This window comes from Pseudomonas sp. B16120 (assembly GCF_044218845.1).
GTDB classification, from domain to species: domain Bacteria; phylum Pseudomonadota; class Gammaproteobacteria; order Pseudomonadales; family Pseudomonadaceae; genus Aquipseudomonas; species Aquipseudomonas paracarnis.
The window spans coordinates 2,908,614-2,966,284 of sequence record NZ_CP162588.1; the positions used below are offsets into that span (position 1 = coordinate 2,908,614).

A 57,671-nucleotide genomic window follows, 5' to 3' on the forward strand; every position below is an offset into this window, starting at 1 on the left:
TAAAAAGAACTCGTTGTCTTAGAAAAATTGAGCTTTTGTACTCTTTTCTGATGTAGCAATTAAAATTCGCACCCCTTATACTGCGCCGCCCGAGTGCGCATCCCCGGGTCATCCGGGGCGTAGAAAATCGCCAATGAAAATTTTCGAAACCCTCTGACTAGGCTCGACAAGCGCCGATATCCGGGAGTGGCTGGGCGCGGCATGTTTCGTTTTTACAGTAACTTTTGCAGCAATTAGTTTATATCTAGGATTTATCTTTCCCGAAAGGCAGTGCCTGCGGGGAAGATGTGCGTTGTGTGCATCAATGTCACCCATCTAGTGCTAATGCATGTGCTGGCGCAAGGAAGCGTTAAGGGAGAGTCAGCGGCTCAACGGCAGGCTGTTTCTCTCTGGTAAATGTTCGGTTTACAGGGAGTTCGGTCATGGAAGTGAAGTGTGCATACAGCGTAGTCAGTCGCGGAACCGAGCGACGCCGTACGCGCCTGCACGGTGGTTTCGACGGACGCTTCGGTTACATCAACATCGCTCATTCTGCCGATCAATATTGGATACGCCCCCTGGCTCATGGGGTAGCCGGCTCCATTGACGGCGCGTTGTGTTGCACGTCTTCGGCGCTGGCAACAGTAGCCATCGCTCGCATTCAACTGGTGGCTGCCTCCGCTCTCCATTCCAGCCTGAGCGTCCTTTGCCGGCACGAGCCAGCTCTTGTAATAGGGACAGGTGCGATAGCGTTAGGCGCGGTACTTGAACTCAAGCGGCTTGGCTGCCCCAATGTTGTTATCCATGCTCCTCTATTAAAGGCTGAAATGCCGACGTTGGGCATTGAAGGTGTATCGGTCATTCAAAGTCTTGCGCAAGATTTGAAGTTTGGCTTGGTCATCGATGCCGTATCCACCTCCGAAAGCATTGCGCTTGCGCTGGCCCACAGCAAAACAAAAGGAGTCATCGGTCTTTTAGGCAGCCCGGACGGTTTTGCCTCTATAGACCTCTATAAAGTACATCGCAACAACCTGAACTTGATTGGCCTTCATGAACTCAATGAAAGTGACGAACAACGGCAGGTGCTACTTGAAGAAGTGCATCGTTGGCTTGAGAGCAAATATGCGTCTTTCGCCGAGTCGGTTTGCCGGATACACCCGGCGAAAGACTTCAGTTCAATATACCCAGCTCTATTGGCGCAGACACAACCCTTCTTGATTCACTGCTTTGACTGGAGCGAAGCATAATGATCGGCAGGGACGCCGGAATTAGACAAAACCTGACGCTTTTGATTCGCGACGATGATATCTGTCACGCCACTCCCATCTGGGCGATGGCGTTTCTCCGCGAGCAGGTCTGGGGGGCACGCCCAATCAACTTTTCAGTGATTCCCTATACTCGACCTGACTACTTTCTGAAATCAGCGTCAGCGTTCTGTACAGATGAAGCTGACTTTGTTTGGAATAATCAACCGCTCAGCGCCTATCTCGAAAGCGTGCATCGTGATGGTCTGCTTGGACTGGCCATGCATGGCTGGACGCATCAGTCTCAAGTCGGAAGGCTCGATACCCGAGAGTTCAGCACGCTGAATGTGCCGTTGCTGGAAACCGTGGTGTCCGGTTTTGACTGGTTCGACTCTGTAGTTGGTTACAGAATGTTCGTGCCTCCGCACAATGACATTCATTGCGCTGCGGAGGCGTACCTGCACGCACACAATATCAGTATTTGCAGGTCCATTCGCGATGACGAGGTAACGCGTCTTGCTGATAAAAGAGGTGCAACCGTAAATCGCTCCGAGGCAAAACGTATATTGGGTATCCAGCCGCGCGGCTGGCCATTCACGCTGTTTCAGTCGTTGATTTTCAACAAGCAAAAACTTCGCTCGGACCAAGCCGACCCCGTTGAGCTCAGCCGGCGCGTGCTGGCAGCTTCCGGGCTGCACGGGCTGGGTGTACTGACGTTTCATTGGTGGGATTTTTTCTTCGCCGATGGAAAGCCGGACGTCGAGTTCATTCAATTTGTACAGCGTTTTTTCTGCGCTATCGAAGATTGCGTAGCGGTTACCTATGCCCATTATGGCGATCTTATTAATCAACTCCCCGCGCATCCGTCCACGGAATAGCCTATGAATCTGGATCAGATCCCATTTAACTTTTCGCTCATTGCAGACGAGTTTTCGCCAAGCATTGAGGGGCAGGTCGCAGCCGCGAAACGCATTGGGGCGCGGGCTATTGATTTGAGAAGTATCGGTGTAAGGAATGTAGCAGAGCTATCCGTTCAGGAACTGGATGATGCGGTAAGCCAGATTCATGATGCCGGTCTGGTGGTTGCCGGTCTGGCAAGTTCGCTCGGAAAACACTTGGGCGAATCACAAGCGATGGCCAGCGACCTTTTGCGTCTGCATGAAGTCGCTGAGCGTCATCGTATTCCAACCATACGGATATTTGGGCGGCTTTGCGCGCCGTCCGGTTCGTCGGGAAATCGGCAGGCCCTGGATTGGCTTGAGCCCCTTCGCACAACCATTGCTCATTCGTCCGTGGACCTGGTGCTCGAGCCGGAAATCGGCACTGGAACTCCTTATGCTATGGAGGGGCTGGCGCGGGTGCGGGAGTTTGAAAGCGAGCATTTAAAGTTGGTATGGGATTCGGGGAACTTCGTAAAGCAAGGCTGTTACGCGCCGGTATCGGAGCTCTATGACGCACTCAAAGTTGCCATTGGGCATGTTCACATTAAAGACTTCGACACCGAACGGCAGTGTCCTTGTCCGCCGGGAGAGGGGGCGGGGCAGATTGCGCAACTTCTGCATCGACTGTGGGTGGATCGCTATAGCGGGTGGGTTGCACTTGAACCGCAGCTGGTTCGAGATACTCGTCGTTTCTCGAGCAGCGATTGCGCGCTTGAGGCTGCAGCAATGGGTGTTGTGCATTGCTGGACGACAGCACAGATGTTACAGGAGGCCTCATGATTCGCCTTGAATCCTGTGATCGTTCCTTGTACCTCATTTCCGAACTGCCCACGCTATTCGATATGCTCAAGCGAATCCTCAGTCCTGGTATCGCAGTAACCCTGTGCAATCAGCATCCAATGGACGCCCGGACAATCACAGTTGGCAGCGACCCACAATTGAAGGGTTGGACTGCATGCGGCGATATGCCGGCTTATGTGATCGATAAGGGCAAGATCGAGTTTTCGCTGGAAGACATACAGCAGAACAGTGCGGTGTTTATCAAGCACGCCGACGAAGGTGCAGATCCAGTCAGGTTAAGCGCTTCAGACGACAAACACTGGCGGGTCGATATTGCCAGTGCCGAGATCGGGAATCTCAGGGGGGTCACCCGACTTGTTCGTTATGTTTTCGGCTGCTTCCTTTTCCGTAGTGGCGTTCGTTTTCTTCATGCGGCTTCCGTAGCGGTTGACGGGCGCGCGTACGTTTTTGCCGGTGATTCTGGAAGTGGTAAGTCATCCCTTATGTTCAAGTGTTGCGCCGAGCTGGGTGGCGAATTCATCTCTGATGACCTCATTGGTCTATGGGGGAGTCCAGACGGCAAGGTAATGGTTTCCGGTTGGCCCAAACGCGTCGCCGTTGGTACCAATCTGATTGAACCGGGATCGCTACTTGAAAGACGCATGATTCAAAGTCGTGCAGTTGAATCGCGTCACTATCAGGACGACGCTCCTACATCGTCTTGGTCGGCGTCCGGACGTAGTCGACTTCGGTTCGATTCGGCTCAGTTCCTGAACGCTTTCGGGTTCTGTGGTGTTCGTTCCGCGCCACTTGGGGCGGTTTTACTGCCGCATGCAGACTCGTCGATGTTGGGGTGGCATGCCCGCAGGTTGCCAGCCTTTGCTTCACGGCAATCCTTGAGAAATAGCGATAGTGCACAAATACGCTATGTCACTGATGCGCTAGGGCTGTTCAAGGGAGCCAAGCTTGAGTTGATGAACCTTCCAGATGGGATCGACGTGCCCGCTGTTGAAGCCCATTACGGGCCACAAATCAACAGTCGGTTCATTGAGTTTTGGAACGACGTGAACACCCGGATAGCCAGCACCTGACCGACTTGCGAGTAATGAAACATGTGGAACGTCATTTCCAATTATCCGCATCACCGAAGCCCATATTTTTCGGCGCTGGATCGTGCGTTTGCAGTTGAAAACATCGAGAGCCGGCATTTCCCTGAACTGAAGTCGGCACTGAACTCAAATGGCGTTATTAGTTTGCATCGGCTGCAGCGTCTCTACCGTGATGAGAATGGTCCCAATCCCGCGCTGCTGAATAACAGCCTGCAGTTGCTGTCCCTTGCCCGGCAGCGGGGACTCAAACTTGCCTGGACTGTCCATAATCTTCTGCCTATTTATGGCGAAGAACCGACGAGTCTGGATCGTCAATGCATGCAACATGTCCTTGATCTGTCCGACATGGTGATCTGTCATACGCACGCCGACGCTGGCAGCATCCGGCAACTTGCACCGCGGGCCAACGTGTCAGTAAGCGGCTCTGCTGGCCTCTGGATGGAAGAAACCGAGCACGATACCAGTCTGGAACCGTTGCTTTGTGCCATGGACGATTGCGAGCAGGCGTTTCTCGCGTTCGGACACATCACTGCCTATAAAGACCTCCTGCGGGTAGGGCGAACCTTTTTGCAATGTACTAATAACGCGACTCTTTTTATCGTAGGAGAAGCTCGCGACAGCAGTCTTTTGGGTAGCCTGCGAGACCTCCAGGCCGCGAGCGGTGGAAGACTCATGCTATGGCCATTGCGCGTCGATCCTTCAGAGGCCCATCGGCTATATCGACGTGCAGCTGTTGCAGTTTGCAGTTACCTGACCACGGGTCGCTATGCCTATTTTCGTGATGTTCTTCATCCCTCATCGATTTCGACGGCGAGGGGCTTCAATGTCCCGGTAATAACACCAGATCTTCCGGCCACTCGAGAGTTGGCTGTCGGCGTCGCAGCCGTTTTCTATGCAAGTGATGTTGAGAGTTCTGCCGATCTCGGCGCTGCCCTTCGTCTAGCGGAAACACGCTTCAGAGAACCATCTTATTCATCCGGGACGGCACGCGATGAATGGATTCAAATCGCACGGTTTTATAAAGAAATTGAGCCACTATTATGACAAGTGACAAGACAGCAGATGTTCAAGATTCGAACCCGGAACTGATCAAAGAAGGCCAGCGGGTCCTTGGCCTGATTCGTCAGCACTATGCTATTGAAGCGCTGGGTATCAAGCGGATTTATGCCGGTCTTGGATCAAGAAATTGGGCGATTGAAACGGCTGGTGAATCTTTTTTTGTAAAGGAATTCTTGTCTGTCGAAGACACCGAACGAGGAAAAATTTCAATCGAAGTGACGACTCATTGCATCGAAAATGGGATTATTTCACCCGCGATTAAAACCAATATTGACGACGAGAAAGTGACGGAGCTGGAAGAGGGCGGGCTCGCTGTCTTTAGCTTCATTCGCGCAAATGAACAAGTCGACAAGTTCTCTGAAGACCTTATGGGCGCGGAGGGCCTCAATCTCGCCGACACACATTTGGCTTTATCGAGCTTTCCGCGCCCCGGCGAAGATGAAACCGGCGAGTGGCTCGAGACAAGCGTCGCTGAAATTATAGAGACCGTTGACGACCTCCTGGGTGAAATTCGCCAGCTCGAGAAAAGATCCGAGTTTGATGACATCAGTTACGACCTGCTCGAGGATCGCAAAGCCCAACTGCAACAGTATTCGGTTCTGATTGAGCCAATCAAAAGCCTCTCGAAAGGTGTTATTCACGGGGATTACGGGCAAAAGAACATCATTGTCGACGAGGCGGGTCAATTGTGGGTCATCGACTTTGGCGATGCCGGCGTATTTTTCCCCTCTTACGAATTGGGACGTGCCGCTTTTCCACCCGAAAACTTTGATCATGACGACTGGCTGGCGCGCGGCCTGGCAATGATTAAAAGCTACGCTTCCCGTGGTTTTCTGCAGCGTAACGATTTGATTTTCTGTGCGAGAGCGTGGTTGGTTCAACTTCTGCAAAGTGTATATGGCGTCAAGCAACACTATCTAAAGCCACATGAGCTGCAGCACGACCTTGACCTGTTCTGGTTAAGGAGAGGGAAAGCAACTGCGGCGTTATTCAAATCGCTTGAAGAAGTCGAAGCGTCCATTGCGCGAATCGTATGATTTTGAGTTTCTCCGGCGGCCGCATCGAAATTACGGGCATTAGATCAGCCGCAGAACAGCGTCATGCGTTGGCGGCAGCCGAGCGCGTATTGCCATTTCAACAAAAAGAATCAGGCAGTCATGCCATTTGGCGAATTGAGTTATGCGTCAGCAACCGTTCGCACATTGAGGATTTTCCAGGTCAGCGCAGGACTGTAATCCAAAGCTGTTTTGAACTGACCGAGCATGAGTGGCGACGCTTGTTGCGAGCTACCTGTCAACGAGTCCTGATCGTGTGCGGTTTGTTTGGTTTACACGCAGTAGTCGCCAGTCTCGACGACAAGCTGGTTGCCATCACTGGAACATACGGTACGGGAAAAACGTCGGTTGGCGAGGTGCTTTTTGCTCAAGGTGCGAAACTTCTGTCCAGTGATTACACGGTGATCGGATGGCAAGGAGCAGAAGCGAAGGCGATGGTTATAGGGGGCACACGCCCAACGTTATCGAGAGCTCAGGCTGAGGGAGTTGATACCAGCGCTTCAGGTCGCTACCTGACTGGCATGACTTCATTGATCGATACTTCTGAAGTGCTGACGGCGATTGTCTATCTGGAATCCAATCAGCGAGGCAAGCACTTTGCGCACGAGGAGCATCCAGAGGTCAGCCGACGAACCCTCACCGATCTGTATTTGAACGCGTCGACCGGCTTTGACCAAGTGTTGGAAAGATTTCATTTTCCTCTTTCCATTCTGAATTCGTCGGCGGACCAAATGGTCAGGTTCACATTGGTTGAGAGGCTGGTCGCTCAAGTGCAAGTAACGAGAGCGCGCGGTAACAGTCAATTTTTAGCAGATCTGATATCAGGAGTCGCAAATGCTTCCAAGCTCTGTCCGCAAGCGTGATATCGAGACCATCGAGCACACTGTAAAAGATGCCCTCACTTTAGTCCCGGCCGACCACAGCCTTTGTGTGCTGCTCATTGGTTCTTGGAGTCAGGGGCTTGGCACGCCGACATCCGACATCGATCTGGTGGTGATATCCGAGGTGCGTCTGTCTGGCGATTGGTGGCAGAATTTTCAACGCCAAATCGCGCTATCCCTCGGCTGGACGCAAGTCGAAAACATTACACGTGATGAGTTCAAGCGCCTCATTGGGAAAACGCAGATTCCTGTCTACAGTCCGCTATCATCACGCACCCTCGAACTGGCTTTCAAATATGCAAATTGCCTTGTCTTGCATGGGCATGAAGACTTCGTCGAACTCAAGTCAGATTTCTCGCTAAGCGAATTCTCTGTGAAAATGGCGGACTACTACATTTCCAAATCCATGAATATCTACCAGGACATTCTTGGTGCGCGCTTGACGGAAGACTACCGGAGCGCGGTGATTGCTGTTCGCGAGTTAGTCGGGTTAGGTGTCGATGCTGTTTTAGCTCTTGAAGGGGATGCCTATCCGAAAGCGAAATGGCGTGTGAAAAGAGCCAGACGCCTGCCACTGGAGCAAGCATTACTTGATGCAATCGACCGTTTCTTGATTGGCGGCCCGTCGGGCGATTACTTGGCGCAATGGCAGTGGGTAGAGGCTGCTCTGATGTTTTTCCGCCAACTGCACTTTTATGCAGCTTTCCCCGGCGCGGCCAAGGCTATTGCATTTCCGACGTTGAGCGCGCCCTGCCCGGGAAATCCATGGGCATTTGCGTTGAGGGCGAATGAGAAGTGGCGGATAACTCGCGATGACCGAATTTATGAGGCGTCGCAGCAAAGTGTGCTCGTGTGGTTTGTGCTGGCGATGGGCGTGTCCTGCGAACAGTTGGGCCTCATGTTTGAGGTCGGAAGTGGACCCTTCAGCGAAGAGTGCGGTTCGACGCTGGAACAACATCAGCAATTTCTCAAGGCGCTGGGCGCACTATAAAAGCTAAAAATAAGGAGCTGAATATGGAAGGACGCGGACTCAATTTCGCCTTGGTCGGCTGTGGACGGATATCTAGAAAATATGCGGAGGCATTCACTTCCAATAAACTGCCTGGAAGCCGATTGATTGCGGTATGTGACGTTAAGTACGAGCGAGCGAAAGCGCTGGGTTCGCGCCTGGAGATTCCCTACTATCGCTGCCAGCACGAAATGATGCAGTCGCATCCCGAAATCGATGTAGTTAACATCCTTTCAGAAAGTGGGCTGCATGCCGAGCACTGTCTGGACTTGGTCAAGTATAAGAAGCACATGGTGGTAGAAAAGCCCATGGCGCTGACCATGCAGGATGCCGATGCCATGATTCAAGCCTGCGCGAACGCGAACATCAGACTCTTTGTTGTCAAGCAAAACCGATATAACAGGCCGGTAAAATTGCTGATGCGCGCTCTGAAAGAGGGACGATTCGGCCGGGTTTTCATGGTCACTGCTCGCGTAAGGTGGGCACGGCATAATGAATATTACGAACAGGATCAATGGCGTGGCACCTACAAATACGATGGTGGTGTATTCGCTAACCAGGCATGCCATTACATCGACCTGATCCAATCGATCATGGGCGTTCCCGATCATGTCTTTGCCAGAGGTACTCGAGTAGGCGCGCCGATCGAAGCAGAAGACCTTGGTGTGGCCGTATTTACGAACGGACCTGTGATTGGAGTGCTGGAAGCTACAACCGCTACAAGGCCAGGCGACCTTGAAGGTTCGCTTTCCGTGCTGGGAGAATTTGGCTCTGTGGAACTGTCCGGTGTCGCACTTAACGAAGTGAGGACCTGGAAGTTTCAATCAGCGACTCCCTACGATGAACAGGTTCTGACAAGTTCCTGTGAACTCACTGACTCGGTATACGGTTTTGGTCACACGGCTTATTTGGCCGATGTGGTGCGTGCTCTTAGAGCCGGTGAGAAGGGGGCTGTTGACGGCGTGGAAGGACGCAAGACGGTAGACATTCTTTCTGCTATCTATGAATCCATGGCCACCGGGAAAGAGGTTTCCGTAGATGGAAATTACAAAAATAGCCTGCTTGGCCGCGAATCGGACTTCGGCGTGCCGCGTTTTTCTCCGGGCGGCGGGGAGTTGCAGGAGTCCCTTTTCGTTACACCGCACTCCTTGGTGGGCTAAAACAACAAAATATTGAATAGATGTACACTATATGTGTAATGCACTGTTGCAGTTACAGCGAAAATTCAATAGCATTCCACGTGGCGGTAAAACAATAAATCTGACAACCATTTCGACAGCGCGGCGCGGGCTACAGCGGTCTCTCTGTCGTAAAAAAGTGCCCGTCGCACTAGCGAAAAGGATGGCTAGGTTTCCGCTGGTAAAACTATAAGATATCGAGTTTTACCTATCGAAAATAAAGGAAAGGAGAACCTGTTTATGTCTAACACCCAACACCTGGCCTCTAAGCTCATGATCGAGCCCGCCGGCAACCAACTCAATCTAGAACGTCTGAACAGCAACCATGCTACCTATGGTGATGTTGTTGACGCTTTTGCGCGAGAACTGACTTCGGAGGAGATCCTGCTTATTTCGGGGGCCGCCAAAGCCGGTGGTTCCTACTGCGGCACTGCTTATAGCTGACGGTTAGTTTAAGGCTGGCTGCCAGTAATTCTGGCAGTCGGTTTTTAGTCGGGATACCCTAAAAGCGATGTTCGCAGTGTTTTTCATGCGACCTGTTTTTGCTTGGGCTGAGTTTGTAATAAAACTATCATTGACTCGCCGACACCAGGGGGTTGGGGAAGACTAATTTCGGATTCGCCGAAATAGAAATAGGCTTCTTGCGGCTCAATAAAATTAGAAAAATACTCAGTTAGCCGTGAAAAATGACAATCGATTTCAAGATTAGCGCTGAAAGCTTCAAGAAAGAATATCAGGAGCGTTTGCCACTTGTTATAAAGAAAGCGGTAGATACCTACAATGTGCAGTGGTCTGACATCAATGACATCATTTCCAGGTGTGATCCACAGTCGGAAAATTTTCGTGTTTCTTTCCCTCATGGAAATATGGCGAAGGATAAGTATGTCCACACCTATTTTCATGTCGGTGATGTACGAAGAAAGCTGAACAAGCCTGCGCTCTATGATTTTCTTCGTCAAGGCGGCACGGTTGTAGCTAATAATATCTACGATGAGCCGGCTTTTAACGATTACGCCAAAGACATTGCTCAATTTACGGGTAGACAGACAGTCACCTCTGCTTACATCGCGTTTGGTGAAACTGACGCCTACCGCGAGCACTGGGACTCACGAGATGTTTTTGCGGTACAGTTGAAGGGGCGAAAGCGCTGGGTTATTTACGAGCCCACGTTTGACGCGCCACTCTATATGCATCAGAGCAAATATCTGGAGCATAAGCACCCGTGCCCAGAAAAGCCTTATCTTGATTTCATTCTTGAAGAGGGCGATATTCTTTATATCCCTCGTGGCTGGTGGCATAACGTCACCCCCTTGGGCGAGCCAACGGTTCACCTGGCGATAGGTACCTTTCCTGCCTTCGGTGTCGATTATGTGCGATGGATATTTCGTCAACTCCCAGATTGCGTTCATGCTCGAATCGCCTTGGAAAATCATGAGCAGGATCATCAAGCGATCCGTGCATTGAGCGAACACATCGGGCAACTCATGAACGATCCGGCTTGCTACCAGCGGTTCATGGAAGAACATGTCGGCGAACAGGTTCTCGAAACACGTTTAAGTCTGGAGACGCTGGGCGATTTGAGTATCAAGACCCTTGCTGGCCATACAGGCATCCGCTTTAACATATTGCGCTCTGATCTTGCCCAGGACTATGTCATCAATCACAATGGAAAATTTTCTTTCAAAGATGAGCTCCAGAGCTTAAAGATCTTTCTCACTAAGCATCCGACGACAACCGTTGCTGAAATTGAAATGAGCTTTCCAGATTTTCCGAAAGCACAACTTTCAGAATTGCTTTACCTCTTGGCAACGCATGGCGTCATAGAGCTTCTTTAATACGTCCGATTTATTTCCGGACGGGTGCTTTACCCGTCCTTTCCTGCCATGCGTCCAAGGTTTTGCGGATTCCACGAATGACTTTTTCATTGCCGTACCCTTTTGACGTCGATTACATGAGGCGTAATAAGGTATTTCTGCTTTTCTGCCCCACTGACAGGTTGGATGATGAACAGCGTCCTGTTCTTGAGGGCCGATCTTTGTTGTACAAACTTGATAGTACCGCGTATCAAGTGTGTCCTTACTCAGATTCGCGGGGCAAGGTAGACAAGCCCATCAATGTGGAGTCGTTAAAGTCGCTTTCGCGTCATCAAGATACCGTGACGGATTTGATAAGGGGGATGGGGAAGTACCTGGTTGATCAGCATGACGATGGAGGATCTGGGCCAGATATGGCACAGTTGTACGCACTTTCCTACATGGGTTACAAATCTCCCAGTTTGTTTTTCTGCAGAATGCTGCTCAATGAGAGTGCGTCCATTCCGGCGGTATGCTCGGTTGCCTCACGATTCTTTCATGGTTTGATGAATCTGTTGTCATTGGTAGCCCTGGAATACAATGGCGCGTTGGCGGGAGTGAGAATCACGCCTGCAGAACTCTACGATTACGCGGATACTCGCGGACATCTAGTGGGTGCAAAGGAGTCTTGTGCAGCGTCGAAGACAACGATAATCAAGTATCTTTCATTAATTACTGAGTCGTGTGACGGGGCTGCGCAGGCTGATGAGCACTTGATGAGTTCGGTAGACGAGCTTGAAATCATATGTGACTTGGCACAAGTGATCGAAGAGCTTGAACTCGCCTGTCTGATATACGAAACCATGCGCTGCTGGCTCTGGCGTCAAACACCCGGGTATGAAGCAAGAGCGGATAGACAAAAATTCGCAACACCGCATTGCCTGATGGCAAAAAAAATTTCTCGTATGAAGGACCCATTTGAGCACCTATTATTTAAGCGTGCCAGAAACCTGTCACGCACTTTGGGCGGTGAGAGTGCAGCCACTACCCGCTTCATAGAATTAGCGAGTTGGTCCGTTACTGCGGCTCAGGAAAACAGCGTGAGTTTCGTGGAAATCCATCAAGGGTTGAAGTCCGAACTGCTCTGCTTCATTTATCAATATGCTGAATTTATAGAACAACATGTGGTCGGAGGCGAGTTTCTCTCTGCCGACCTGGATGTCTTCTTCGGCACGTGGCCAGATCAAAGGCCTGAGTAGCCAATATGGAAAAGAAAGAACTATTCAGACAGAAAGCTTTGGACGCGAGGAAGGACTCGAAAACGCTCTATGGCGAAGTATTGCTGTTTTTACCCGACTCTTATCGTGCCATTCTGATTATTGTCACTTTGACGCTGGCGTTATTGATTGCTTTCTTCGTTTTTGGGTCATATACAAAAAGGGTTAATGTCAAGGGTGAGTTGTTCTCTACTCAGGGCGCTTTTCCTGTATATCTGCCTAAATCAGGTGTTATAAAACAATACTATGTGTCCGAAGACCAAGTCGTCAAACAGGACGACCCTCTGTTCGTAGTCTCCACTGAGGTGTTTGGCGCGGAGAGCCGTGGTACATCGACTGAAACCATTGGCCTGCTGATCGAACGCAAGGAGCTGTTGCAGCGTCAGTTGGAAAGTGAAGAAATAGCCAATGCCGAGTATCTACGTAGCCTGACAAGTCAGATCGAGTCGAAACAAAGTGAGAAGTTGCTGATTGCTGCACAGCTCAACGACGTTAAAAAGAAGAATCTGCTTTTATCCACCAGTCTTAAAAAGTACGAAGAAGCGCGCCTGCAGGAGGCGATTTCCGATGACTCAATGACTGAGAAGACTATTACTGCCTTGAACAGTCAAATCGATTATCGCGAGCGGCAAAGGCAACTTGAAGCCGTAGTTCGAGATATCGCGAGTTTCTCGTTCGATAGAAAAAAAGCCACTTCTGAGTTTGGTAATCGACAGTTGCAGATCAAAGGTGACCTGTTGGCACTCGAGGAGCAGATCCTCGCTGCGGAGTATCAAAAAGGTATCGTCGTGAAGTCCCCCGTCGCTGGTGTAGTTACCGCCATTCAGGGATCAAATGGCTCCTACTATGAAAACACCAAGCCCGTGTCGTTCATTTTACCTTCTGGGTCTGAACTGGAGGCTCGTCTCCTTGTGCCGGCGGCTGCCATTGGATTTATCAAGAAAGGAGATGCGGTCTATCTCCGCTATTCGGCTTATCCCTACCAACAATTTGGCCAAGGTAAGGGCATTGTCTATTCGATCTCTGGTACTTCATTGCTACCGGACGAAATAGCCTTGGGCTCAAAGCTTTCCATTACCGAGCCCATGTATCTGGTCAAGGCAAGAATCGAGTCACAGACCATCAACGGGAGTGGATCGACGTATAACCTCAAACCAGGGCTTATCATTGACGCAGACATCATGTTGGAGCAGCACAAAATCTACCAATGGCTCCTTCGTCCTTTTTTTTCACTCTCTGAAAAACTTAAATAGTCACCACTATGAAAAACAGGTCGTACTTTTCTCGGCTGTTTGAGTCGCGATTTCAAACTGTCTTGCAAACCGAATCTACTGAATGCGGTCTGGCGTGCGTAGCGATGCTGGCTAACTATTACGGCCACCATGTAACCTTGCGCGATTTGCGACTCAGATTTGCGGTTTCGCTGAAAGGAATTTCTCTTGGTTCGCTGTTAAGGGTGTGCAAACACAACGGCCTTTCCAGTCGCCCCATTCGTACCGGCCTTACTGGGCTGCGGCAAATGAAACTGCCATGCATTCTGCATTGGAATTTCAATCATTTCGTGGTGCTAAAAAGTATCGGCACAGACCACGCCATTATTGTTGATCCGGCGCATGGTGAACGGCGGCTTCCGCTTGAGCAACTATCCCAATCATTCACGGGTGTGGCCATTGAAATCTGGCCAAACCCGGACTTCGTGCCTGAGAAGCCTAAAAGGAATGTTCCGCTTGCACAATTGATGGGCAAGCTACGCAGACGAAAACGGGCGATTGCGTCTGTACTTTTACTCGCATTTGCCTTGGAGTTTTTTACTGCTCTTGCGCCGTTTTACATCCAGATGGTAGTTGATAACGCGATCGGTGCAAACGATCGGTATATTTTTGCAGTGTTAGCTGCTGGCTTTGCCGTAGTTTATTTGCTTAGGAATCTCATTGGTTCGGTCCGAAGTTGGTTTCTTATGTATTTGGGTACCAGCCTTAATGTGCAATGGAAAGATAATATCCTTGAACACATGTTGTCGTTGCCGCTTGAGTATTTTGAGAAAAGACACGTGGGAGACGTAACGTCGAGATTCGGCGGTATAGATGCTATTCAACGGATGCTGACAACCTCTTTTATCGAATCCGTTCTGGACGGGATTTTTTCAGTGGTTGTCATTGTGATCATGTTGTTCTACCAGCCATTGTTGGGAGGGATCGTCCTGCTGAGTACACTGCTTTATTTTATGGTCCGTTGGTTAATGAACGCTGCGCTGCTGGACTCATCCAGAAATGAAATCATTCACAGTGCCAAACAGAATTCGTATTTGCTCGAAACCATTCGCGGTATCCGTCAGATTAAACTCTACGGTCAGCAGCGTGATCGTAGACTCGCCTGGATGTCCCTATTCGTCAAACAAACCAACGCCAAACTCAATACTCAAAAAATGGAGATCTGGTTTAAGTTTGCCCGCGCGTTGATCTTTGATGTTCAGAATATTGTAGTGATCTGGTGTGGTGCGCTGTTGGTGATTGACAAAGAGTATACGGTTGGTGCGCTGATCGCGTTTCTGGGATATAAAATGCTATTTGAAACCAGAGTGGCGGCGTTGATCGATAATTTGTTTATAATTCAGAATATTCAACTGCAGGCAGATCGTTTGAGTGACATCGTATTGTCAACACCTGAAAGTGTGGGCGATACGGTTGACGTTGAACCGAATCGGTTACCTGCGACGTTGGAATGCCGGAATGTTTTCTTTCAATACTCGCTCTTCGAGAAGAACGTAATTGATGACCTGGATTTCAAAGTAGAAGCCGGGGAGTCGGTTGCCATTATCGGTCCGTCGGGTTGTGGTAAATCGACAATATTCAATGTCATTCTGGGTATTTATCAGGGCGCAAAGGGACGAATTCTCATCGGTGGGGAAGATATCACCAGCATGGGTGTCGAGAACGTCAGAAAGATGCTGGGTACCGTTTTGCAAGATGACATGCTCTTCGGCGGTTCAATTGTCGAAAATATCGCTGGTTTTGATAGCGAAATCGACTTCGAATGGGTTACGAAGTGCGCGGAACTGGCGAACATTTCCGCAGAGATCGAAGCGATGCCCATGCAGTACTACACATTGGTAGGGGACATGGGGGCGGTACTCTCTGGCGGTCAAAAGCAACGAATCCTTCTGGCGAGGGCGCTATATAAACGCCCTCGCATTTTGCTGCTTGATGAGGCCACGAGTCACCTTGATGTCGCCAATGAAAGAGCGGTCAGTCGGGCGATCAAATCACTGAAGATCACCCGCATCATTATCGCGCATCGACCAGAAACCGTACTGTCGGTCGATCGAATCCTATTGATGAGCGAAGGACGCATCGCGTCAGTCCTTTCGCCTGCGGAAGCCGCAGCGCTTCTGAAAGCGATGAATAATTAATAAGTCTGTCGCAGGTCAAAGGGAATTATGGAAAGTATCGTTCGGTTGGACCAACACATCGCTTCGGATATTGAACGCGGGACCTTTGAGGCCTTTCAGTGTCAGGGTGAGCCCGAGCAATTGATTGAAGCAATCGTTCAAACCCTGGATATATTTTTTACGGCGTCCGACTGGGAGGTCAGTCGAGGTCTGTCGCATGTCGTTTTTTCACATAAATCCTGTGAGATAACAATTGCAGCCAAGTCTGCCGATGCGAAAAGGACGGCAGTGTCATCGCCCTTTGCAGCCCGTCATCAGATGACGGATATCATGATTATTTCTCGGAATTCGGATGCGATATCGAATCAAGCCTATCTGCTTGCCGTTGATTTTTTGCGGGTTTACTGTTCATCGTACTCCAGTGACGAAGTGGATCTTATCCGCGGTGGGTTTCCACTTTTAGCGAGCGTGAGTGCGCAGCATAATTTTGAGAACGATAACGTTGCGCTGATATTCCGCGACCATTTTCTGGAAGATAACCTGGGATTTCTTCTGTCATGCAAAGACTCCGGTATCAATCCTCGCTGGATATTTGCCTTGTCCAAGGGGGACCGTACGCTGAAGCGCGACAGGATTGCGTCGTACCTCAAGAGCCTGCATTTCAATGTTGGCTTGTTTGACAACGCCGCGTTTGACTCAAAAGCCTTCGATGAAAACACTTCATCGGTTTATGGGTTGATCGAGCAGTTTGTGCTCCAGGCCAAGGCTGCGGGACGCCGAGTTATTCTGATCGACGACGGCGCGTTGATGCCAATGGTGTTCGGGCAGCGACAGCATCTGATCGATTTCACGATCGAACTGACAATCATCGGTATCAAGCGCTTGAGCAAGCTGGCTTCGCTCTCCATGCCGATATTGGACCTGGCGCGGTCGAAACTCAAAACAGCGTTGGTTTATCCCGAAATATCCGATGCCTGTTTCAGAAGAGTCAGGCACATGCTAAGTGACGAAAAGTTTTCCGGTAGAACGGTGATTATTGCCGGTTACGGGAATGCCGGACGGCCATTGGCTCAGAAGTTTCGATCTATTGGCTGTCAGGTTGTAGTCGTCGATGTACACAAAATTCCACTTATCTGTGCAGCTGAAGAAGGTTTCCGTACATTCTCCTCGTTGAGAGCCGCTCTTGAACAGCATAAGCCAATGTTGGTGGTAGGTTGTTCCGGCGAAGTCTCTATTGGAGCAGAGGATCTAGACCTAATTCCAAACGGCTGCTATTTGACCGGTATTGCGACTCGGGATCTGTCCGAAATAAATAAGAATCTTGGTAAACAGCAGATTGTCAATATTCCCGGATTCGGTAACGAATATCGATTGGCCGATGGACGAGTATTTTATCAATTGGGGGATGGTCGATCGGTCAACTTGTTTGAGTCTGATTCGATTCCCAATAAAGCCGGTGATATTTTCCGCTCCGCAGTGCTGATTCTGTTGGCGAGTGGTATTAGAACGCCGGAGAAGTTCTGCGCCGGTATTAACTTGAATCAAGTGGATGACGTGCTGCTGGAGTCGGGCATTTATGACGCTTATTACGAAACCTATCTTGAACAGGCTGGAAGTCCAAAATGAGCATCGAAGAAAAATGGGTGATATTTGATTACGGCGGAACGCTCGCTTTACCCAGTCCACGGGTAACCTGCAACAACCTGGGTGCGTATTTTTCACGTGTGCTGCCCCCACAACAGCGCGAGCAATTTCTTCACATATTGCAGCGAAGTTGGGAAGGGGCCGATGAGCGTGGTAGAGCGTTGGGGCTGGACGTCAGTCTGTGCACGATCCTTCACGATGTGTTACGTGAACTCAATATCCCGTTTGTGGGTACACAGCATGTTGTTGACTCTTTTCTCCGACAGCTCGGCGACGGTGAAGTCACTCCCGCTGCAGCGGCGGCAGTGCGTGAAATCAAGAGCCAAGGTTACAAGATCGGCCTGGCTTCCAATACTTTACGTTCCTCTAAAGTCAGAATCGAGTCTCTCCAACGAGCAGCCATTGCCGATGAGTTCTCTGCCGTTATCATCTCCAGCGAGATTGGTTTCAGGAAGCCTCACCCTGTATTTTTCGAAATACTGCTCAGGCGCATAGGCGCGATCCCGGAGCAGGTCGTGTTTGTCGGCGACACGTGGCATAAAGACGTGTTGGCGCCTATCGAGTCAGGTATGCGTGCAGTTTGGATAGCGGAAGGAAACAAGGCTGATCCTGTTTCTGTTCGACACTCGGTGCCGCTTATCAGCGATATATCGCAATTGCCGTCGCTGCTTGCGCAAATGTCGATGGCAGTTTCTGCCTCCAGAGACGTTCAATACTGATCATGCATATTTTGGCGAAATGCATCAGTGCGGACGTGTCTTTCCGACAGCATACGGAGGCTGGAGTGGCTGCTGTCGGCGTGCATGGCGTGAGGTTGTGCCTGATAACTGGCGCAACGCTCATGTTGATCGCGTGCTCGGGTGGACCTTCCGAGAAGACGACACCGGGAGTGCCCGACCAGTGGGCTTATGCCGGCGGGAAACAAGCAGGAGCACTTTGGGGCGCGAGTGGCTCGCCCTGGTGGCAACGTTTTTATGACCCGAAGCTCAATCGGCTTATTGACTCGGCTTTGGCACGCAATAACGATTTGGCCAAAGCCGCGTTAAATGTGCGAGAGGCTCAATTAGTGGCCGCGCTGGCCGGTGATCCACTGCACTTTGGTCCTCAAGGAAACGTAAATGCCGCAAATGGGCGTCGACTCGACGGAGACCGGTATCCAAATACCCGCTCCAGCTCGATGAGAGTTGGGGTGAGTTACACGGTCGACCTCTGGGGGCGCCTCTCTCGCGAGCGAGATATCGCTCGTTGGGCATTGGAAGCATCCCAGTCGGACCGCGAAACTGTACGCCTCAACGTCGTGGGTACGACGGCCGATCTCTATTGGAGACTGGCGTATTTCAACCAGCGCGTCGCCTCGGCCGAAAAAAGTTTATCGACCGCACAGCGGACGCAACAACTCGTACAGGCTCAATCAGTTGCGGGCGCAGTTTCGGCGCTGGAAAGACGTGAGGCGGAGCAAACGGTGCTGACCCAGCGAAGCAGCCTTTCTCAACTGCGACAAGCGCAAGTCGAGACGCGCAACGCGCTGGCGATACTGTTCAACACGGCACCTGCGACCAATATTCTGGAGGAGGTGCTGGGCCAGGAGCCTCAGGCGTTACCCATGGGGGCACTACCTGCCGTAGAGGAGGGATTGCCTGCGGCGCTCTTGAGCCGTCGCCCGGACCTGCGCTCAGCAGAGCTCAATTTGCGGCAGAGTCTGGCAAACGTAGATGTTGTGCGCACCAGTTATTATCCGACTTTGACGCTGACAGGTGCCATGGGCTCCACCAGTGACACGCTGAGTAGCGTGTTGGCCAATCCAGTGGCTACGCTGGGCGCGGGTCTGGCGCTACCATTTCTCGACCTCAAGGCCTTGCGTTTCAATACTGAAATTGCGCAGGTCCAATATGAAAGTGCGGTCATAGAGTTTCGCCAGACGCTTTATCAGGCCTTTGCAGATGTCGAGAATTCGTTGTCTGCACGCAGCCATCTGGCTGAGCAGGCTGAGCTTCAGGCGCTGAACGTAGTCGCTGCGGGTGAGGCGGAACGCTTGTATGAGATCCGCTATCGCGCCGGCGCAGTTGCTTTGCGATTTTGGCTTGATGCTCAGGAGTCGCACCGAAATGCCGAGCTGCAACTTGCGCAAGCGAGGTTGAGCCAGTTGCAGAATCTGAACACCTTGTATCAGTCACTGGGCGGGGATGCGTCTTTGCCCTAAAAGCCCGGCTACGGCAGAAGAGACGAGCGATTTCCTCCTCTGTACTCAGCCAGGCAACCAGTCGAAGATGATCAGGAGGATCTTGCGGCTATCGAAGCCGGGCTGAAGGCAGCCAACGGTCGAACTCGCTTCAGTTGCTGGACGAACTGTTTTCAATATCCGCGCCGGGATCATTACTGACTAACCAGTATTGAGGACGCCCGCTCGCCGAACACAAAATGTGGGGGGGGGGGTTGGAGTTTGACGCGCATTGTCGCATATGTCAGGCGACAGTTGTATGGCGAGCGAAGGATGGTTTTGCCAAGGTCTCCGGCATCGCCAGCCACAACAGCATCAAGGCAGCGGCTGCAACTGCCGCCAACGTCAGGAACGCCGCGTTGTAGCCAGCCTGCTGCACCACGAAACCGGCCAGGCTGCTACTGAGCGCCGCGCCGAGGCCAAATACGGTGGAGAGGGCGCCCAGGCTGACGTTGAAGCGCCCGGTGCCTTGGGTCAGGTCTTTGACGATCACCGGGAACAGGGCGCCGAAAATGCCGGCACCGATACCGTCGAGCATCTGCACGGCTACCAACCAATATGGGTCGCTGGATAGGGTATAGAGCACGCCACGCAACGGCAGTATCAGGAAACCGGCAAGCAGCAGTGGCTTGCGCCCCCAGATATCGGCCTTGAGCCCGACCAGCCAGGCCATCGGCACCATCACCAACTGTGCGGCGACAATGCAGGCTGAAGTCAGCGGGGTAGCCATCTGCAGATTGATCTGCGCCAGTTTCTGACTGACCAACGGCAGCATCGCGGCGTTGGCCAGGTGAAACAGTGCGCAGCAGATGGCGAACAGTAGCAGCGGTTGGTTGGTGAGCAGCGCGTTAAGCCCCGAGGGCTGTTCGTGGTCGGTGTGATGGGCCGGATCAAAACCACGGGCGACCTCATGGTCAATCGCCTTGGCCGGCACGCAACTGACCGCAATGACACTGGCGACGGCCATGAACGCCATCAGGTAGAACACCACCACCGGCCCGAACAGGTAGGCCAGCCCGCCGGCCAGCAATGCGGCCACGGCATTGCCGGCATGGTTGAAAGTCTCGTTGCGCCCGGTACGCCGGGTGAAGGCACGCGACCCGGTGATTCCCAGCGAAATGGCGGAAATTGCCGGGGCAAAGACAGAGGCAGCTACGGCGCTGGCAGCTTGGGTCAGCGCCACCCAGCCAAATGAACTGACGAAGGGCAGCATCAGGCAACTGCCCGTCACCAACAGCGCGGCCAGGGCGACCACCGCACGTTTGCTGCGAGTGCGGTCGATCAACGCACCCGCGGGGCCTTGGGTCAGCAAGGCAGCGATGCCTGCGAGGGTCATGACCACGCCAATACTGGCCGGCTCCCATTGATGCACGGCCAGCAGGTAGATCGCCAGGTACGGTCCGAGACCGTCGCGTACATCGGCGAGAAAGAAGTTCAGGCTGTCCAGGGATAAAGCGATACGCAGGTTTGAATGACGGGCCACGATGCGACCTTCAAGAGCGGCGTTCAGGGGCTGAACACGCGTTGGGTTAATGACCTGTGGGCTGGGCGATAAGTTTCGCGGTGAACGAGGGTTTCAGCACGCAAAAAAAAGCCCGCGAGGAGAGGGCGGGCCAAGGGATTCACTGGAGTAGGTAGGCTTCACCCTATAGGTGGAAAAGTGAAGGCCTTGTGAAAATGCCGTGATCAAATCGGATGGTCACGTCACCGCCTATCTCCCTGAAGCCCCGCGTTCCAACATGTGGGAGCAGGCAAGCCAGCTCCCACATTTGATCAAGACCGCCGCACAAAGGTGCGCATGGTTTGCCCAGGGCCGGTGCTGAACACGGTGGGCCTGGGCATGCCTTCATCCGCTGCGATAAATACGAAATCATCGCCGTCGAGCCGGTAACTGGCGGGGAGTTGCTTGCCTGCATCATCGCCCATGTCGTCCGTCCAGGTAATGCTTTTGGGCGTGGTACTGGCGTCCAGTACGAAGCGTCCTGCCAATAATACTTCGCCACTGACCGTGGTCACTTCGAAGCGATCCCCCGCAATTGTCGTCGTTGCTCCCGGCGCGCTGTGGGCATCCACGGGGTTAAGCACGCCACTGTCTTCAAGGGCTGTTTGTTCCCAAGTGCCTTGCAGTGCGCGAAAGTCCGAAGCGGAAAGGGGTGACATGCAAACTCCTTATTGCTGTTCAAAAAAATGTTCAATTCTATTGAGGCTGACACTGTTCCGCCTGTAGGCGAAATTTTTTTCTTTATAAGACAGCTATTTGACAGCTTTTTCATGTTGTATTGACTACGCTTGCAACCAGATCAGTCTGACATGGCTGTGTCATTTGGCTTACTCACCGAAATGAAACCGAAATAATCCCTAAGTTTGTGGGATATTTCAGGGGACTGAGTGGTCACATCGCCATTGGTCTGCCGTATCCAGGGCGTTGTCCCTGATTTTTGAAGTCTTTTAGACTTCTGAGAATGATGGCCTTTTAGTATTATTTTAAGGTGTTCTTATTTTGAATCGTACTTCCCCGCTTCCGCCTTCCGCAGCGTCTGATGAAATTGATTTATTTGAATTGTTTCACGCCATCTGGCGACAAAAAAAGCTGGTGATCGGGTGTACGCTTCTGGCCGGGGTATTAGGCGCAGGTTATGCCTTCCTGGCACCCAAGACCTATGAAGTCAGCAGTGTGTTGCGGCCTGCTGCAATCAACGAGCTAGACGCCTTGAACCGTTCGGAAGTGTATAAGTTGCCGCCTGCCGATGCGCTGCTCAAAGTGGGCGCGCAGTTGGACTCTTATGATGCACGCCTGGGGTTCTTCAAGGATCATGAGGAGTTGTTCAAGGCGTTCAAGAAACCGGGGCAAACCCTTGAGCAGAGCTTTGAGGCGTTCAACCGCAATTCGGTCAATCTGATTTTGCCTGACCCCAAGAAATCCGATTCGTTGAGCAGCTATATCCGTCTGGAACTGCAATACCCGACCGACGTCGATGGTGTTGCGATCCTCAACGGTTTTGTGGACTACGCCATTGCCGCCGAGCGCCAGCAAGTGGGGGCCGACCTCAAGGTGATCGTCAATAACCGCTTGAGCGAGCTCAAGGGCAAGATCGACGCCGCCCGCGCCAACTACGATACCGATAAAGAATCGAAAATCGCCAAGCTGCTGGAAGCGGACCGGCTCAAGCGTGCCCAACTGCAGGATGAACTCAGCGCCCTGCGCCTGCAGATGAAGATGGAACGCACCAACCGCCTCGCCGAATTGGCCGAAGCCATCAGCATTGCCAAGTCCATGGGCATTCGTACACCGACAACGCCGTCCTCAATGGCCGACTCCACCCGCACGGGTTCGAGCCAGGTCATGCGGACCGAGGTGAACAACCAGAAGATCCCGCTGTATTTCATGGGGACCGAGGCGTTGGAAGCCGAACGCGCTGCATTGCAGCAGCGTACCAGCGACGATTTCACCAACCCGCGCATTGCCGAGATCGGCAAAGAGCTGCAACTGCTGGAAAGCAACCGCGAGGTTGAGGTGCTGCGCAAGCGTGGCAATGAAGACATCTTCTTGCAGGACGTCGAGCCGCTTCGCGCTGAAGTCGCCAGGTTGCGTGGTTTGAATATCGATATGAGCAACCTCAAGCTGGTGACGATTGACCGTCGAGCCCAGGAGCCTCTGTCGCCGATCAAGCCGAAAAAGCCGCTGGTTATCGCGTTGAGCCTTGTTGGCGGACTGTTGCTGGGCCTGATGATTGCGCTGATCCGCTACTTCGTTCGCAGCCGCACTCAGGCCGTGCCCTATACGGCATTAGGGGATCGCCGCGAGGGTAACGACTCGCCGCTGTAACCCTTCCAGCGCCCTCAAACAGGCAAGCTCAAGGGCCTGCCTGCTCTTACCCCCAGCACACTCAGTAGACAGCTTTTCACAATTCTTAGTTAACCTTTGGTTACAAAGTGTGGCTAAATAACTGCCAATGGTCGCACGCAGGCGGTTATCCGCCGGCCGTGTCGCCTATATGTGAATTGTGATTTCAGGTGCTGCTTATCCATCCTCGGCCGTTGTGGGCCCGCAGGAGCAGCCTGTTCTCTCCCTGACGTGTGACGAATCCCTTGAAACTCATCATTGTTGCTCTCTACGTTGCTTCCATTGCGTATGTACACCTGCGCGGTCGGGTGCGACACAAGCTGGGTCGCCAGCTTAGCGATCACTCGACGTTCCTGGCGCCGATCAACTGTTTCCTGTACCTGTTCTCCAAGCAGCCCAGCCGTCCCTACCTCTCGCCCAGCGACTTTCCAGACCTGAGCCCATTGCAGGAGCACTGGGAAGAGATCCGCGAAGAAGGCCAGAATCTGATGCGGGCGGGTGAGATCAAACGCTCGGAGCAATACAACGACGTAGGGTTCAACTCGTTTTTCAAGACCGGCTGGAAGCGGTTCTACCTCAAGTGGTACGGCGACAGTCACCCCTCGGCGATGAAGCTGTGCCCACGCACCACCGAGCTGGTGCAAAGCATCGGCTCGATCAAGGCGGCCATGTTCGCCGAGCTGCCACCGGGCTCCAAGCTGGTACGTCACCGTGACCCGTATGCGGGCTCGTACCGCTATCACCTGGGGCTGGATACCCCTAACGATCCAGGTTGCTACATCAATGTGGATGGCGAAAGCTATTACTGGCGCGATGGCGAGCCGGTGATGTTCGACGAGACCTACATTCACTACGCGGAAAACACCACCCAACAGAACCGCATCATTCTGTTCTGTGATATCGAACGGCCGATGAAGTACCGCTGGGCAGCTGCGTTCAACCGCTGGTTCAGCCGCAATGTGATGGCGGCCGCAGGTTCGCCCAACGATGAGGGTGACAAGACCGGCGGCCTCAACCGTGCCTTTACCCGTCTGTACAAGATTCGCCTGCGTGGCAAAGAGCTCAAGAAGCGCAATCGCACGCGCTACTACCTGGAAAAGTGGGCGATCTTTGCCGGTCTGGCGCTGATCTTCATTCTTATCTGACCTGGCTCAAGGCGCGGATCACCCAGGGGGGTGCGCGCCCAGCTTGTCCCACATCTTTTTGCTGATCTTCTGTCGATTGGCATACCCCGCCCAGGGGTCATCCTTCAACGTTTGCAGCCGCTGATGCAGGTTCGCCACTGTCCACTGCTGGGCGCCACGCAATCCTTTCAACTCCTCTCGACCCACCGGCACCGACACTGGCAGGCCTGGGCGGGCCCGCACGGAATACGCCGCTACGGTACTGGCGCCACGGGCGTTGCGCAGGTAATCGATAAAGATCTTGCCCACGCGGTTCTTGGGGCCACTGGTGGCGGTAAAGCGTTCGGGCAGTTGCCGGGTCATGAATTGGGCAATAGCTTTGGCGAACGCCTTCACGGTGTCCCAGCCGTCGCGCCGGGCCAACGGCACGATCAAGTGCAGGCCCTTGCCGCCGCTGGTTTTGACGAAAGCTTGCAAGCCCAGCTCATCGAGTACCGACAGGGTCAGTTGGGCCGCTTCCAGCATGGCTTTCCAGGGCAGGGCCGGGTCCGGGTCGAGATCGAGAACAAACAGGTCAGGCGTTTCAATCTTGTCTGCAGTGGCGCCCCAGGTGTGAAATTCGACGGTACCCATTTGCACCGCGCCGACCAGGGCCTCCACGCTGTCTATTTCCATCAGGCGCGCATGGCCTGGGTCCAGCGCCTGGTCCAATTGCTTGATGTGGGGGATGGCCATACGCTCTGAGTGCTTCTGGAAGAACTGCTCACCTTCGATCCCTTCAGGCGCCCGCAGCAATGACACGGCACGTGCGCGCAGGAAGGGCAGGATCCATTCGCTGATATCGGTGTAGAACTGCGCCAGTTGCTGTTTTTGCGTGCCGCTGTGCTTGTCGATAATGCGCTCGGGGTGAGTGATTTTCACGTTCTTCACCGTTGCCTGCGCTTTACCGGCTTTCGACGTTTCGTGTGCCTTGACCGACTTGGCCGCGCGCGGCTGTTCATGAATGATCTGCGAGGCTGGCTTGTCGGTGCGCAGGCCCACAAACGCGGCTTGGCGCACCACGCCTTCGCGGGTCCATTCGGCAAATTGCACCTCGCCGACCAGGCTCGGCTCAACCCAATGCACGCCACGGGCCTGGGCACTGGTCAATGGTTTTTGCAGGGGCGAGTCCTTGCGCTCAAGCGGGGTGAGCTTGGCATAGATACTTTTCAGCGCCGCCTGGTCAAAGCCTGTGCCCACGCGCCCGGCATATACCAGGCCGGTGTCATCGTTGACCGCCAACAGCAGCGCCCCAAAGCCGCTGCGCGAACCTTGGGGGCGGGTGTAGCCGACAATCACGAACTCTTGGCGCAGGCGGCATTTGAGCTTGATCCAGTCGGCACTGCGCCGCGACACGTAGGGGCTGCCGGCGCGCTTGCCGATCACGCCTTCGAGCGCCAGGTCACAGGCGCTCTCGAAAATATCGCGCTGGCTGGCGGCAAAGGCTTCGGAGAAGCGCAGCAGTTTGCTTCGGCTGGCGGACAGCGCAGATTTAAGCGCAGCCCGACGCTCTTCGACCGGGTCTTCACGCTGGTCGCGGCCGTTCAAAAACGGTGCGTCGAACAGGTAATAGACAATGTCCAGGCTGCGGCCGATATCGAACGCGTTTTGCAGTGCCTGGAAATCCGGCAGCCCGTCGCCATTGAGGCTGACCACTTCGCCATCCAGCCAACTGTCCTTGAGCTTGAGGGCTTGCAAGGCTTTGCACTGACGTGGCAGGCGTTCGGTCCAGTCGTGGCCGTTACGGGTGAACAGGCGCACTTCGCCGTCGCGAATGCGCGCCATGATGCGGTAACCGTCGAACTTGATCTCGTAGCGCCAATCACCTTCGGGCGCCCGGTCCACCAAGGTTGCCAATTGGGGGGCAAACTCATCCGGCAGGGCAGCGATGCGCTTGGGCGTTTTGGCTTTTGGCGCGGCCTTGGGTTTGGCCTTGGCCTTTGGCTTACCCACCACCGCATCGCTGAGCACGCTGGCGGGCTCGGCCTGGACGATATCGAACTCAGAGGCCGAGCGCGCCTGCTGATCGTTTTCCTTGATCAACAGCCATTGCTCCTTGTCGCCGCTGCCCTTGAGCCGGGTGCGTACCAGCGCCCAGTCACCGGAGAGTTTTTCACCGACCAGGGTGAATTTGAGCTTGCCCGCCGCGTAGGCTTTGCGCGGGTCATCGTGGGGCTGCCAAATGCCTCGGTCCCATACGATCACATCCCCCGCACCGTATTGGCCGGCGGGAATGCTGCCCTCGAAACTGCCATAGCTCAGTGGGTGGTCTTCAACATGCACCGCCAGGCGTTTCTGGCTCGGGTCCAGGCTTGGGCCCTTGGGCACCGCCCAGCTCAGCAGCACGCCATCGAGTTCCAGGCGAAAGTCGTAGTGCAGGTTGCGCGCATCGTGCTTTTGAATCACGAAGCTGAGGGCCGAGACGTTGCGTTTGCTGGCGGGTGAGCTGCCGGCGGGTTCGGCGGTGATCTTGAAATCGCGCTTGCGATTGTACTCACTCAGGGGCTTTGCCATGTCATTCTCCCGTCAATGGCAGGCTCAAGAGGCCTTGTTATTGGACTTTTTCGCGGTGCTTTTTTTCGCCGCAGGTTTACCCGCCAGGCTGCGTTTGAGCAGTTCGGTCAGGTCGATGACATCCGCGGATTTTCGCTCTTCGCCGCCTTCGACCGTTTCCACATCTTCGATCTTGCCGGCCTTGGCCTTCTTCGCCACCAGCGCCCTGATCTTGTCCTGGAAGCTGTCACGGTATTCATCGGGCTGCCAATCGGCGCTCATGTCTTCCACCAGGCGCTTGGCCATGTCCAACTCACCTTTGGCCAGGGTCGGCTTTGTCACATCGCTGCCCAGTTCCAACTCATCCAGGCTGCGCACTTCAGCGGGCCAGCGCAGCATGACCAGCACCAGAGCCGATTCCAGCGGCATCAACGCGGCCAGGTGTTGCTTGGTGTGCAGTACCACATTGGCCAGGGCCACCTTGCCGGTTTTTTTCAGCGCTTCGCGCAGCAGTGCATAGACCTTGCCGCCGCGTTTATCCGGAGCGAGGAAGTAGGGCGTGTCGATGTTTTGCAGGGGGATCTGGTCGCTGGCGACGAAGGCGATGATTTCGATGGTCTGGGTGGACTTGGGGTGGGCCGAGCGAATTTCGTCTTCGCTGAGCACCACGTAGCGTCCTTTTTCAAAGGCCACGCCCTTGACGATATTTTCCTTGGTGACTTCCTTGCCGGTGGTTTTGTTGATGCGCTTATAGCCCACCGGGTCCATGCTGCGCTTGTCCAACCAGTCAAAGTCGACGCCTTGTGAAGAGGTCGCCGAAACCAGCGATACCGGGATGTGAACCAAGCCGAAACTGATGGCGCCTTTCCAGATTGCCCGTGGCATAGGTGTGATTCCTCAACGAAGAGCCTGTGTGCTGGTGACTCACAGGGCAGGGCAAAAGTTTCGGCGGATAGATGCTCGGACAGATCGTGTTACACCTGATGAGAAACTATTTAGTGTCACAACGCGAACCCGCGGCGTAGCGTGTTATCGAAAGCACGTAGTACTTGGCATAGAGAGGTTTGGCCATGAACCGTTGTGTACGTCATCTCGCAGCACTGGCGCTGGGCCTGGCCCTTGCGCCATTGGCCCAGGCGCAAAACCTGCCGGGGCGTAGCGACCACGGCCCTATTCACCGGGCCAACCCCAATAGCATGCAGGGCACCCAGCCCAATGCACCGGCTGTTCGCAGTATCCAGCCCGTCCCGGCCAACCCGCGGCCAACGCTGGAAAACGGTGGCATCGGCAACCGCTACCCCAAGCAGGAGGCGGCCCCCAGCCGCCCGGCCACCGCACCCAAAGCGCCCACCTATGATGCCAACGGCAATCGCCGCTGAGGATTTCGCCTTATGTTTGTACGTAAAACCCTGCTAGCCGCCCTGTGCGCCACCGCGTTGCTGCCGTTGAGCGCGGCGTATGCCGTCGATAGCCAACAGTTCCCCACTGAGCAAGGCAGCATCACCGCCACGCCGGTCGCCAAGGGCCTGGACCATCCATGGGCGCTGGCGTTTTTGCCGGACCAGCAAGGTTTCCTGGTGACCGAGTTACCTGGGCACCTGCGGTTTGTCAGCCCGGACGGCAAGCTGTCTGCGCCCTTGAAGGGCGTGCCGCAGGTATGGGCCAAAGGGCAGGGCGGGTTGCTGGATGTGGTGCTGTCGCCAGACTTCAAGCAGGACCGCCTGGTGTACCTGTCGTACGCCGAAGGCGGTGGCGAGGGTGGCAAGGCCGGCACAGCCGTAGGGCGTGGTCGCTTGGCCGCTGACTTGAGCGGCTTGGAGGACTTCAAGGTGATCCTGCGCCAGGAGCCCAAGCTGTCTACCGGCAACCACTTCGGCTCGCGCCTGGCCTTCGACCGTGATGGCTACCTGTTCGTGACTCTTGGAGAGAACAACGACCGCCCCACGGCCCAGGATTTGGACAAGTTGCAAGGCAAAGTGGTGCGCATCTACCCGGATGGGCGCGTGCCGGATGACAACCCTTTCGTCGGTCAACCCGGCGTGCGTCCCGAGATCTGGTCCTATGGGCAGCGTAACCCGCAAGGGCTGGCCTTGAATCCCTGGAGCGGCACGATCTGGGAAAATGAACACGGGCCCCGTGGCGGTGATGAAGTCAATATCATCGAGCGCGGCAAGAACTACGGCTGGCCGTTGGCAACCCATGGCATCAACTATTCCCTGCTGCCGATTCCCGAAGCCAAGGGCAAAACGGCAGAGGGCACAGTGGCGCCCCACCATGTGTGGGAGAAGTCGCCGGGTGTCAGTGGCATGGCGTTCTATGACGGCGACCGGTTCAAGGCATGGCAGCACAACCTGTTTGTCGGTGCGCTGGTGAGTCAGGAGCTGATTCGGTTGCAGTTCGAGGGTGACAAAGTGGTCCACGAGGAACGCTTGTTGGGCGAATTGAAAGCGCGGATCCGCGATGTGCGACAGGGGCCGGATGGCTTTCTGTATGTGCTGACCGATGAGGATGATGGTGTGTTGTATCGCGTTGGGCTGAATCAGGACTAAACGTGTGGGAGGGGGCTGGCAGCAGACGCAGATCCAATTGATGCCCCGCGATCCAAGTGTGGGAGCTGGCTTGCCTGCGAAGGCGGTGTGTCAGGCGCTGAATCTGTTACTGCACGACCGCTTTCGCAGGCAAGCCAGCTCCCACATTGGATCTCATTCGGTCTGCAGAGTCGGGGTTATAGCCCCAGCTCTGACAGGCCGGGATGCGCATCTGGGCGCCGCCCCAGCGGCCAATGGAACTTGCGCTCGCTCTCCTTGATTGGCATATCGTTGATGCAGGCAAAGCGGTTGGCCATCAAGCCGTTCTCGTCGAACTCCCAGTTTTCGTTGCCGTACGAGCGAAACCAGTTACCCGAATCATCGTGCCATTCATAGGCATAGCGCACGGCGATGCGGTTATCAGTAAAGGCCCACAATTCCTTGATCAGACGATAATCCAGCTCCTTGGCCCATTTGCGGGTCAGGAACTGCTTGGCTTCTTCGCGGTTATGGGCAAATTCGGCGCGGTTACGCCAGTTCGTGTCCAGGGTGTAGGCCAGGGATACACGTTGCGGGTCGCGGGAGTTCCAGCCATCTTCGGCCAGGCGGACTTTTTCGATGGCAGAGGTGCGGGTAAACGGCGGCCGGGGCGGGCGGACTTCTTCTTGGGCTGACATGGGCGACTCCTCAATGCAATAAAGGTTGGGTCGAAAGTTGCCTGGGCTGTGGGTTCAAAGTTGCAGTAAGGTCCGCGCCATGCATTGCGCATTATCGGCAGCTGTTGAATCACCCATGACCAGGGCAACGGTAATGGCTCCATCGATCAGGATCAGCAGTTGCGCGGCCTGCTGCTCCGGGTCGGGGGTGCCATGTGCTTGGCACAGTTCAAGTGCGTACTCGAACAGTTTGCGTTTATGGGCCTTGGCCAGCAGGCGCACCGGGTTTTGGGCATCGCCGGTTTCACCGCTGGTGTTGATAAAGGCGCAACCGCGAAAGTCTGCCGAGCCGAACCAGCGCTTGAGCGCGCTGAACAGCCCCAGCAGGCGTTCGCCGCTGTCGTCGCTGCGTTCCACTTCGCTGCGCAGCCATTGCATCCAGCGCTCGTCGCGGCGTTGCAAGGCGGCCACCACCAACTCATCTTTGTTGGCGAAGTAGCGATAGATACTTTTTCTCGACACGCCAGCGGTTTTTACCAGTAAGTCCATACCGGTGGCAGCGATGCCGTGGCGATAGATCAACTTCTCGGTGACGTCGAGAATAATGTCGCGGGTTTCATTCTGGGTTATATCGTTCATGTCGAGTACAGTAGAACGATCGTTCTTCATGGTCAACAGTCTTTTTCGATTGCCCGTTGCGAGACCTGAGCAGCCTCATGGTGTAAGCTTTGGACCTCTTCGGATTCGACCCATTGCGAGCCCTATGCCGTCGTTCTTCAAACGCTCCCTGTTGCCCAAGCTGCGCGGTTTTGCGCTGTCCAACGAGGCCCTTGAGGTGCTGCCCAGCGCCGATGCCTATCGTCGCTGCCTGCTGGAGAAAATCGCCCAGGCCACGCGGCGTATCTACATCGTTGCCTTGTACTTGCAGCAGGACGAGGCGGGGCAGGAAATCTACGACGCGCTACACGCCGCCAAGGCCGCACGGCCCGAACTGGACATCGTGGTGATGGTGGATTGGCTGCGCGCCCAGCGCGGGCTGATCGGCGCAGGCAAGCAACCGGGCAACAGCGCCTGGTACCAGGCCATGACCCAGCGCCACGCCACCGAAGTGCCGGTGTACGGCGTGCCGGTGCAAACCCGCGAGCTGTTCGGCGTGTTGCACCTCAAGGGTTTCGTGATCGATGACAGCGTGCTGTACAGCGGCGCCAGCCTGAACAATGTGTACCTGCACAAGTTCGACAAATACCGCTTCGACCGTTATCACCTGATCCATAGCCAACCCTTGGCCGATTCGATGCAGCACCTGGTGGAACACGGCCTGGTGGCGTCCAAGGCCGTGCATCGCCTGGACCTGCCAAACCCGCCCACCACTCGCAGCCTGCGCAACGACATCGGCGACCTGCGCAGCCGTCTCAAGCATGCGACCTACGACACCACAGCCGGGCAGTTGCCCAATGGCCATCTGTCGGTCAGCCCCTTGCTGGGCGTCGGCAAGAACAACCCGTTGAGCCGGGTGATCCTCGAACTCATCGCCAGCGCCCAGCAGCAACTGACCATCTGCACGCCGTATTTCAACCTGCCATTGCCGGTAACCCGCGAGATCAACCGTGCCCTGGCACGCGGTGTGAAGATCGACATCGTGGTGGGCGACAAGACCGCCAACGACTTCTATATTCCGCCCACTGAACCCTTCAAGGTGATTGCGGCGTTGCCGTACCTGTACGAGATCAGCCTGCGGCGCTTTGCCAAACGGCACCAGCCGATGATCAACAGCGGCCAGTTGAACCTGCACCTATGGCGCGACGGCGATAACACCTATCACCTCAAGGGCATGTGGGTGGATGAGCGCTACACCTTGCTCACCGGCAACAACCTCAACCCGCGGGCGTTTCGCCTCGACCTGGAAAACGGCTTGCTGATCGACGACCCTCAAGGCCAATGGCTAGGGCCGCGAGGCGCTGAGCTTGCGAATATTTTCCAGCACACCACGCGTATCCAGGGTTACCAGCAATTGCAGACGCTGGTGGATTACCCGCCCGCTGTCGGCAAGTTCCTGCGGCGTGTCAGCCGGGTGCGGATCGAGCGCTTGCTGTACCGCATTCTCTAACTGAGCAACGTGCCGGCAAAAAAACACCCAGGCCCCTCGACAGGGACTGGGTGTTTTTTTGTGCGCGGCAGTTAGTTCAAACCCAGCTTGCCGCGCAGGGTCGAGAGGTCTTCGGCCAGGGTGTTGACCGGGCCGACCAGGGCCTTGCGGTCGTTGTCCTTGACCTTGTCATAGGTCTCGAAGCCGCCATCCTTGGTTTTGTACTTGGCCAGGATCTTGTCGACGCTGGCAAAGTTCTTGTCGACTTTTGCCAGGAAGGCCTGGTCCTGCTGCCCGATCTGGCCACGGAACAGGTCAACGATTTTCTTCGCGCCGTCGATGTTGCCCTGGAAGTCGTACAGGTCGGTGTGGCTGTAGCGGTCTTCTTCACCGGAGATCTTGGTGGCCGCGACTTCTTCAAGCAACGCAGCGGCACCACCGACGACTTTTTCCGGCGGGAAGGTCAGGCCGTCGACGCGGGTCTTGAGGTCATTCACGTCCGCGTTGAGCTTGGCCGTCAGTGCTTGCAGGCCCTGGGTCGAGTTCTGCGAGAACAGCGCGTATTCGATCCGGTGAAAGCCCGTGAAGTCTTCGGCCGTCACGCCTTTTTCATGGTCGTCGACACGCGAATCGATGGACGCGTCGAGGTCGCTGAACAGCTCGGCGATCGGCTCAATGGACTCATAGTGCACGCGGGTTGGCGCATAGAGTTTCTTGGCCGTGGCCAGGTCGCCTTTATTGATAGCGTCGGTGAACGCCTGGGTCTGGGTGACCAGTTCGCCGATTTCTTCGGTGACGTAGATTTTGTAATCCGACACCGGGCCCACCAAGTCCAACGGCGCAGTAGCGGCGAAGCTTGCCAGTGGCGAAAGGCTGAGTAACAACAACGCGATAGACGACTTCTTCATGGGAGACATTCCGCTCTGGTGTGTTTTAGGTCTTGGCAGGATTTTGAGAGTGCGTTGCCGCGAGCAGCGTGCGCCCGATGAAATCCTTGGGGCCGGTGACCCCTGGCAAGGTGAAGAAATACCCGCCACCCACGGGCTTGAGGTACTCCTCCAGCGGCTCGCCGTTGAGCCGGGTTTGCACGCTGATAAAGCCTTTCTCCAGGTCAGCCTGGTAGCAGATGAACAACAAGCCCATGTCCAGTTGACCGTTTTTGTTGACGCCGTTGGAGTAGTTGTACGGCCGCCGCAGGATCAGGTTGGCCTGGGTCTGCGGGGTGCGTGGGTTGGCCAGGCGGATGTGGGCATCGAGCTTGGTCAACTTGCCTTCAGGGTCCTTGCTGTAGTCCGGGACCTGGGTTTCATGCTGGCCGTCCATGGGCGCGCCGGTGGGTTTGACGCGGCCGATGATGCTTTCCTGTTCTTGCAGCGGGGTGCGATCCCAGCGCTCGACAAAGTTACGGATGATGCGCACGGCCTGGTAACTGCCATGGGCGGCCCAGGCCGGTTCTTCGCTGGTGGGCTGTACCCAGACGATCTGGTCCATGGCCTTGTCATCGTTGGAATTGGGGTTGGCCGAGCCATCACGAAAGCCCAGGAAATTGCGCGCACTCTGCGCCGGCTCACCGGGTTTGGTCGGTGCCTGGGGCGGCACGCTGCCTTCTTGCTTCCAGCGCACCAGCAGCAGGTCGGGCAGGTTTTTGACGATGTCGCGCAGCGCGTGGATATTGGTGTCTGGCGTATTGGAGCTGAACTGCAGGCTCAGGTCGCCGTGGCACTGCGTCGGTTCCAGCGCATCGTTGGGAAAACCGACCATGCGGCTCAGGCGCTTGGGTTTGGCCGCCGCGAGGCCGAAGCGTTCGTCGAACAACGACTCGCCGACCGATACGGTAATGGTCAGGTTATCCGGCGTGACCACCGGGCCAAGGATGCCGGAATCGGTAGGCGGCAATTTCTGGTCGACCTGGGGCACGGTGCCGCCGGTCATCAGGAACGCGATGCGCTCGTTGAGGGTGCGGAACAGGCGTTCCAGGTCTTCGCGGTCGCTGGCCAGTACATCGAACGCCACGACCATGCCGCAGGCCGGGCGCGGGGTGACGATGCCGCTTTGGTGCTTGCCGAAAAACGCTTGGTGGTCCTGGGTCTTGTCGCTACGCGGGGCCGTGGTGACTTGCTCGGCCGCTGCCGCCATCGCCGGGCAGCTCAGGCTGCTGCCGGCAATCGCAGCGCCGGTGGCCGCCATGCCCAACAGGACGCGGCGACGTTGGAGGTCAAACTGTTCTGTATCACTCATGTGTGCGGTCGTCTTCACTGCAGGCCGGAAAGGCCAAGGGCGGGGTCGATTCCATCGAGTGCAACGGCCAGTGCCTTGGCCTTATCGGCGATCTGCTTGCGCTGATCGGCTGTAACCTTGTCGTAGGTTGGGTAGCGGTCATTCACCTTGAGCCCCTCGAGTTCGGTGTCGAAGGCGTTGAGCGCGCTGTCGATAGCGGGCAACAGGTCGGCGGCGGACTTGCCCAGTAACGGGCGCATCAGGTCGACCACTTTGCGGGCCACCTCAAGATTGGCGGCAAAGCCGTTCAAGTCGATGTGGCTGTAGCGTTCCTCTTCACCGCTCGCCGCGCGAACGTCTGCCAGGCTGTCGAGGTTGCGTACCACAATGCTCACCAGTTGCTCTGGTGGCAGGGACTGGGCCAGTAACTGTTGCTTGAGCGTGGCGACGTCGGTAACCAGGCGTTGGGCGACCGGCGCCAGGCCATCAAGGCTGTGTTGCTGGAACAGGCTGTATTCCAGGCGATGGAAGCCGCTGAAGGCGGGGTCTTGCTCGCGCTTTTCAAAGTAATCGGCGCGGGCGTTGATCGCGTTATCCAATTCGGCCAGGCGCTGGGACGCCGGCGCCAGGCGCTGATACGCCTCACGGGCCGGCACATACAGTGCCTGTGCCTGGGCCAGATCACCGGCGGCGATGGCCTGTTGCAGGGCCGTCACCGCCTTGACCAGCGCACCGCTCTGGCCGCTCAGGTACACGCGAAACTCCGACAACGGGCCAATAAAGGCCACCATCGACGGCTTGGCCTTGGCTTGGGCGTCAGACTCTGCCGTGGGCGTGACATGCAAGGTGCCGCGCGGGTTGCTCAACAGGCCACAGGTAATGGCGTAGTCACCGGGCAACAGGTTGGCATTGATCACCTGGCTCAGGCCCGGGGCAATATTCTCCCGTTCTTCGACCACCAGCACGCCGTCGAGGATTTCCCACTCCACCGCACGGTCGGAGCGGTTGATGATACGAAAGCTTGCGCGCCCGGCCGGCACGGTGAGAGCGTTGGGCTCGCAGGCGTGACTGTGAATCGTGACCGCGATTTCATTGTGGTTGGTCTGGCGCTTGGTCGCGGCCAATTGCGAGGCGTAGTAGAACAGGCCACCGGCGGCGATCATCACCACCACCGAGCCGGCCACGCCCCAGCGCAAGGCGCGGGATGGCGGGGCCGATTGAGGGGTTGGGTTGGACAAGAGACGGTCCTTACTGGCTGGAAACGGAAGAGGTATTGGCAACGGGCTGGGTAGGGGGCGAGGGCAGGAAGAACATCACCAGGGCCACCACCAGGTAAATCAGATAGGCGCCCAGGGTGCTGACGGTCGGCGCCTCCTGGTAACCGAACATGCCGGCCAGTACCGAGCCGAGCGGGCTGTCCATGGGTAATGCAGCGCTGAAATCGAACAGCACGGTCTGCCAGTGGTTCCACACGCCGGCCTCGTGCAGGGCCTGCACCGAGTTGGCGAGAATGCCGGCCGCAACCACCAGGATGAACAGGCCAGTCCAGCGGAAAAATGCACCGAGGTTCAGGCGCATGCTGCCGGAATAAATCAGCAAGCCGACGACAATGGCCAGGACCAGGCCGAGCAGGGCGCCTATCGGAGCGCCTGGGCCTTCACTCTGCTGAAACACCGCCAACAGGAAGAACACCGTCTCCAGTCCTTCGCGGGCCACGGCAAAAAACACCATGGCGATCAGGGCAAACACCTGGTGCCTGGAGCCGGCCAACGCATGGTCGAGAGATTCATGCAGCGAGTGTTTAATCGAGCGCGCCACTTTGCGCATCCAGAACACCATGGAACTGAGAATACCCACGGCGACCAGGCCGACGACACCTTCAAACAATTCCTGCTGCTTTTGCGGGAACTCCGCACTGACCAATTCCAGGCCGCCGCCCACCAGCAGCGCCAGCGCGGCCGCCAGGAACACGCCGATCCACACTGCAGGCATCCACTGGCCACGCCCGGTCTGTTGCAGGTAACTGGCGATAATGCCAACGATCAATGCCGCTTCAATGCCTTCGCGCAGCATGATTAAAAAAGGAACGAGCATCGGGCACCCGGGCGCAACTAGTTAGGGAGCTAAGTTGTAACATAATGATACTCATTGCTAAACAAGAAATATTGACCTTTGCTGAACGTGGGCTGAACAGTGGTGGCGAAGCGCAACCGCCTTTATGATGCGGGGCAATCAGACCGCAGCCGGATAGCTCAACGCCCCATGTCGGAAAAAGACACCATCTCCATCCACCTCGTGCGCGAAGCGCTGTTGCAGAGTTGCGCGCCGGGAGCGGCCACCGTTGAGGCATTGAGCAAAGTCGGCATTGATCCGGCGTTGCTTGAGCAGCCCGACGCTCGCGTGGCGGCCACGGCCTATGCACGCCTGTGGCGCTTGCTGGCGCGGCGCAGGGACGATGAGTTCTTTGGCATGGACCCGCGCAAGCTCAAGTCCGGCAGCTTGGCGTTCCTGTGTCGCGCCGCCGTGGCGCAACCCAGCCTGGCAGCGGGCCTGGAAACCGGCCTGGGGTTTCTGTCGTTGATGCTGGAGCACATGCCAGCCCAGCTGGTGCGTCAACAGAGCCTGGCGGAAATCGTCCTGCTCGAACCTGAGCATGAACCCAAGCGTGCGTTTACCTACTTCACCTATTGGATGATCGTCCACGGCGTCGCCTGCTGGCTGGCAGGGCGGCGCATTCCGATCCTCGCCATCGAGTTGCGTTGCGCGCAGCCGGACTTCTGTGACGATTATCAGGTGATGTTTTCTGACAACCTGCGCTTTGATCGGCCACGCACCCGCATGATTTTTTCTGCCGACTGCCTGGACCTGCCGATCAAGCGCAGCCCGCAGGAGCTCCAACGTTTCCTGGCTCATGCACCGGCTAACATCCTGGTGAAATACCGCGACCCGGAAAGCCTCGCCACGCGCATCAAGCACGACTTGCGGCAGATGCCCCCCGACACCTGGCCGGAAACCGAGGGGCTTGCCGCCAGGTTGTGTATTTCTGCGTCCACATTACGTCGTCGCTTGGCGGAAGAGGGGCAGACCTATCAGGGCCTCAAGGACAGCGTGCGCAAGGAACTGGCGATTGTGTGGTTGGCCGAGCCGCAGATCAGTTTTGCCGAGATCGCCACGCGGCTGGGGTTTGCCGATGCGAGTTCGTTCTACAAGGCCTTTCGTAAGTGGGTGGGATCGAATCCGGGGCATTACCGTAGCCTGATTCTGGGTGAGGCCAGCTAAATCCCACACGAAAAAAAGCCCCGCGACCGAATGGACCGCAGGGCTAAAAATTGGCTGGATGCGACCAACCAAAGGAGCTCTTTACCTCACCGGTTGCTGGCGACCACCGTATCCGGCTGCCAGCCACCACCCAAGGCCTTGTAGATCGCCACGATGCCGCGATACAGATCCACTTCGGCCTGGGCCTGGGCGTCTTCGGCGGCCAGGCGTTCGCGCTGGGCGTCGAGCAGTACCAGGAAGTCCACGGTGCCTTCGCGATAGCGGATCGCCGCGAGGTCGGCGGCGGCGCGGCTGGATTCGCTTTGGCGGATCAGCGAGACCAGGCGTTGCTGGCGCTTGCCGTAATCGCTGAAGGCGTTCTCGGACTCTTCCAATGCCAGCAACACTTGCTGTTCATAGGTCGCCAACGCGCCCTCGGCTTCGGCATTCGCGCCACGCAGACGCGCACGCACGCTGCCCAGGTCAAACGCGGCCCACGTGATGCTCGGGCCCAGGGACCAAGCATTCGCCGCGGCGGAGCCGATCTGCGAACCGCGCCCGGCGGTGAACCCGAGGAAACCGCTGAGGCTCACCCGTGGGAACAGGTCGGCCTTGGCCACGCCGATACGTGCGGTGGCGGCGGCCAGTTTGCGTTCGGCGCTGAGGATGTCCGGGCGTCGTTGCAGCAGTTGCCCCGGGTCGCCAATCGGCAACGCCTTGGCAATCGCTGGCAGGTCTTTCGGGCTCAGGTCCACGCTCAGTTTGTCGGGGCGCTGGCCGAGGAGGGTGGCGATGCGGTTGCGCTCGCGCACTTGTTCGGCCTGCAGTTGCGGCACGCTGGCTTCAACTGCTGCCAGGCGCGCGTCGGCACGTTCCACGTCGAGCTGATCACCGACGCCGGCATCACGCAGGCTGACGGTGATGGTGCGCGATTCCTGCTGGTTCTTCAGGTTGTCCAGGGCAATGCGTTCACGCAGTTGCGCTCCACGCAGTTGACCGTAGGCATCCACCAGTTCGGCAATCATGGTGACTTGCAGTTGGTACAGGTCGGCTTCGGCCACCTGTTGGTCGGCGTCGCTGGCTTCCAGGTTGCGGCGGATGCGCCCGAACAAATCCACTTCCCAGGCCATGTCCAGGCCCAGGTCGTAGCGCTCGCTGTTGACACGCTTGGTGGTCTGCCCGGGAATCTGGCCCTTGCCCACATCGCTGCTGGCGCGGGAGGTGACCACCGGCATGATGTCGTTGGCCGCGTCATCACGGATAGCCCGTGCCGCCCGCAGGCGGGCAAAGGCTACGCGCAAATCACGGTTGCCGCTCAGCGACTGGGTTACCAGCTGGTTGAGCGTGGGGTCTTCGAACTGCTGCCACCAGATGCCTTCGTACTTGGCATGGTCGTAGCTTTTGCTGTCGGCGGCGGCCGTGATATTGGCCGCCTCCAGTGGCTGGGTCTTGTAGTCCGGGCCTACGGCACAGGCGGCGAGCGCCAGCACCAACAGGCTCGGCAGGAATACTTTCACACTCATTGCTGTGTCTCCAGCTTCAAGGCCTTGGCCGCTTTGCGCGCTTCACTGCGCTCGACATAGCGACGGATCAGTACGTAGAACACTGGTGTCAGCAACAGACCGAAGAAGGTCACACCGATCATCCCGGAGAACACCGCCACGCCCATGGCATGGCGCATCTCGGCGCCGGCACCGCTGGAGAGCACCAACGGCACCACACCCATGATGAACGCGAACGAGGTCATCAGGATCGGCCGCAGACGCAGGCGGCAGGCTTCCAGTACTGCGGCGAGCGGGTCGAGGCCTTCCTGCTGTTTATCCTTGGCGAACTCGACGATCAGAATCGCGTTCTTGCACGCCAGGCCCACCAGTACGATCAGGCCGATCTGGGTGAAGATGTTGTTGTCGCCGCCCGAGATGATCACCCCGGTAATGGCCGACAGCAGTGTCATCGGTACGATCAGGATCACCGCCAGCGGCAGGCTCCAGCTTTCGTATTGGGCGGCGAGCACCAGGAACGCCAGCAGTACGCAGAGCGGGAATACGAACAGCGCGGTATTGCCCGAGAGGATTTGCTGATAGGTCAGGTCGGTCCACTCGTAGGTCATGCCGTTGGGCAGTTCATCTTTGAGCAGCTTTTCAATCGCGGCCTGGGCCTGGCCAGAGCTGTAGCCCGGCGCGGCGTTGCCGTTGATTTCGGCGGTGATGAAGCCGTTGTAGTGCATCACACGGTCCGGGCCCGAGGTGTCGCTGACCTTGATAAAGGTCGCCAGCGGGATCATCTCGCCTCTGTTATTGCGCACTTTCAATTGGCCGATCTGGTCGGAGTCCTGGCGGAACTGCTGCTCGGCCTGCACGTTGACCTGATAGGTACGCCCGAAACGGTTGAAGTCGTTGGCATACAACGAACCCAGGTAGACCTGCAGGGTGTCGAAGATGTCGCTGATCGCCACGCCGTGAGTCTTGGCCTTTTCGCGGTCGATGGCCGCGTCCACTTGCGGCACGTTCACCGTGTAGCTGGTGAACAGGCCGAACAGTTCAGGCACGCCGTGGCTCTTGGCGATCACGTTCTGCACTTCTTTATACAGCTCGTCATAGCCGAGGTTGCCACGGTCTTCGATCTGCAGGCGGAAGCCCCCGATGGTGCCCAGGCCTTGTACCGGCGGCGGCGGGAAGATCGCCATGTAGGCCTCTTCGATATTGGCGTATTGGCCGTTCAGTGCACCAGCAATCGCACCGGCGGACATGCTCGGGTCTTTACGCTCATCGAACGGCTTCAAGGTCACGAACACGATGCCGCTGTTCGGGCTGTTGGTGAACCCGTTGATCGACAGGCCCGGGAAGGCAATCGCAGCTTCCACGCCGGGTTGTTTCAGGGCGATCTCCGACATGCGCTTCATCACGTTTTCGGTGCGGTCCAGGCTTGCGGCGTCGGGCAGTTGGGCGAAGGCCACCAGGTATTGCTTGTCCTGGGCCGGTACGAAACCGGTCGGCGTGTGGGCAAACCCGAAGAACGTCAGCACCATCAAACCTGCGTAGACGAACAAGGCGATACCGCTGCCGCGAATCACTCGGCGCACGGTGCTTACATAGCCATGGCTGGCCTTTTCGAAAAAGCGGTTGAAGGGACGGAACAGCCAGCCCCCGAAGACCTTGTCGAGGAACTTGGAGAAACGGTCCTTTGGCGCGTCGTGGCTGCGCAGCAGCACAGCGGCCAGGGCAGGGGACAGGGTCAGGGAGTTGAACGCCGAGATCACGGTTGAGATCGCGATGGTCAAGGCGAACTGCTTGTAGAACTGCCCGGTCAAGCCACTGATAAAGGCGGCCGGAATGAACACCGCACACAGCACCAGCGCCGTGGCGATGATGGGGCCGGTCACTTCACTCATGGCTTTTTCGGTCGCCGGGAACGGCTCAAGCCCCAACTCGATATTACGCTCGACGTTTTCCACCACCACGATGGCGTCGTCCACCACAATACCGATCGCCAGCACCAGGCCAAACAATGACAGGGCATTGAGTGAGAACCCGAACAGGTGCATCACCGCAAAGGTACCGATCAAGGATACCGGCACCGCCACCAACGGGATGATCGAGGCGCGCCAGGTCTGCAGGAACAGGATCACCACCAGCACCACAAGGATCAGTGCTTCAAACAGGGTATGCACCACCGCTTCGATGGAGCCGCGTACAAAGATGGTCGGGTCATAGGCGATGCGATAATCCATGCCCGCCGGAAAGCTCTTTTTCAGCTCGGCCATCTTGCTGCGCACATCGTTGGAGATGTCGATGGCATTGGAGCCGGGACGCTGGAAAATCGGAATCGCAACGGCCGGCTGGTTATCGATCAGCGAGCGCAGCGCGTATTGGCTGGAGCCCAGTTCGACCCTGGCGATGTCCTTGAGGCGCGTGATTTCACCGTTGGCGCCGGCGCGAATCACGATGTTCTCGAACTCTTCTTCGGTGACCAGGCGGCCCTGGGTATTGACCGACAACTGGAAGCTGGTGTCACTCGGCGCAGGCTGGGCGCCCAGGGCACCGGCTGCCACCTGGCGGTTCTGCTCGCGGATCGCCGTGACCACATCGGTGGCGGTCAGGTTGCGCGAAGCGGTTTTGTTCGGGTCCAGCCAGACGCGCAGGGAGTAGTCGCCCATGCCGAACAACTGCACGTCACCGACGCCGCCCAGGCGGGCCAGTTCATCCTTGATATTGAGGATCGCGTAGTTGGACAGGTACAGCATGTCATAACGCTGATCCGGGGAGGTCAAGTGCACCACCATGGTCAGGTCGGGAGAGGCCTTGTCCACGGTAATACCGATGCGTGTCACTTCCTCCGGCAGCTTGGGCTGGGTACGCGTCACACGGTTTTGCACCTGCACCTGCGCGTTGTCCAGGTCGGTGCCCAGGGCGAAGGTGATGGTCAGGGTCAGCTTGCCGTCGGCGGTGGATTGCGAGGACATGTACAGCATGTTCTCAACGCCAGTGATGGCTTGCTCCAACGGCGCGGCCACGGTTTCACCGATGACTTTGGGGTTGGCGCCCGGGAAGTTGGCGCGCACCACCACGGTCGGCGGTACCACTTCCGGGTATTCGCTGATCGGCAGTTGGAACAGCGAGATTGCACCGGCAATCAGGATCAACAGCGACAGCACCGCTGCGAAGATCGGCCGTGAAATGAAGAACTTGGAAAAATTCATCTTGAGTCGTATCCCTTAACCGCGTGGAGTCGCGACGCTTGCGAGCTTGGGCGCGGGTTTTTCCGGCGCCACTTGCTCCAGGTTGCTGGCTTCAAGCGCTTGTCGTTGTTGGGCCAAGGCGGCGAGGGTTTCCTTGCTGGCCATCGGGATGGTTTCTGGCGCCACTGGCGAGCCTGGGCGAACACGCTGCAGGCCCTTGACGATCACGGTGTCATCCTTGGTCAAGCCGCTGCGCACGATGCGCAAGCCTTCGATTTTCGGCCCCAGTTCCACCGCGCGATAAGCCGGCTTGTCGCCGTCCATCACCAGCACGAATTTTTTGCCCAGGTCAGTACCGACGGCTTCGTCGTTGATCAACACCGCCGAATAGGTACCGCTGCCGACCAGTTTCAAACGCGCATACAGGCCAGGGGTGTATTCGCCCTTGCTGTTGTCGAACACCGCGCGGCCACGGATGGTGCCGGTGGCCGGGTTGACCTGGTTGTCGACGAAGTTCATCTGGCCCAGGTGCGGGTTGCCGGTTTCGTTGGACAGGCCCAGATACACCGGGGTGGTGGCGCCACGCCGGCCTTCACGGGCCAGTTCGGTGTACTTGAGGAATACACGCTCATCGGCGTCGAAGTAGGCGTAAACCTTGTCGGTGGAGACCACGCTGGTCAGCGCGGTGGTATCGGCGGTCACCAGGTTGCCGGCGGTGATTTCGGCACGGCTGACGCGGCCACTGATAGGCGAAGTGACACGGGTAAAGCTCAAGTTCAGTCGTGCCAGGTCCAACTGCGCCTGGATCCCGGCCATGGCGGCGCGGGCTTCCTGGGCGGCGGTGGTGCGCGAGTCGGCCAGTTCAGCGGAGATCGCGTTGCTCTGACGCAGGCGTTCGCCACGTTGCGCTTCGTTTTCGCTGCGGGTGGCGGCGGCTTTGGTCTGAGCCAGTTGAGCCTCCAGGCGGCGCACTTCGGCCTGGAACGGGCGCGGGTCGATCTGGAACAGCAGGTCGCCTTTCTTGACCAAAGCGCCTTCAGTAAAAGCGACTTGGTCAATCTGGCCGGACACCCGCGGACGAATCTGCACGGTTTCCGGCGCTTCAAGGCGCCCGGTGAACTCGTCCCACTCGTTGACCGGTTGTTCCAGCACCTTGGCCACGCTGACCTTGGCAGGAGGCATGGCGGCCGCTTGTTCCGGGGTCTTGCCGCACGCGCTCATCACCACCACGGCCAAGATCGCCAAGGGGAAGCGCAAAAGTTTGAGTGACTGTTCCATGAGGTGCATCCGCCAATGTATTTGAGATGGGCGGATCATGCGCGGGGAGGTGCTAGGTCACGAATCGAATGAAGCAAAGGTAACTATCATTCGGAATGATATAAGCGCGGAGGCAGCCCTCTAGCATGGGGGTTTTGTTAGGGAGCTATCAATGTGATTGATGACAAAAGACTGTTGCCCAGGGTGCAAGGAACTTTCGCAGCAACGCGTGGGCGCATCACGGCGCCTCGAACGCATCGCCCAGAAAGTCGATCAAGGACCGCACCGACGGCATCAGCCCGCGCCTGGAGGGGAACACGGCGGTGATCACGCCTTCAGCGGGTTGCCATTCAGGCAATACGGCAATCAGGCGGCCATCGGCCAACTCGTCTTTCACGACGACTTGGGGCAGGTTGGCGATGCCCACGCCCGCCAGTGCTGCATTTTTCAGGGTCGACATGTCATCACTGACCAGGCGCGGCGTGTGCGCGACCTGGGCCGTCGCGCCGTCCGGCCCGGTCAGGTCCCACAGGTATTGAAGCAACGGGTTGCCCCAATGGATAGTCGCCAGCCCGGCAAGGTCAGCCGGTAGCGAGGGCAGGGGAGCGTCCTGCAAAAAAGTCGCGCTCGCCACCAGTACCTGAGGACTTTTAGCCAGTACCTTCATGACCAGCTCACTGCTTTCCAGCGGTGGGAAACACAGGTTCAAGGCCATGTCATAGCCTTCGCTGATGATGTCGACCTTGCGGTTGAAGCTCTTCACGTTCAGTTCGACGCTGGCGCATTGCGCCATGAATTGGGCGAGCATCGGCGCCACCCAGTAGTTGAGCAATGCGGTGGTGCAGCTCAGGCGGATCACGCCCCGCGGCTCTGATTTGTTGAAGGCAATCACATCTTCTGCTGACTCGGCTTCGGCAATCATCGCCACGCAATGGCGGTAATAGGCATGGCCGATATCGGTCACCTGGAATTGGCGCGTCGAACGCTGTATCAGCCGTGCCCCCAGCCTGGCTTCAAGCTGGCTGACCCTGCGGCTCAAGGTCGATTTGGGCAGGTTCAACGCTCGACCCGCCGCCGCAAACCCGCCGTGTTCGACCACCTTGGCGTAGAGGAAGAGTTCGTTGAGGTCGAACATGGGCAGTGTTCCATTTTTGAGATGCCCAAGCTTAATCCAAATCAGCCCTCACGTTGAGCGAATGTCAGCGCACTACTGATCAGTGCGTCAGTTCAGCGTATGACTGATATCCCGCAGGCGCGCGTCGCTCAGGTTGCCGGTGGATGCCAACAGGTGCAACTGGGCCATCAGGATCGCATAACGTTGTTGGGCCAGGCGTTGCTGGGTATCGGTGACTTTTTGTTGGGCATCCAGCACGTCGGTGTTGATGCGGGAACCGGCTTCGAAGCCGTGGGTCACGGCGGCAAGGTTGATCTGGCTAGAGTTCAAGGCCTGCTTGAGTGCCTGGTATTGGCTCATGCCGTTGGTGACTTGCAGGTAAGCCTGGCGCGCCTTCAGCCCGGCGTTGCGACGTGCATCTTCGACTTCGTCCGCCGCCTTGCTTTGCAGTGCATGGGCTTCGCGCACGCGACTGCTGGTGCGGCCACCGCTGTAGAGAGGAACGCTCAGTTTGACCCCGACCACGGTCTGGTTATAGCGGTTTTCCGGCAACGTCACATCGTAGACATCACCGCCGACAGAGGCGAAGCGGCCATGGGCGGCGATCAGATCCAGGGTCGGCAAATGGCCGGCCCGTTCCTTGTCGATGTCCATTTCGGCCAGGCGCTGGGCAATCTGCGCCGCCTGTACGGCAAGGTTGCCTTGTTGCGCGGTCGTGGCCCAATCATCGATGGCAGCGGGCACCGGGGCACTGAACTGCGGCTCTTTGCCTGACCACGGGCCTGCCTGTGCGGCAGTTAATTGGGTGAGCGTTTCGTTGGCAATGTCCAGTGCGCCACGGGCCGCCACCTGTTCGGCGAATGCCTGGTCGTACTTGGCCTGCACCTGGGCGAGCGCATTAGCGGTGGTGGCGCCGTCGGCCAGCAGTCGCTGGCTGCGCGTCTGGCTCTCGCGCAAGGTTTGTAGCTGTTGTGTGCGGGTGTTCAACAGTTCCTGATTGAGCAGTACGTCGAAATAAGCGCGGGCGACGCGCAGCATCAGCGCTTGGCGCGCCTGTTCGGTGTGCAGTTCACTGGCGCTGATCAACAGTTTGCTTTGGTCGTGTGCGATCACATTCTGCCAACGCAGCAGCGGCTGTGTGAGGACCACGGCGTAGGCGTTGGTGTTATTGCGATTGCGATGATAGTCGGAGGAATCCTCGGCATCGACCCAGGCCGCGCCGCCGGTGACAGACAGGTCCGGCAGCAGGTTGGCACGGCTTTGCGGTTCCTTTTCTGCCGTGGCCAATTGCTGGGCCTGGGCGGCGGCGAACTGCATGTCGTGGGTCAACGCCTTCTGGTACAGCTGGTACAAGTCATCTGCCAACACCTGAGTGGGCGCGCAGGCGAGTGCCAGCCAATACAGCGGCATGAGCAGCGGGGTGGTGTTCAGATGCAGGCCTGGAATACGCAAGGGGTGTGCTCCACTGAAAGATTTATCGACTGATGTGGCTTCTGCGCATCATCAGCACCATGGGAATCCCGATGGCCATCACCGCTCCCAAGGTGCCGAACAGCATGCTGAACGCCAGCATTTGCCCTTGTTCGCGCGCTTGCAGGTAAGGCATCAGGGCCAGGGCTTGTTGATGGCTCGCCAGGCCCAGGGAAAGAAACAACAGGTCGGTTTCCACACCTCCCCAACCACTGGCCACCAGGCTCGATTCGGTGACATGCTCGGAGAGCAGGCGATAGCGTTCCCACGAGAACCGTGTGAGCAAGGTGGCTGCGATGGCGATGCCCACGCTGCCCCCCAACTGGCGCATCAGGTTGAGTACGCCTGAGGCGCCGGAGATCAATGTCAGCGGCAGGCGACGCATCGCCAGGTTGGTCAGCGGCACGAAGATCATGCCCAGCCCCAGGCCGCGGATCACCAAGGGCCAGTACAGCGAGTCGGGGTTACTGTCGAGAGTGAACTGGGTGTGCAGGAACATCGCATAGCAGTACATGACAATGCCCAGGGTGACGAACACACGCTCGTCGATCTTGTTTTCCTGGGACAGCTTGCCGATCACCAAGGTGCTGATGGCGCTGGCCACCGCCCCTGGGAAAATCACCAACCCGCTCTGGTAAGCGCTCTGCGCCAGCAGGGTCTGCAAGAACAGCGGCACCATGAACAACGTGCTGTACAGCCCGAAGCCCACGCAGAAGGCGCAGATGCACCCCATCAGGAACTCGCGGTTCTGGAACAGCGCGACGTTGACGATCGGGTTGGCCACACGCCGCTCCCACCAGAAGAAACCCACCAGGCTGAAGCTGCTGAGCAACAGGCAGGCCACGGTCCAGTTGGACGCCATCCAGTCCCAGTGCTCGCCGCGCTCCAGCAGGATCTGCAGGCTGCCCACGCCCAGCGCCAGCAAACAAAAGCCGCTGTAGTCGACACTGGAAGGCTTTTGTTCGTTGGGCGAGTCGTTGATGCACAGCCAGCACAACAACAAGGCCACGGCACCGATCGGCAAGTTGATCAGGAAGATCCAATGCCACGACAACGTGTCGATCAGGTAGCCGCCGACGGTCGGACCCAAGGTGGGCCCCATCATCACGCCCACGCCGTAAAGCGCCATGCCGCTGCTGACCTTTTCCTTGGGGAACACGTCGTAGATGATTGCCTGGGAAATCCCCAGCAACCCGCCGCCCGCCAGGCCTTGCAGCACCCGGAACGCGACCAGTTGCCAAAGTTCGGCAGACATCGCGCAACCCAACGATGCCAGCACGAACAGCGCGGTAGAGACCAGGTAATAAGTCCGCCGGCCGAACCACGCCGACAGCCAGCCACTGACCGGCAGAATCACCACGTTGGCCACCACATAACCGGTGGAGACCCAGGAGATTTCATCCACCGACGCCCCGTAGGTGCCCATCAGGCTGGGAATCGCTACGTTGACGATGGTGACATCGAGCAGCTCCATCATCGACACCAGCGTGACGGTCAGCGCAATCAGATAAGGCGACTTCATAGCGTGTGGCCGGCGTCGTCAGGTGCGGCCACTTCGACAAACGCGCTCATGCCCGGGCTCAACAGCGGCTTGTAGTCATCCGGCACATCGTGGAGCGCGATGCGCACCTGCACGCGCTGCACCACCTTGGTGAAGTTGCCCGTGGCATTCTCCTGGGGCAACAATGAGAACTTGGCTCCGGTGGCCGGTGCCAGGCTTTCGACGACGCCGTCGAAGGCGTGCCCGGGGAAGGCGTCCACGGTGACACGGGCAGTCTGGCCCACGCGCACGCGGCCCACCTGGGTCTCCTTGAAGTTGGCGGTAATCCACAGTGCGTCGGTGGCGATCAGGCTCATGAGCTTTTGGCCAGCGACCACAAACTGGCCGGGTTCCACCTCTTTTTTCGAGACAATGCTGCGCATCGGCGCGGTCTGGCGGGTGTCGTTGAGCTGGATCCTGGATTGTTCCAGCTCAGCTTGCGCGGCCGCGATCCGATAGTCCTGCACCTTGAGTTCGGCTTTGTTGGCCAAGGTACTTTGAGCGGCGGCCTGGGCGTTGCTGCGCGCCACTCCCTGGGCGTGGCTGAGGGCGTCGAAACGCGCCTTGGCCACTTCCAGGTCCTGGGTGCTCAGCACGCCTTGGGCGCCGAGGCGACGGGCACGCTGGTAGTCGTTGCGCGCTTGCTCAAGGTTGGCGCTTGCTTGAGCCAGGGCCGCCTGCGCGGCCTCGCGCATGGCCACCGCGCCGAGCACCTGACTGTCCAGCGCGCCGGGCACGCCTGCGCGCCCGGCGGCGGCGAGCAATGCTTGCCACTGTGCTTCGCGCTGCTGCAACTGATAGCGGTACTCGCTGTCGCGGATCTGAAACAGCAGGTCGCCGCTTTGTACCCTGACGTTGTCCACCACCGGCACACTGATCAACACGCCCGAAAGCTTGGCTCGTACCGGGATGATCACCCCGTCGAGCTCGGCGTTGTCGGTACTCACGTAGGTGCTGGAATACTGCCAGCGCTGCCAGCCCAGTATCAGCAACCCGCCGACCACGACGCCGCACAGCGTCAGTTTTATCAACTTGCCTTTGGTCATGTGGTACTCCCTGTCGATGCGCGTTGAGGTCAAGCAGGCTCAGAAACGGTGTGGACCTCCCGCGCAGGACGGCTCACCGTCGGCTGAGCCTTGTCCAGCAGGAACTGATGCACGCCATTCCACAGGTCAATCCGTGAGTTGATTGCGGTTTTCGCACTCTCGACCATGTGCAGGTGTTGCGCGGGGCTGGTGACGATTTCGGCGATGATGCGTTTGGCCGCCGGGCCGTGATCGTCACCATCCATCTCGATGTGGCGCTTCAAGTAATACGTGAGCATCGGTACATCGCGTTCACTGACCGACCATTGCGACAGCAGGCGACCAAACATGTCGGGGATAATGTCTTCACGCCCGAAGAAGAAGTACGCCAGGACCGCTTCGGTGCTGCCGTGTTGTGCAACATCGAGGGTCTGGCACATGAACACTTTGGCGGCCGTCGGAATCTGCGCGTCGTTGAGCGCCTTAGCCAGAGGCACCTTGGCCTGGATGGCGGCCAGGAAGCAGCGGAATACGCTGCTGTCGGCGCCGATTTCATCCATGGCGGCGAGGTACAGGTCCAGGTGGCTGATAAAACCGCCCTCGGGGTGCTCGTCGGTCTCTTCACCCACCACGATTTCGTTGATCAGGCGCGCGGCGGTGATGTGTACCGGCGGTACCCAGGGCAACTCCACGCACGTGAGGTCGCGCTGGATACGCTTGAGCAAGGTCATGAAGTCCCAGACGGCGAACACGTGAAACTCCATCAGGGTGCGTACATCTTCTACGCTGCGGATACTGCCGAACAGTGGGTGACTGAACAGCTGTTCGCGCTCGGTTTCAATGTGGCTGTCGATATCAAAAGGCATGCGTGCTCCTGCGGCCTGAAGGGTCAGGCCCAAAATCCATCGGAAATTAAGGGTGTGTGTCGTTTACCGTGTTTGTACGATAAGGATGGCGACCGGTGGCGTACCGGAAGGAGTGCACAAAGTGCTTTTCCAGCAGGTATTGCCGGCTTTCGTACCATCCCGCTTCCAGCAGTTGACGGTGTACCTTGGGCAGTCGCCAGCAAGGCACCGCGGGGTAAAAATGATGTTCCAGGTGAAAGTTCGAGCCCGCGTGCAGCCAGGTGTTGAGACGCGAAGTGCGTGAACGCGCTGGCGGCAACAGATGGCCTGTGTCGAAAGCATGTTCCTGATAAGCGTTGACCGCCGACAGCAGGAACGCCACCGCCAGGCTCAAGGAAAACCCCAACAACAGGCCGTCGACTAGCCAGATAGCCAGCCCATACAGGCTGAGCCATACAACCTGGCAGGCGATATTGCAGCGGGCCAGCCATTGCACTTGCGCCGAACTCAACGGCAGCGCCGAAGGATTGACCAATGGCCCGAACGCCAGGCGCCAGGTGGTCTGCAGATAACGCAGGGTGGCAATCAAGCGCGACAGGGTGATGCGGCTCGCCAGTGTGTGATAACGCGAAAAGAGCTGGTAGTCCGGGTCTTTCGCGCTGTTGCTGTACCGGTGGTGTTGCCAATGGTCGACGAAGTAACCGGTCACACAGAACCCCGGCAGCAGCGAACTGGTAGCAATGCCCAGGTAGCAACTGCGCATGGGGTTCGCGCTCAGGTTGAAGTGGAAGCCTTCATGCCCAAGGATCGCTTGCAGAAATAACCCATATCCCGCCAATACCACCAATGGCAAACACACCAGCGTCCACAGGGTGGAGGCTGTGTTGGCCACCCACACAAACAGCGCGAGTGGCAGCAGGTACAGGCTCAAGGTGTAGGCGATGATCAGCAAGGATTCCCTCGATCGGGCCTTGAACAAGGCACGGTCGAGACGGACCTGGGGCTTGGGGTGTAAATGGCTGGCCATTGGCGAGGGCTTACTCGATCAGTTCAGGGTTGAGCACCAGATGACCGCCACGCGTGAGCGTACGCAGGCGCATGGCGATAAAGGCATCGACCACGCTCGGCACGCTGCGCGCGGTGTACATGGCCAGCGTGCCCATGAACGTCAGCCCCCGGTTGCGCAGGCCATTTTTCTGGCAGGCGCGCACCAGGCCGTTCGCGGCGGCATCCAGTTTTTCTTCCAGGGACAGCAGGGTCTTGTCACCCCACTTGAAGGTCACCAGGCGTTTGACCGACAGGCCCACACGCTGCGCGGGCAAGTGGATCGCCGTGTCGATGAACCCCGGGTACACCGTGACCACGTCAAGCTCCCCGCGATACTGCATGCGCAGCACATCCGAATAAGCGCTCAGCGCCCGTTTGCTCGCAGCATAGGCGGCCACGTAGGGCGCATTCACCAGCGCGAACAATGAGGACACGTTGACCACTTTGCCGCGCTTTCGCAGTAGCCCCGGCAGGAACCCCGAAGTCAGTTGCCAAGGCGCGAACAGGTTGACGTCCACTGCGCGGGTCACCTCATCGGTGACCCCGGTTTCGCCGCGTTCCAGTGTCAGGGTGCCGGCGTTATTGACCAGAATGTCGATGTCGCCGAAATCGGTGCTGATAGCGCTGATTACGTTGGCCACGGCGTGGCGGTCACACAGGTCGACTTGATAAAACGCGTCCAGCAGGCCGCTGTCTTGCGGTGCGAGGATATCGAGGCCAATCACGGTGGCGCCCAGTCGCTTGAGCTTGCTGGCCGCGGCGAAACCCAGGCCGCGCGCGGTACCGGTGATAACAATGGTTTTTCCGAGCAGGTTCATGAGTGCGCTCCGGTCATGCTGAAGGTTGATGCGGACAGGTAGGTGTCAAGGTTGGTCGCCATCGAGATCCTGGCCGGTGGATGAAATTGCAAGCCGCGGCAGGCCATCAGTCCGTTGGAACTCAGGTTGCTGGTGATGAACGCCATCCCGCCCAACATGGCGTGGGCCTGGTCGGAGAGCTGGGCAAGCCGTTGCTCAATGCCGTAACGCACCAGCAGCAGACGGGCCAACACGTTAGGCAAGTCCTGTGGGTTACGCTCGATATCCAGGGCCGCGCCTTCCAGGGCACTGATCGCCAATTGCAGGTCGGCTGCCAGGTCCACGCGGTGATGCGCGGTCCAGCGAGCGGCGTCTGTGACCGACTCGATCAGGCTGGCGCAGGCACCCACATAAGATGCGCAGATCAACAGTTCGAACCAGATGAAACCCACGGTTTGCACGTCGCCCAGTTGGTGCGTGTAACCGGCGGAAAACACCATGCGTTCGGGCACCAGCACTTCGTTGAGGCGTACTTCGATGCTTTCTGCGCCGGCCAGGGCGCTGTTCTGCCAGAAAGGATTACGGCTGATGCCCGCTGCAGTGGCCGGAATCAATGCGACCATCAGCTCTTCGCCACCAGGGGTTTGGCGGATATAGCTGGCGGTGAGCAAGTCCATCGACTGCCCAAGGCAGCAGGGCTTCTTGCTGCCGCTGAGTAACACCCCGTCTGGGGTGTGCACTGCCTGCATGGCCGAGTCGAGAATCCCCGCTCCGGAGGTGCCCTCGGCAAACCCCGAAGACAGCAGCAAGCGGTTTTGCGCGACGGCGGCCAGCAACAGGCCTTCGGCGCCGCCGCCGTTTTGCGTGAGTGCCAATAGGCTCGCCACGGAAAACTGGTGCATGGTGCTGGCCACCGCCAGCGAGGGCGAGCGGGCGCCCAGGGCGATCTGCACATGCACTGCGTCAAGGATGTTCGCGCCCAGCCCGCCGGCTTCACGGTTGACCAGCAGACCTACCGGGCCATGTTGCTTGAACAGGGCGATGACCTCGCTCTGTGGCGCTTCGCGCTGGGCACTCGGAATGGCCGCCAAACGCTCGTCAAAACCCGGGGCGTAGCGTTCAAGCAAATCGCGTGAGCGATTGAGTAACGACAGTGACATGGTTCAGGCCTTCAAGTAGCTCGCCGGAAACAGGCCGGTGATGATCGAGTGGATGTTGTCCCGGATAGCTTGTTTAGCCACAGGGTCGAGCATGTCCGCGAGCATCGGCAGGCCCAGGTCGAAGCGTGATTTAAAGGTGATGATCGCGTCTTTGCCATCCGGCAAGACGTGCCAGGTGCCGGAGAAGTGATCGACGTCGCCGGCCATCTGCTCGAAATGAATCTCTCGGGTGTCGGCATTGAAGGTGTCACGCTCCTGCCACTTGAGAATGCCGCTGTGGAAGTTGACCTCCCAGGACGTGAACGACACCTGGTCGCTGACCTTGTTGATGCTGATATTGCGCACCGATTCGCAGAGCTCGACGTAGTTGCTGAAATCGCTGATCACCGCAAATACTTCATCAGCGCAGGCATGGGGGATATGGGCCTGCACGTTGACTTCTTGCATGGGGGAAAACTCCATTCAAAGGGATGGCATCGAAGTGGTCAGCGCCTGGGCGAAGCCTTCGATCAGCCAGTTGCAATCCTGGGCCGTCAGCAGTGGCGACGGCGTGAGCCTTAGCACCCGATGATCATTGAGCGAGTGGCACACAATGATGCGTTGCTCGATCAGGGCCATGACCATGTTGGCGGCGATTGAGGCCTCGGCGAATTCAAAGCCCAGCAGCAAGCCCGCGCTGCGCAGTTGCACGCGTTCGGCCAAGCCCTGTTGCTGCAACAGCGCGCTGAAGCGGGCGTGCAGGTCCTGGCCGAGCAGGCGGGCACGCGTGACCAGGTCTTCTTGCACCATCACTTGCAGCGTGGCCTGCACAGCCGCCATGGCCAGCGGGTTGGCGCCGAAGGTCGAGGTATGGACCGTAGGGTTGCGATTGAACGGCGCATAGATCTCGGCGCGGGCCACCATGGCGCTCACCGGTACGCAGCCGCCGGACAGGCTTTTACCCACCAGCATGATGTCGGGCACCACCTGTTCCTGATCGCAGCCCCACCAATAGCCGGTGCGACCCAGGCCAGACTGGATTTCGTCGATAATCAACACGGCGCCATATTGATCGCACAGTTCGCGCACGCGCCTGAGGTAGCCGGATGGCGGCAGGATCACCCCAGCTTCGGCCTGGATCGGTTCGAGGATCACACAGGCCTTGTCCGGCGATGCGCGCAGTTGCTGCTCCAGCGCGACGCTGTCGCCAAACGGCACGAACTCGCTGTTGCTGAGCAACCCGCTGAAAGGCTCTCGGTAGCTCTCGCGGCCAGTGACCGCAAGGGCGCCGAGGGTCTTGCCGTGGAAGCCTCCGAGCGTCGACAGCGTGCGGCGGCAACCGTTGAGGCGGGCGAGTTTCAAGCCGGCTTCGGTGGCCTCGGCGCCCGAGTTGCAAAAGAACACATAGTCAAGGTCACCCGGGCACAGTGCCGCCAGAGCGTGGGCAGCAAAGGCCTGTTGTGGGTTGAGCAACAACTTGCTGGCCAAAGCGTTTTGCTGCAGTTGCCGAGTAACCGCTTCCACGACGACCGGGTGGCCGTGCCCGAGGAAAAACACGCCATAGCCGCCTGCATCCAGGTATTGGCGGCCTTGCTCGTCGTAGATGTAGACGCCACGGCTGGACTGCTCGATTGGCAGGTTCATCAGCGACGCGAGGCGTGCGTAGCCTGAGTTGACGTGCTGGCGCAGGTATTGGTCGACCTGTGCGGCGTCGAGAGTAGGTTCGATAACAGTGTGGTTCATGCCACGCTCGCTTCTGTGGGCGTTGTCACCGGCTGCTTGAGCATGCGCGTCAGAGCCCCCAGCTTGGGCGCCAGGTGGTTGAGCGAGAGCAGCAACTCACGGCTGACATCGCGTTGGCTGAATGCCGGCTCGCCGAGTAACTGCGGCAATGAAGTGGGCAGTGGCGTGCGCAGGCAGGCATAGCGGCACAACTGGGTGGCACGGGTCAGGGCGGCCTGGATATTGCCGCTCAGCGCCGGTAGAAATACCGGGCGGATCAACCGTTCATAAATGTCCGGCGCCATGCAGCGTGGCCGTGTGAAGGGTTGTTTCTGGATGTCCATGGACTGGCACATCAGGTCCAGCAGACCCGTCAGATCCAGGGCCTGCGGGCCGCTTGTGAGAAAATAATCGTCGCCGATCAAACGCTGGTGCAGCGCGTTGGCGATCGCTCGCGCCGCGACGTCACGGGCGATCAGGTCGACATAGCCAGCAGGCGGGCAGGGCACGATGGGCAGCACGCCAGACATCATCAGCCCCATGGTCATATGGAAACCCTGGAAGTTGGGCATATGCCCGGTGCTGGCGTCGCCAATAATGATGGACGGACGAAAGATCGACACGTCGATGCCGGCCGAGCGCACCAGGGTTTCGGCCTGGCGCTTGGCGACTTCGTAAGGCGTTTCTGCTTGTACGCCTTCGTAATAGTCGCAGGGGTGAGTAAAGGCGGTGCTGATGTGATACAGCGGCACCTTGGCGTGCTGCACAAAGGCCACGACGTTTTCGGTGCCGAGGTAGTTCACCGAAAAGATCTGGTCGATATCACCGTCCAGGCGCGTCACCGCCGCGGCGTGGATCACCCAGTCGACACGCTCAACCAGCGCCGCATAAACGTCGCTGGCCAAGCCCAGGTCAGCGCTGCAAATATCACCCTTGAGCACTTCCACTCGGGGATCGCGGATACGGCTTTTGCGCGCCAGGCAGACCAAGTGAAAGTCCTCTGCCAGGCAGTCGATCAGTGACTCACCGAGCACCCCTGAGCCTCCAGTGAGAAGGACGGTTAATTTTTGCTGTGCTGACATGTAGGGCGCATCCTGCGGATTCATCGAAAGAATTCATGGTGCGTTTCGCCGAATCGCAGGCACAGGTGCCCCGGGCGAACACTCTTCTATTCACTTTCGGTGGCGCTGAGGTGCTCTGGGAGCCGGTGCTCAGCGCTTAACGTGGTCGCGAATAAGATGCGATTGATATTGGCGTTTTGATATCAGCGCGTCTTGAACGAAACGCTTGTCTTACGCAAAACCTCGGCGGCGGTGCGCGGCGTCATGCCAATCATGCGGCGCATCATGCGAGCCAGATGCGCCTGGTCGGAGAAGCCGCCGTCGGCAGCGGCGTCCGACAACGTCGACCCACCGGCGAGGGATTTGGAGGCGCGCTCCAATTTGTTCCAGATGATCCATTGGGAGAGGGAAACACCCATCTGGTGGGTGGCGACGCAGCGCAAGCGCGGGCTGGACAACCCCACCGCTTGGGCTGCGCGACTGACGCAACCAGGGCCGTCGCGGTCAAGGCGCAAAATATTCAGCGCTTTGTAGAGCCTGTGGTCGATCGGCGTGGTAATTGCCAGCAGCCGCGAGAGGGCGTCGACAAAGTGCGACAGGGACGTGCTCCGGCGAAAACACTCCAGCAGTTCGTCACTGGCCAGGGCGATGCCATCGTCTTGCAGCAACGCATTGAGCGCACGGCCCAACGCCGTGTCCGGGCTGACATACAAAAATGCCACCGGATGACTTTCGGCCACGGCACGGTGTTCGACGTTGGGACCGATGATCACGCCTGCCGCACGGATCACCTTTCCCGGCAGCTCCAGGGTGGCGGGTTGGCCTACGCCGATGCACAGTTGGATGGCGACATGGGAGTGAGCAGTGTTTTGATCGGCACGGCCAATGTAACCGGCCCATGAGTCGCCAAAAGTAACGCTGCCATCCCACATTTGAAGTCTTCCTTGACGTGTTGGGTGAGTGTTCGACGCGTGCAGGGTAGGCCTGCGCGGGTCTGGATTCAAGCGTGGGTTACCGACATAACGCCGCACGCATGCCGGACTTTCGACGCTTAGAGGCTATCGGGTCGCCAAAGGAGCCCGCTTTGCTCTGCAAAAACACCTTGTCCCTGGGTGAGCGGTGAATTGGGCATGGGGTCAATGGCTGGCGTCGATCAGGATTTTCGCAAGGCCCGTGCCTTGTTCGTAGAGTCCGTCAAGATTAAACCGGCCACCAATGTGCTGCTGGGTGAGATGGCCGAACGCGGCGAGGGTGAACCCGTGGACTATGCCAAGGCGCGCCATTTCTATCGCCTGTCTGGCAACAATGCCGTGCTGGAGTGGGGGCGTTTAATGGAAGAAGGCAAGGGTGGCCCGCAAGATTTGCCTGGCGCCTTGGCACTTTATCTGGGCGCAGTCCAGTACTGTGGCGACGAAGTGTGGCAAGCCATGAACCGTCTGCGCCTGGCGGGACAACCGCTGACTGAAGACCAAATGCAACGTTATCAGCAAATCTGGCTGAAGGGTTTTCTCAAACTGCAGACTCGGCGGCTGGCTGTCCGGGAAGTGTTTGAAGCGGTCAATGTCACGGGCGAGAAGAAAAGCGTGCGGCTGTCCTATCGCTTCACGTCATACAGCGGTACGCCGAAAGTAATGATGCTCGCAGGTTCGGGGGACGCGAATGTCGACGCATGGGTCATGAAGGCCGCGTCGCAAATCACAATGGGCAACGCCGCGCCGCTGACCGACAGTTCGGGCGTGCTGGAGGTCGTGTCGCCGCTGGTCTTTGCGCCTCAAGACGCCCAGCGCATGATGGGGTTATGCGGTAGAAAGCCTTGCGGTTGACCGGGTTATTGAACTCGCGCAACTAAAAACTATTCAGTGCGTTAGCTCCCCCGACATGGAGATATCCGGGGCGGGATCAACTGCTTCCCAGACTTCTCGGTGCACCACGCCATCGAATGGGAATGGATGAGCCTCCAGGGGCTGTGAAATCAAGAGGCTTCTTTGTGTCAGCAAAACGTATCCTCATCGTCGAAGACGACGCCGACAGCGCCAACATTCTCGAAGCCTACTTGCTCCGGGATGGCTATGAGGTGGCCCTGGCCGAAGATGACCAGCGCGGTCTGGACCTGCACAAAGGCTGGCAGCCTGACCTGATCCTGCTCGACTTGATGCTGCCGCGCTTGAGTGGCACC

Annotated in this window: 50 protein-coding genes (1 of these 50 only partly in view); 25 read left to right on the forward strand and 25 right to left on the reverse strand. The window is 57.3% G+C overall.

What is annotated here, in order from left to right; all coding sequences use genetic code 11:
* Window positions 1–422: 422 nt before the first annotated feature.
* The 17 genes from AB4P90_RS13595 (at window position 423) to AB4P90_RS13675 (ending at window position 19,537) form a co-directional block, all read left to right on the forward strand.
* A complete protein-coding gene (locus tag AB4P90_RS13595) occupies window positions 423–1,226 on the forward strand; it encodes a hypothetical protein (protein WP_395605985.1) in 804 nt (267 codons plus the stop codon).
* Window positions 1,226–2,101: a hypothetical protein gene (locus AB4P90_RS13600; protein WP_395605986.1), complete on the forward strand. Its 876-nt coding sequence runs from the start codon at window positions 1,226–1,228 to the stop codon at window positions 2,099–2,101. Before AB4P90_RS13595 ends, AB4P90_RS13600 begins: the two co-directional genes overlap by 1 nt.
* Window positions 2,102–2,104: 3 nt before the next feature.
* Window positions 2,105–2,944: a sugar phosphate isomerase/epimerase family protein gene (locus AB4P90_RS13605; RefSeq protein WP_395605987.1), complete on the forward strand. Its 840-nt coding sequence runs from the start codon at window positions 2,105–2,107 to the stop codon at window positions 2,942–2,944.
* The gene (locus AB4P90_RS13610; protein ID WP_395605988.1) at window positions 2,941–4,035 is read left to right on the forward strand and encodes a hypothetical protein; all 1,095 of its coding nucleotides are present in this window, start codon (window positions 2,941–2,943) and stop codon (window positions 4,033–4,035) included. The genes AB4P90_RS13605 and AB4P90_RS13610 overlap by 4 nt, the downstream gene beginning before the upstream one ends.
* Window positions 4,036–4,056: 21 nt before the next feature.
* Window positions 4,057–5,097 carry a hypothetical protein gene (locus AB4P90_RS13615; protein ID WP_395605989.1) on the forward strand — a complete coding sequence of 347 codons (1,041 nt, stop codon included), beginning with the start codon at window positions 4,057–4,059 and terminating at the stop codon, window positions 5,095–5,097.
* Complete coding sequence (locus AB4P90_RS13620) at window positions 5,094–6,149, forward strand: phosphotransferase enzyme family protein (RefSeq protein WP_395605990.1); 1,056 nt, start codon at window positions 5,094–5,096, stop codon at window positions 6,147–6,149. Before AB4P90_RS13615 ends, AB4P90_RS13620 begins: the two co-directional genes overlap by 4 nt.
* The gene (locus AB4P90_RS13625; RefSeq protein WP_395605991.1) at window positions 6,146–7,030 is read left to right on the forward strand and encodes a hypothetical protein; all 885 of its coding nucleotides are present in this window, start codon (window positions 6,146–6,148) and stop codon (window positions 7,028–7,030) included. Before AB4P90_RS13620 ends, AB4P90_RS13625 begins: the two co-directional genes overlap by 4 nt.
* Window positions 7,002–8,039, forward strand: coding sequence for a hypothetical protein (locus tag AB4P90_RS13630; protein WP_395605992.1), 1,038 nt, complete (start codon window positions 7,002–7,004; stop codon window positions 8,037–8,039). The genes AB4P90_RS13625 and AB4P90_RS13630 overlap by 29 nt, the downstream gene beginning before the upstream one ends.
* A gap of 23 nt (window positions 8,040–8,062) precedes the next feature.
* Window positions 8,063–9,217, forward strand: coding sequence for a Gfo/Idh/MocA family protein (locus tag AB4P90_RS13635; RefSeq protein ID WP_395605993.1), 1,155 nt, complete (start codon window positions 8,063–8,065; stop codon window positions 9,215–9,217).
* A gap of 258 nt (window positions 9,218–9,475) precedes the next feature.
* Window positions 9,476–9,679 carry a hypothetical protein gene (locus AB4P90_RS13640; RefSeq protein ID WP_161904710.1) on the forward strand — a complete coding sequence of 68 codons (204 nt, stop codon included), beginning with the start codon at window positions 9,476–9,478 and terminating at the stop codon, window positions 9,677–9,679.
* Window positions 9,680–9,921: 242 nt separating this feature from the next.
* Window positions 9,922–11,070, forward strand: coding sequence for a JmjC domain-containing protein (locus AB4P90_RS13645; RefSeq protein WP_395605994.1), 1,149 nt, complete (start codon window positions 9,922–9,924; stop codon window positions 11,068–11,070).
* A gap of 77 nt (window positions 11,071–11,147) precedes the next feature.
* Window positions 11,148–12,287, forward strand: a complete 1,140-nt coding sequence (locus AB4P90_RS13650) for a hypothetical protein (RefSeq protein ID WP_395605995.1) — start codon at window positions 11,148–11,150, stop codon at window positions 12,285–12,287.
* A gap of 5 nt (window positions 12,288–12,292) precedes the next feature.
* A complete protein-coding gene (locus tag AB4P90_RS13655) occupies window positions 12,293–13,558 on the forward strand; it encodes an HlyD family secretion protein (protein WP_395605996.1) in 1,266 nt (421 codons plus the stop codon).
* Between the two features lie 104 nt (window positions 13,559–13,662).
* The gene (locus AB4P90_RS13660; protein WP_395605997.1) at window positions 13,663–15,714 is read left to right on the forward strand and encodes a peptidase domain-containing ABC transporter; all 2,052 of its coding nucleotides are present in this window, start codon (window positions 13,663–13,665) and stop codon (window positions 15,712–15,714) included.
* Between the two features lie 27 nt (window positions 15,715–15,741).
* Window positions 15,742–17,319: a hypothetical protein gene (locus AB4P90_RS13665; protein ID WP_395605998.1), complete on the forward strand. Its 1,578-nt coding sequence runs from the start codon at window positions 15,742–15,744 to the stop codon at window positions 17,317–17,319.
* Window positions 17,316–18,056 carry an HAD family hydrolase gene (locus AB4P90_RS13670; RefSeq protein WP_395605999.1) on the forward strand — a complete coding sequence of 247 codons (741 nt, stop codon included), beginning with the start codon at window positions 17,316–17,318 and terminating at the stop codon, window positions 18,054–18,056. The genes AB4P90_RS13665 and AB4P90_RS13670 overlap by 4 nt, the downstream gene beginning before the upstream one ends.
* A 65-nt stretch (window positions 18,057–18,121) precedes the next feature.
* Window positions 18,122–19,537: an efflux transporter outer membrane subunit gene (locus tag AB4P90_RS13675; protein ID WP_395606000.1), complete on the forward strand. Its 1,416-nt coding sequence runs from the start codon at window positions 18,122–18,124 to the stop codon at window positions 19,535–19,537.
* A gap of 262 nt (window positions 19,538–19,799) precedes the next feature.
* On the opposite strand, the gene AB4P90_RS13680 is transcribed toward AB4P90_RS13675, so the two are convergent.
* Together AB4P90_RS13680 and AB4P90_RS13685 are read right to left on the reverse strand one after the other, a co-directional pair.
* Window positions 19,800–21,038: an MFS transporter gene (locus tag AB4P90_RS13680; protein ID WP_395606001.1), complete on the reverse strand. Its 1,239-nt coding sequence runs from the start codon at window positions 21,036–21,038 to the stop codon at window positions 19,800–19,802.
* Between the two features lie 290 nt (window positions 21,039–21,328).
* A complete protein-coding gene (locus AB4P90_RS13685; protein ID WP_019820134.1) occupies window positions 21,329–21,715 on the reverse strand; it encodes a TIGR03067 domain-containing protein in 387 nt (128 codons plus the stop codon).
* Between the two features lie 340 nt (window positions 21,716–22,055).
* On the opposite strand from AB4P90_RS13685, the gene AB4P90_RS13690 reads away from it, so the two are divergent.
* Window positions 22,056–23,381, forward strand: coding sequence for a Wzz/FepE/Etk N-terminal domain-containing protein (locus AB4P90_RS13690; RefSeq protein WP_014718361.1), 1,326 nt, complete (start codon window positions 22,056–22,058; stop codon window positions 23,379–23,381).
* Window positions 23,382–23,644: 263 nt separating this feature from the next.
* Entirely contained in the window at window positions 23,645–24,544 is a 900-nt protein-coding gene (gene lpxO / locus AB4P90_RS13695) for a lipid A hydroxylase LpxO (RefSeq protein WP_014718362.1), read from the forward strand.
* A gap of 18 nt (window positions 24,545–24,562) precedes the next feature.
* Here the strand turns inward: lpxO and ligD are convergent, their stop codons facing one another.
* Together ligD and AB4P90_RS13705 are read right to left on the reverse strand one after the other, a co-directional pair.
* On the reverse strand, window positions 24,563–27,076 hold the full coding sequence (ligD, locus tag AB4P90_RS13700; protein WP_395606002.1) for a DNA ligase D: 2,514 nt from the start codon (window positions 27,074–27,076) through the stop codon (window positions 24,563–24,565).
* Window positions 27,077–27,100: 24 nt separating this feature from the next.
* Window positions 27,101–27,940, reverse strand: a complete 840-nt coding sequence (locus AB4P90_RS13705) for a Ku protein (protein ID WP_014718364.1) — start codon at window positions 27,938–27,940, stop codon at window positions 27,101–27,103.
* A 185-nt stretch (window positions 27,941–28,125) separates the two neighbouring features.
* On the opposite strand from AB4P90_RS13705, the gene AB4P90_RS13710 reads away from it, so the two are divergent.
* Window positions 28,126–28,434, forward strand: a complete 309-nt coding sequence (locus AB4P90_RS13710) for a hypothetical protein (protein ID WP_014718365.1) — start codon at window positions 28,126–28,128, stop codon at window positions 28,432–28,434.
* 12 nt (window positions 28,435–28,446) lie between these two features.
* Window positions 28,447–29,604, forward strand: coding sequence for a PQQ-dependent sugar dehydrogenase (locus AB4P90_RS13715; protein WP_014718366.1), 1,158 nt, complete (start codon window positions 28,447–28,449; stop codon window positions 29,602–29,604).
* 176 nt (window positions 29,605–29,780) lie between these two features.
* On the opposite strand, the gene AB4P90_RS13720 is transcribed toward AB4P90_RS13715, so the two are convergent.
* Window positions 29,781–30,260: a nuclear transport factor 2 family protein gene (locus AB4P90_RS13720; protein WP_289329140.1), complete on the reverse strand. Its 480-nt coding sequence runs from the start codon at window positions 30,258–30,260 to the stop codon at window positions 29,781–29,783.
* A gap of 54 nt (window positions 30,261–30,314) precedes the next feature.
* Window positions 30,315–30,878: a TetR/AcrR family transcriptional regulator gene (locus AB4P90_RS13725; RefSeq protein WP_014718368.1), complete on the reverse strand. Its 564-nt coding sequence runs from the start codon at window positions 30,876–30,878 to the stop codon at window positions 30,315–30,317.
* Between the two features lie 124 nt (window positions 30,879–31,002).
* On the opposite strand from AB4P90_RS13725, the gene pssA reads away from it, so the two are divergent.
* Window positions 31,003–32,346 carry a CDP-diacylglycerol--serine O-phosphatidyltransferase gene (gene pssA, locus AB4P90_RS13730; RefSeq protein WP_191948556.1) on the forward strand — a complete coding sequence of 448 codons (1,344 nt, stop codon included), beginning with the start codon at window positions 31,003–31,005 and terminating at the stop codon, window positions 32,344–32,346.
* A gap of 71 nt (window positions 32,347–32,417) precedes the next feature.
* Here the strand turns inward: pssA and efeO (AB4P90_RS13735) are convergent, their stop codons facing one another.
* From efeO (AB4P90_RS13735) to efeU, 4 genes are read right to left on the reverse strand one after another with little or no spacing between them, the layout of a single operon-like run.
* Entirely contained in the window at window positions 32,418–33,233 is an 816-nt protein-coding gene (efeO, locus tag AB4P90_RS13735) for an iron uptake system protein EfeO (protein ID WP_014718370.1), read from the reverse strand.
* Window positions 33,234–33,258: 25 nt separating this feature from the next.
* On the reverse strand, window positions 33,259–34,563 hold the full coding sequence (gene efeB / locus AB4P90_RS13740; RefSeq protein WP_395606003.1) for an iron uptake transporter deferrochelatase/peroxidase subunit: 1,305 nt from the start codon (window positions 34,561–34,563) through the stop codon (window positions 33,259–33,261).
* A gap of 14 nt (window positions 34,564–34,577) precedes the next feature.
* The gene (efeO, locus tag AB4P90_RS13745) at window positions 34,578–35,780 is read right to left on the reverse strand and encodes an iron uptake system protein EfeO (RefSeq protein WP_395606004.1); all 1,203 of its coding nucleotides are present in this window, start codon (window positions 35,778–35,780) and stop codon (window positions 34,578–34,580) included.
* A 10-nt stretch (window positions 35,781–35,790) separates the two neighbouring features.
* Entirely contained in the window at window positions 35,791–36,636 is an 846-nt protein-coding gene (gene efeU / locus AB4P90_RS13750; protein WP_078803022.1) for an iron uptake transporter permease EfeU, read from the reverse strand.
* Window positions 36,637–36,804: 168 nt separating this feature from the next.
* Here efeU and AB4P90_RS13755 point away from each other — a divergent pair, with 168 nt between their 5' ends.
* On the forward strand, window positions 36,805–37,821 hold the full coding sequence (locus AB4P90_RS13755) for an AraC family transcriptional regulator (protein WP_014718374.1): 1,017 nt from the start codon (window positions 36,805–36,807) through the stop codon (window positions 37,819–37,821).
* Between the two features lie 86 nt (window positions 37,822–37,907).
* On the opposite strand, the gene AB4P90_RS13760 is transcribed toward AB4P90_RS13755, so the two are convergent.
* The 15 genes from AB4P90_RS13760 to AB4P90_RS13830 all read right to left on the reverse strand — a co-directional run bounded on the left by AB4P90_RS13760 (window position 37,908) and on the right by AB4P90_RS13830 (window position 56,427).
* Window positions 37,908–39,323, reverse strand: a complete 1,416-nt coding sequence (locus AB4P90_RS13760; protein ID WP_323558650.1) for a TolC family protein — start codon at window positions 39,321–39,323, stop codon at window positions 37,908–37,910.
* On the reverse strand, window positions 39,320–42,499 hold the full coding sequence (locus tag AB4P90_RS13765) for an efflux RND transporter permease subunit (protein WP_395606005.1): 3,180 nt from the start codon (window positions 42,497–42,499) through the stop codon (window positions 39,320–39,322). Before AB4P90_RS13765 ends, AB4P90_RS13760 begins: the two co-directional genes overlap by 4 nt.
* Window positions 42,500–42,514: 15 nt before the next feature.
* Window positions 42,515–43,756 carry a multidrug efflux RND transporter periplasmic adaptor subunit MexE gene (gene mexE / locus AB4P90_RS13770; RefSeq protein WP_395606006.1) on the reverse strand — a complete coding sequence of 414 codons (1,242 nt, stop codon included), beginning with the start codon at window positions 43,754–43,756 and terminating at the stop codon, window positions 42,515–42,517.
* Window positions 43,757–43,973: 217 nt separating this feature from the next.
* Window positions 43,974–44,870, reverse strand: coding sequence for a LysR substrate-binding domain-containing protein (locus AB4P90_RS13775; RefSeq protein ID WP_019820111.1), 897 nt, complete (start codon window positions 44,868–44,870; stop codon window positions 43,974–43,976).
* Window positions 44,871–44,957: 87 nt separating this feature from the next.
* Window positions 44,958–46,301 (reverse strand): TolC family outer membrane protein, encoded by a 1,344-nt coding sequence (locus AB4P90_RS13780; protein WP_014718378.1) that lies wholly within the window; start codon window positions 46,299–46,301, stop codon window positions 44,958–44,960.
* Window positions 46,302–46,323: 22 nt separating this feature from the next.
* Window positions 46,324–47,841, reverse strand: a complete 1,518-nt coding sequence (locus AB4P90_RS13785; protein ID WP_395606007.1) for a DHA2 family efflux MFS transporter permease subunit — start codon at window positions 47,839–47,841, stop codon at window positions 46,324–46,326.
* A complete protein-coding gene (locus AB4P90_RS13790) occupies window positions 47,838–48,905 on the reverse strand; it encodes an HlyD family secretion protein (protein WP_395606008.1) in 1,068 nt (355 codons plus the stop codon). The genes AB4P90_RS13785 and AB4P90_RS13790 overlap by 4 nt, the downstream gene beginning before the upstream one ends.
* 29 nt (window positions 48,906–48,934) lie before the next feature.
* The gene (locus tag AB4P90_RS13795) at window positions 48,935–49,750 is read right to left on the reverse strand and encodes a DUF3050 domain-containing protein (protein ID WP_073453309.1); all 816 of its coding nucleotides are present in this window, start codon (window positions 49,748–49,750) and stop codon (window positions 48,935–48,937) included.
* 46 nt (window positions 49,751–49,796) lie between these two features.
* The gene (locus AB4P90_RS13800; RefSeq protein ID WP_395606009.1) at window positions 49,797–50,756 is read right to left on the reverse strand and encodes a fatty acid desaturase family protein; all 960 of its coding nucleotides are present in this window, start codon (window positions 50,754–50,756) and stop codon (window positions 49,797–49,799) included.
* A 10-nt stretch (window positions 50,757–50,766) separates the two neighbouring features.
* Entirely contained in the window at window positions 50,767–51,594 is an 828-nt protein-coding gene (locus AB4P90_RS13805) for an SDR family oxidoreductase (protein ID WP_014718383.1), read from the reverse strand.
* Window positions 51,591–52,733: an acyl-CoA/acyl-ACP dehydrogenase gene (locus tag AB4P90_RS13810; RefSeq protein WP_014718384.1), complete on the reverse strand. Its 1,143-nt coding sequence runs from the start codon at window positions 52,731–52,733 to the stop codon at window positions 51,591–51,593. The genes AB4P90_RS13805 and AB4P90_RS13810 overlap by 4 nt, the downstream gene beginning before the upstream one ends.
* Before the next feature lie 3 nt (window positions 52,734–52,736).
* Entirely contained in the window at window positions 52,737–53,180 is a 444-nt protein-coding gene (locus AB4P90_RS13815) for a type II toxin-antitoxin system RatA family toxin (RefSeq protein WP_019820107.1), read from the reverse strand.
* Between the two features lie 15 nt (window positions 53,181–53,195).
* Window positions 53,196–54,455 carry an aspartate aminotransferase family protein gene (locus tag AB4P90_RS13820; protein ID WP_073844791.1) on the reverse strand — a complete coding sequence of 420 codons (1,260 nt, stop codon included), beginning with the start codon at window positions 54,453–54,455 and terminating at the stop codon, window positions 53,196–53,198.
* The gene (locus AB4P90_RS13825; protein WP_395606010.1) at window positions 54,452–55,468 is read right to left on the reverse strand and encodes an SDR family oxidoreductase; all 1,017 of its coding nucleotides are present in this window, start codon (window positions 55,466–55,468) and stop codon (window positions 54,452–54,454) included. Before AB4P90_RS13825 ends, AB4P90_RS13820 begins: the two co-directional genes overlap by 4 nt.
* A gap of 230 nt (window positions 55,469–55,698) precedes the next feature.
* A complete protein-coding gene (locus AB4P90_RS13830) occupies window positions 55,699–56,427 on the reverse strand; it encodes a helix-turn-helix domain-containing protein (RefSeq protein WP_395606011.1) in 729 nt (242 codons plus the stop codon).
* A gap of 207 nt (window positions 56,428–56,634) precedes the next feature.
* On the opposite strand from AB4P90_RS13830, the gene AB4P90_RS13835 reads away from it, so the two are divergent.
* Window positions 56,635–57,318: a hypothetical protein gene (locus tag AB4P90_RS13835; protein WP_395606012.1), complete on the forward strand. Its 684-nt coding sequence runs from the start codon at window positions 56,635–56,637 to the stop codon at window positions 57,316–57,318.
* 164 nt (window positions 57,319–57,482) lie between these two features.
* Window positions 57,483–57,671: the start of a response regulator gene (locus AB4P90_RS13840; RefSeq protein ID WP_395606013.1), read on the forward strand. The gene runs 501 nt beyond the window's last position; the window shows 189 of its 690 coding nt (coding positions 1–189); its start codon is at window positions 57,483–57,485; the stop codon falls past the right edge of the window.

Excerpts from the sequence above, each read along its gene's own strand:
- AB4P90_RS13595 (WP_395605985.1), top strand. The coding sequence starts at position 423 with ATGGAAGTGAAGTGTGCATACAGCGTAGTCAGTCGCGGAACCGAGCGA.
- AB4P90_RS13600 (WP_395605986.1), top strand. The coding sequence starts at position 1,226 with ATGATCGGCAGGGACGCCGGAATTAGACAAAACCTGACGCTTTTGATT.
- AB4P90_RS13605 (WP_395605987.1), top strand. The coding sequence starts at position 2,105 with ATGAATCTGGATCAGATCCCATTTAACTTTTCGCTCATTGCAGACGAG.
- AB4P90_RS13610 (WP_395605988.1), top strand. The coding sequence starts at position 2,941 with ATGATTCGCCTTGAATCCTGTGATCGTTCCTTGTACCTCATTTCCGAA.
- AB4P90_RS13615 (WP_395605989.1), top strand. The coding sequence starts at position 4,057 with ATGTGGAACGTCATTTCCAATTATCCGCATCACCGAAGCCCATATTTT.
- AB4P90_RS13620 (WP_395605990.1), top strand. The coding sequence starts at position 5,094 with ATGACAAGTGACAAGACAGCAGATGTTCAAGATTCGAACCCGGAACTG.
- AB4P90_RS13625 (WP_395605991.1), top strand. The coding sequence starts at position 6,146 with ATGATTTTGAGTTTCTCCGGCGGCCGCATCGAAATTACGGGCATTAGA.
- AB4P90_RS13630 (WP_395605992.1), top strand. The coding sequence starts at position 7,002 with ATGCTTCCAAGCTCTGTCCGCAAGCGTGATATCGAGACCATCGAGCAC.
- AB4P90_RS13635 (WP_395605993.1), top strand. The coding sequence starts at position 8,063 with ATGGAAGGACGCGGACTCAATTTCGCCTTGGTCGGCTGTGGACGGATA.
- AB4P90_RS13640 (WP_161904710.1), top strand. The coding sequence starts at position 9,476 with ATGTCTAACACCCAACACCTGGCCTCTAAGCTCATGATCGAGCCCGCC.
- AB4P90_RS13645 (WP_395605994.1), top strand. The coding sequence starts at position 9,922 with ATGACAATCGATTTCAAGATTAGCGCTGAAAGCTTCAAGAAAGAATAT.
- AB4P90_RS13650 (WP_395605995.1), top strand. The coding sequence starts at position 11,148 with ATGACTTTTTCATTGCCGTACCCTTTTGACGTCGATTACATGAGGCGT.
- AB4P90_RS13655 (WP_395605996.1), top strand. The coding sequence starts at position 12,293 with ATGGAAAAGAAAGAACTATTCAGACAGAAAGCTTTGGACGCGAGGAAG.
- AB4P90_RS13660 (WP_395605997.1), top strand. The coding sequence starts at position 13,663 with ATGCTGGCTAACTATTACGGCCACCATGTAACCTTGCGCGATTTGCGA.
- AB4P90_RS13665 (WP_395605998.1), top strand. The coding sequence starts at position 15,742 with ATGGAAAGTATCGTTCGGTTGGACCAACACATCGCTTCGGATATTGAA.
- AB4P90_RS13670 (WP_395605999.1), top strand. The coding sequence starts at position 17,316 with ATGAGCATCGAAGAAAAATGGGTGATATTTGATTACGGCGGAACGCTC.
- AB4P90_RS13685 (WP_019820134.1), bottom strand. The coding sequence starts at position 21,715 with ATGTCACCCCTTTCCGCTTCGGACTTTCGCGCACTGCAAGGCACTTGG.
- ligD (WP_395606002.1), bottom strand. The coding sequence starts at position 27,076 with ATGGCAAAGCCCCTGAGTGAGTACAATCGCAAGCGCGATTTCAAGATC.
- AB4P90_RS13705 (WP_014718364.1), bottom strand. The coding sequence starts at position 27,940 with ATGCCACGGGCAATCTGGAAAGGCGCCATCAGTTTCGGCTTGGTTCAC.
- AB4P90_RS13710 (WP_014718365.1), top strand. The coding sequence starts at position 28,126 with ATGAACCGTTGTGTACGTCATCTCGCAGCACTGGCGCTGGGCCTGGCC.
- AB4P90_RS13715 (WP_014718366.1), top strand. The coding sequence starts at position 28,447 with ATGTTTGTACGTAAAACCCTGCTAGCCGCCCTGTGCGCCACCGCGTTG.
- AB4P90_RS13720 (WP_289329140.1), bottom strand. The coding sequence starts at position 30,260 with ATGTCAGCCCAAGAAGAAGTCCGCCCGCCCCGGCCGCCGTTTACCCGC.
- AB4P90_RS13725 (WP_014718368.1), bottom strand. The coding sequence starts at position 30,878 with ATGAACGATATAACCCAGAATGAAACCCGCGACATTATTCTCGACGTC.
- pssA (WP_191948556.1), top strand. The coding sequence starts at position 31,003 with ATGCCGTCGTTCTTCAAACGCTCCCTGTTGCCCAAGCTGCGCGGTTTT.
- efeO (WP_014718370.1), bottom strand. The coding sequence starts at position 33,233 with ATGAAGAAGTCGTCTATCGCGTTGTTGTTACTCAGCCTTTCGCCACTG.
- efeB (WP_395606003.1), bottom strand. The coding sequence starts at position 34,563 with ATGAGTGATACAGAACAGTTTGACCTCCAACGTCGCCGCGTCCTGTTG.
- efeU (WP_078803022.1), bottom strand. The coding sequence starts at position 36,636 with ATGCTCGTTCCTTTTTTAATCATGCTGCGCGAAGGCATTGAAGCGGCA.
- AB4P90_RS13755 (WP_014718374.1), top strand. The coding sequence starts at position 36,805 with ATGTCGGAAAAAGACACCATCTCCATCCACCTCGTGCGCGAAGCGCTG.
- AB4P90_RS13760 (WP_323558650.1), bottom strand. The coding sequence starts at position 39,323 with ATGAGTGTGAAAGTATTCCTGCCGAGCCTGTTGGTGCTGGCGCTCGCC.
- AB4P90_RS13765 (WP_395606005.1), bottom strand. The coding sequence starts at position 42,499 with ATGAATTTTTCCAAGTTCTTCATTTCACGGCCGATCTTCGCAGCGGTG.
- mexE (WP_395606006.1), bottom strand. The coding sequence starts at position 43,756 with ATGGAACAGTCACTCAAACTTTTGCGCTTCCCCTTGGCGATCTTGGCC.
- AB4P90_RS13775 (WP_019820111.1), bottom strand. The coding sequence starts at position 44,870 with ATGTTCGACCTCAACGAACTCTTCCTCTACGCCAAGGTGGTCGAACAC.
- AB4P90_RS13785 (WP_395606007.1), bottom strand. The coding sequence starts at position 47,841 with ATGAAGTCGCCTTATCTGATTGCGCTGACCGTCACGCTGGTGTCGATG.
- AB4P90_RS13790 (WP_395606008.1), bottom strand. The coding sequence starts at position 48,905 with ATGACCAAAGGCAAGTTGATAAAACTGACGCTGTGCGGCGTCGTGGTC.
- AB4P90_RS13795 (WP_073453309.1), bottom strand. The coding sequence starts at position 49,750 with ATGCCTTTTGATATCGACAGCCACATTGAAACCGAGCGCGAACAGCTG.
- AB4P90_RS13800 (WP_395606009.1), bottom strand. The coding sequence starts at position 50,756 with ATGGCCAGCCATTTACACCCCAAGCCCCAGGTCCGTCTCGACCGTGCC.
- AB4P90_RS13805 (WP_014718383.1), bottom strand. The coding sequence starts at position 51,594 with ATGAACCTGCTCGGAAAAACCATTGTTATCACCGGTACCGCGCGCGGC.
- AB4P90_RS13810 (WP_014718384.1), bottom strand. The coding sequence starts at position 52,733 with ATGTCACTGTCGTTACTCAATCGCTCACGCGATTTGCTTGAACGCTAC.
- AB4P90_RS13815 (WP_019820107.1), bottom strand. The coding sequence starts at position 53,180 with ATGCAAGAAGTCAACGTGCAGGCCCATATCCCCCATGCCTGCGCTGAT.
- AB4P90_RS13820 (WP_073844791.1), bottom strand. The coding sequence starts at position 54,455 with ATGAACCACACTGTTATCGAACCTACTCTCGACGCCGCACAGGTCGAC.
- AB4P90_RS13830 (WP_395606011.1), bottom strand. The coding sequence starts at position 56,427 with ATGTGGGATGGCAGCGTTACTTTTGGCGACTCATGGGCCGGTTACATT.
- AB4P90_RS13835 (WP_395606012.1), top strand. The coding sequence starts at position 56,635 with ATGGCTGGCGTCGATCAGGATTTTCGCAAGGCCCGTGCCTTGTTCGTA.